We start from the raw sequence: 54,146 nt of genomic DNA, 5'->3' as shown, positions 1-54,146 counted from the left end.
TCGGCCGTACTGCCGCGTGTCGGTCAGAACCGCTCGAGGATGCCCTTGAGGAGGGCGGCGGAGGTCAGTTCGCGCGGGGCGGGGCCGGCGTGGAAGAAGCCGGCGTTCTCGGCGTCCAGCTTGCGCAGGAAGTCGAAGGCCTTGGCGTCGTGGTCGCCGAACGCGACGAACTGCCAGTGGATGCCGGGGGCGGTGGTGGCCGCCTCGGCGATCGCCTGGCGGGCGGGCCGGACGTTGTCGGGCGCGCCGTCGGTCTGGAAGACGACCAGGGCCGGGCCTTCGCCGCCGTCCTTCTGGTAGCGCTCGACGACGGCCTCGACGGCGACGTGGTAGCTGGTGCGGCCCATCCGGCCGAGCTCGGCGTGGCGGGCCTCGACCCAGGCCTCGTCGTGGGTGTCGAGGGCCAGGTCGGCGGTGCCGTCCAGTTCCGTGGAGAAGAACACCGTGTGGACGGTGGCCTCGTCGTCGAGGTGCGCGGCGAGGGCGAGGGCGTGGTCGGCGAGGTACTGGGCGCTGCCGTCCTTGTAGAACCCGCGCATGGATCCGGACCGGTCCAGGACGAGGTACACCTTGGCGCGCGCTCCGGCCCTGCCCTTGCCCTTGAGCACCTGCCCGGCCGCCTTGTAGGGCCCGGCCACCCCGGGCGCCCTGCGCCGCACCGCGGCCGCGGCATACGCGGGCCCGTCCGCCTCGGCCTCGGCCTCGGCCTCGGCGGCCACGGGCTCCGCCTCGGCGACGGGCTCGGCCTCGGCGGCCACAGGCTCCGCCTCGGGCGCGACGGCCGCGGCCACGATCTCGGCCTCGGGCTCGGGCTCGGGCTCGGGCTCGGGCGCGGCCTCGGGCTCCGCCTCGGCGACGGGCTCGACCTCGGCGGCCTCGGGCTCGGCCACGGGCTCGGCCGCGGGCTCCGCCTCCGGCGCGGCCTCGGCAGCGACGGCCTCGGCAGCGACGGCCTCGGCCTCGGGCTCCGCCTCGGGGGCGGCGGCCTCGATCTCCGCCTCGGCGGCCGCCGGCGCGGCCACGATGTCAGCCCCGGCGGCTTCCGCGGCGGGCTCCGCCGCGACCTCGGCGGCAGCCACCGGCTCCGCCTCCGCGACGGGCTCGGCGAAGGTCTCGGGCTCCGCCTCGGGGGCGGCGGCCTCGGCCGCCTCGGGCTCCGGGGCGGCAGGGACCGGGACCTCCTGCTGAACCGCCGGAGGCGACGGGCGGCGGGCCTCCGGGACGGTGGGGTCCGCGACCGGCGAGGGGTCCGGGGCCGGGGCCGTCAGGACGGTCCCCGGCTCGCGGTCCCGCGGTGCGGACTGCGGCGGAACGGTGGGGTTGTCGAAAGAGGCGGCCACCAGCTCCGCCGCCGCGTCCAGGGGCGTGCGCTCCGCCTGGCTCGGGAGGGCCGCCGAGGGCGTGCCCGACGTTTCCGGTACCGGTTCCGCAGACCGTCCGAACACCTTGCGCAACAAGCTCCGAATACCCATGGGCCAGGCCTTTCGCATGAGTGCGTGCGTCATTTGTCCGTGCTGCGCGGATGATCCCTGCCCAGAGTGGACACGTAAGGTTATCGGCCGCCCGGCTGGAACTTCGGGAGGGGCGCCTTTCGTGGCGTCCGGCTCCCCTCCGCGCGAACGCCGCGGACGAACTCCCGCCCCGACGTACCGGGTTCACCGACCGTTCATCCCCGCGCCGCCGCTTCGGCGCCACCCGGGCCTAGCCTCACCGCTGGATCGTTCCGACACGTTGTCGGCGCCCACGCAGCTACTCGGAGGAAACTCGTGCGCAAGCTTCTGCCGTTCATCGGCAACCCGCATGGGAGCGGCCGCTCCGCTCTCACCTGTCGCTACCGCTGTGGCGACGCATGCTTCCACGAGGTGCCCAACACCAGCGACAACGAGTACGCCGGCGACGTCATAGCCCGCGCGTACTCCCGCCGCTCGATGCTGCGTACCGCCGCCGTCGTGACGGTCGCCGCCGCCGGCGGCACCGCCATCGCCCTCACCGGCCCCGGCCAGTCCGCCAACGCCACCCCGGCCGGCGAGGCCGAGGCCGCCGGTGCGGGCAAGAGCGGCGAGGCCGCCCGCGGCCTGCGCTTCAAGGCCGTCGCGCCGAACACCGCCGACCAGGTCACCGTCTCCGAGGGCCACGAGCAGAACGTGGTCATCCGCTGGGGCGACCCGATCATCAAGGGTGCCCCGGGCTTCAACGCCGACAAGCAGACCGCCGCCGCCCAGGCCGGTCAGTTCGGCTACAACAACGACTTCCTGAGCCTGCTCCCGCTCGGAGACAAGTACGAGCGCCAGCAGCTCCTGGTGGCCAACCACGAGTACACCGACGAAGTCCTCATGTTCAAGGGGTACGACCCGGCCAACCCGACCCGCGAGCAGGTCGAGATCGCCTGGGCCGCGCACGGCCTGTCCGTGGTCGTCGTCCAGGAGGACCACCGCAGCGGCAAGCTGACCGCGGTCTCCCGCCACCAGCTCAACCGCCGTCTGACCGCCACCAGCGAGTTCAGGCTGACCGGCCCGGCCGCGGGCGGCGCCCTCCTGAAGACCTCCGCCGACGCGACCGGCACCAAGGTCCTCGGCACCCTCAACAACTGCGCGGGCGGCACCACCCCGTGGGGGACGATCCTGTCCGGCGAGGAGAACTTCAACCAGTACTTCGCCAACGGCGGCAGCGTCACCGATCCCGTCCAGGCCGCGCGCCTCAAGCGCTACGGCATCGGCGGCGCCGCGTCCGAGCGCAAGTGGGAGCGGTTCGACAAGCGCTTCGACGTGGCCCAGGAGCCCAATGAGGCCAACCGCTTCGGCTACATCGTCGAGCTCGACCCGTACGACCCGAACTCCGTCCCGCGCAAGCACACCGCGCTGGGCCGCTTCAAGCACGAGGCAGCGCAGCCCCGCCTGACCGAGGACGGCCGTCCGGTCGTCTACATGGGCGACGACGAGCGCTTCGACTACTTCTACAAGTTCGTCTCGTCGAAGCGGATGAAGAAGGGCGACTCGCGCGCGGCGAAGGAGCACAACCTCACGCTGCTCGACGAGGGCACCCTGTACGTCGCCAAGCTGACCGGTGACTCCCCGGCCGCCCAGATCGACGGCTCCGGCAAGTACCCCGCCGACGGCGAGTTCGACGGCACCGGCGCGTGGATCAAGCTCGCCACCGGCAACGTCTCGCACGTCGAGGGCATGACCGCCGAGGAGGTGTACGTCTTCACGCGCCAGGCCGCCGACAAGGTGGGCGCCACCAAGATGGACCGCCCCGAGGACGTGGAGCCGTCCCCGCGCACGGGACGCGTCTACGTCGCGCTGACCAACAACAAGGACCGCGGCGCCGCGGGCAAGGGCCCCGCCGACGAGGCCAACCCGCGCAACAACAACAAGCACGGCCAGATCCTGGAGCTCGCCGAGAACTTCGACGACCCGGCCGGCGACGGTTTCGCCTGGCGGCTGTTCCTGGTCGCCGGCGACCCGAACGACCCGGCGACCTACTTCGCGGGCTTCCCGAAGGACAAGGTCAGCCCGATCTCCTGCCCGGACAACGTGGCCTTCGACCCGCACGGCAACCTGTGGATCTCCACCGACGGCAACCAGCTCGGCTCCCACGACGGCCTGTTCGGCGTGGCGACCTCCGGTGAGCGCCGCGGTGAGCTGAAGCAGTTCCTGACCGTCCCGCGCGGCGCCGAGACCTGCGGCCCGATCATCCAGGACAAGCGCGTCCTGGTGGCCGTGCAGCACCCCGGCGAGGTCGACGGCGCCTCCGTCGAGAACCCGCAGTCCGCGTGGCCCGACGGCCCCGGCAAGATCGTCCGTCCGGCCGTCGTCTCGGTCTGGCGCAAGGACGGCAAGAGCATCGGCGTCTGATCCCGACGTCGGGTGACCACCCTCAATCCGCCTCCGGCAGCCGTCCGACGGGCAGCCTGAGGGTGGTCACCGCACCGCCGTCGGGTGCGTTGGCGAAGGTCAGCCCGATCTCCAGCACGGCCGCCTGGCCGGCCACGATCGTCAGCCCCAGCCCGTGCCCCCGCCCGCGCCCCGGATCCCCGGTGCGGAACCGCTGGGGGCCCTGCTCGATCAGCTCGGGCGGATACCCGGGGCCGTGGTCGCGCACCACCACCACCGGGCCCTCCACCGTCACCTCGACCGGCGGCCGCCCGTGCCTGTGCGAGTTGACCAGCAGGTTGGCCAGGATCCGGTCCAGCCGGCGCCGGTCGGTGAGCACCTCCGTGTCCCGGACGACCCGGACCGTCGCGTCCCGCCCGCTCCCGGTGACCGCGCGCCGTACCGCCCGGCCCAGCTCCACCCGGGCGAATTCGGCCCGTTCGACGCCCGAGTCCAGCCGGGAGATCTCCAGCAGGTCCTCGGTGAGCAGGTGCAGGGCCTTGAGCCGGTCGTTGATCATCTCCTTGGGACGGCCCTCCGGCAGCAGCGCCGCCGCGGCCAGCGAGCCCGTCAGCGGGGTGCGCAGTTCGTGCGCGACGTCCGCGGTGAACCGCTTCTCCGCCTCCAGCCGGCGCTGGAGCGACCCGGCCATCGAGTCCAGCGCCTGCGCCACGTCCCGTACTTCGTCCCGGGAGCGGCCCGGCCGCCGGTCGTCCCCGTCCCTGTTCCCGCCCCTGTCCCCGCCCCTGTCCCCGCCTCCGCCGTCGTCGCCGTCGGCCGGGAAGTCCACCCGGGCGTCCAGGTCCCCGGAGCTGATCCGGCGGGCCACGGCGGCCGTGGCCGCGAGCCGCCGGCTGATCCGGCCGGCGAGGAACAGGCCGGCCAGCGCCACCACTCCGGCCGCCAGCGCTGCGGAGGCGAGGATCGCCGTGTCGATGTGCCGCAGCCGGTCGCGGGTGTTGCCGTACGGGATCCAGATCGCGAGGGCGTGCTCGTCGGCCGGTCCGGCCGCCCACATGACGGGCTCGTCCCCGCGGCGGCCGACCATGCTGCCGGTGTCTCCGCGTGCGACCAGCTCGCGCAGCGGTTTCGGCAGGCCGGGCGGGTCCAGGGCGACGTCCACGTCCCCGTGGGAGGTGCCGTACTCGTAGTGCCCGAGCGCGTGGTCCAGATCCGTTTCCGCCTTCGTGCGGACCTCCCCGACGATCTGCCGGGCGACCACGTTGTGCACCACGGTCCCCAGCGCGGCGGCGACCATGCAGCAGACGGCCGTGGTGGTCAGGGCGATCTTCCAGCGCAGGCTGCTCAGCGCGCGCATCGCGACCCGTCCCCGCTCAGCGGGAGGTCCGTGAGGGACGGGCACTCGTCGAGGGTCAGCTGAGACAGGCTCATGACCCCCGCCTTGGGGTCCCACTCGTAGTCGGAGACGGCCACGTACGCCGGGTTCGAGGTGGGCTCGCGCACCGCCAGGTGCTCGGCGGCGACCTCCACTCCCTCCAGCACCGCCCGCCGGGCCAGCACCCGGGCGATCGAGCCGTCGCCCCGGACGGTGTAGACGCGCAGTTCGCTGAGCCGGCCGTCGATGTCCAGGGCGGTGATCAGCTCCTCCCGGCCGTTGCCCGTCAGGTCGTGCAGCACGCCCGGACGCACCGGGCAGTCGGGTCCGCCGTCCGCGGCCCCGGTGCAGAGCGCGAGCCGCTGCACCGCCCGTGGGTCGACGAGCCGGCCCGTCCCGCCGTCCTGCGCGGCGGCGGAGGTGACGTCGGCGCGTACGACGTCCAGCGCGTTCACGCCGCGCATGCCGGGCCCGGCCGCCTTGGGGAGCCCCGGCACCACGGCGGCCGCCCCCGGTTGCTCGCGGGGGTCGGGCGGGGCCGGGCGGACGTCCTTCCACAGGGTCTTCGGGGCGTGCACCGTGCCGAGGTCGCCCTGGCTCCGCAGCCCCTCCACGTCGGCGCAGCCGGCCGAGGCCGCCAGGAGGGCGGCGAGGACCGGTAGGGCCAGGGCGCGGTGCATGTACCGATGCTCCCCCGTCAGGCGGCCCGCGGCCTTGCCACGGGGCCATCCGGGGGACCGGCACCGGGGCGCCGCCGAGCCGGGCGCATCCGGCGTCGCGGCCCCCGGTCAGCCACCCGGGCGGGTGATGGCGCGGGCCGCCGCGAGCTCCTGGTGGACCGGGGCCAGGACGCTCGACTCGTCGCCCGCCGGCTCCGCCGCGACCCGTACCGGGGTCGTGCTGCTGCGGACCCGCCCGGCGAGCTCGCGCAGCTGCCGCGCGAGACCCTCCACCTCGCCCGCCGCGGGCGGCTCGGCGCCGTGGTTGACCCGGACGCGGGCGGCGGTGGTCGCGTCCACGATGCGTTCGACGGCCACCACCAGCGGCCACCAGGCCGCGGCCCGGGCCCCCGTCGGCGGCGGCTCGGTCAGGGCCCGCTGGAACTCGCTGCGCACGCCCGACAGGTCCCGGTAGATCCGCCGCCGGGCCTGGACGCGGGCGGTGCGCGCCGCCCCGAGCGCGGCCTCGTCCGGCACCGGGGCGAAGGCCCGCTCGAGGTACCGGGCGGCGTCGTCCACGGCGTCGGCGAGCCGGTCCCCGATCCGGGCGTGCCAGCTCTCCGGCCACAGCAGGTAGCCCGCGACGAGGGTGATGGCGCAGCCGATCAGGCTGTCCAGCAGGCGCGGCCGGATCAGGTCGAAGCCCTGGTGGTTGAGCTGGTCCGACAGCAGCAGGATCACCGGGGTGATCGCGGCGGTCTGGAAGGCGTACCCCTTGGCGGAGAACGCGGGGATCAGCGCGGCGAGCGCCACCATCACCGGCACGTCCCACCAGCCGCGCGGTACCTCGGCCAGCACGGCGGCGGCGACGACCAGCCCGGCCGCGGTGCCCAGCGCCCGCAGCACGGCCCGGGAGAACACCGAGCCGAAGTCGGGCTTGAGGACGAAGGTGACCGTCAGCGCGACCCAGTAGGAGCGCTCGACCTCGACCAGCGAGACGAGCGACTGGGCGAGCCCGATGCACAGCGCGAGCCGCAGTCCGTAGCGCCAGGAGGCCCCCGAGAACATCACGTAGCGCACCGCGCGCCGGGCCCGGACCCGCAGGGCGGCGGGCCGGCCGAGCCGGTCGTCGATGTTGTGGGGGTCCGGCTCGGGGAGGTGCACGACGGCCGCCGCGTGCCGCAGGGCCGAGTCGATGGCCCGCTCGGCCGGGGTGTGCGGGGCGGGCAGGTCGGGTACGGGCGTTCCGGTGCGGCCCTCTTCGACGGCGTCGGCCAGCTCCCGTACGGCCGCCGGGATCCCGGGCGGCAGCGGACGGCCGCGCAGGTGGGCGGCGGGGGCGGCCTCCACCAGCGGGATCACCACGTTGAGCTGGGCCAGCATCCGCACCAGCGAGGGGCTGCGCCCGTGCACCCGGGCCCGGTGGCCCAGCACCAGGTCGTAGGCCTGGTTCAGGGCCTGGGTGACCTGCCGGCGGCGCTCCTCGTAATCCGGTCCGCCCGCCGCCTCGAGGGCCTCCGCCAGCGCCCGGTAGGTGGCGGCGACGGCCGTGCGTTCGGGCCGGCGGCCGCGCAGCGGCCAGCCCAGCAGGGTCAGCACGAGCACGAACAGCCCGCCCGCGCTCAGCAGCAGCGGGGCCGTCCACCAGGGCTGCGGCAGCGGCAGACCGGCGCCGATCACGGCGTTGAGCAGGAGCAGCAGACCGGAGACGGACGCGACCGTGCCGATCGAGGAGATCATCCCGGAGACCAGGGCGACGAGGGTGAGGGCGCCGACGGCCACCCAGCCGTGCCCGAAGACCAGGGTGCCCAGTGCCACGCCCACGGCGCCGAAGAGCTGCGGGACGGCGATGTTGAGGATCCGCATCCGGTAGGCGTCGGCGGTGTCGCCGATGACCCCGGACAGGGCCCCCATGGAGACGAGGGCGCCGTACTCGGGCTCGTCGAGGGCGAATCCGACGGCGAGCGGGGCGGCCAGCGCGACCGCCGCGCGCGCCACGGCGGCCCAGGGGATCGGTGCGGTGCTCGGCCGCAGTCCGCCCAGCAGCCAGGAAGGCGGGGCCAGCGGATGCGGCCGGCCTCGCCCGGCCGCTATGTGTTCGGTGCGTTCGGTGCTCATTCCGCTTCCGTGCCGCCGCTCGCGAATCGGTTCTTCTGGGCTCTTCTGCGTCGTTCTGCGTACGTTGGTACCTTCCGAGCTTATGGGGTGCGGCGCAGCCGGCCCGTCACCCAGGCGCCCAGCGCGGCGGCGAGCCCGACGGCCAGCACCACCCAGGCGGTGGTGCGCAGGAACGCGGTGAGGGCGTCGTACACCGCTCCGGCGGCCTCCCGGTCGATGTCGGCCGGCAGATCGTCCAGGGTGATCCGGCGGCAGACGCCCACCGCGATCCACAGCAGGGCGGCCCCTGCGGCGAGTCCCAGCCCGGTGGCCACCACGGCCCGCCGGCGGCGGACGGCGACCGCGATGGCCGCCGCGGCCAGCACCACGGTCAGCACGGGGAGCCAGACGCCCGCGATCTGGAGCATGCGGAAACCCTTCCGGAGCGCGCCGAGGTTGTCGTACTCCATGACCTTGACGGACACATGGGTCACCGGGATGCGGTCGGCGAACGGCACGCCGTCGGCGACGAGTTCCCCCTTGACCTGGGCGATGACGGGCGCGAGGTCGATGGTGACGGCGTCCCCGTGGCCGGTGGTGAGCGCCTCGAGGAAGGCGGCGTGGGCGGCCCGGTTGGCCGCGTCCCAGGCGGTGCGGTAGGCCGGCGTGCCGGCGAAGGAGCCCAGGGCTTCGCCGAGCAGGGTGTCGACCCCGCTCTGGAAGGGGCCCGCGTCGATCTGGTCGGCGAGGGCGCGGGTGACCTGGGTGACGACGACGCCCTGGACCGCGGGGTTGCCGGCGAGCGGGGCCATGGCGGCGGTGTAGCGGTCGGCGCTGCCCAGCTCGCGGTCGGCCCAGTACGCGACGGCGCTCGCGGGTACCAGGAGGGCCACGAGCGCGATCAGTACCGCCGACAGGATGGTGCGCACGTCACCAGGGAATGCCGGGGCGGGGCCCGGCGCGAGCTGTGTTGCTGCGGGTGGGTGGCGAGGCGTCCTTGCGGGCGAAGTCCTGGACATTTAATATCCAGGATATGAAGATGAGCGAGGGCGTCGAGTGGGCGCTGCACAGCTGCGTCAACCTGGCGTGGAGCGGGCCGGACCGGGCCGTGCCGGCGGCGCGGCTGGCCGCGTGGCACGACCTGCCGGCGGCCTATCTGAACAAGCAGCTCCAGGCGCTGGCCCGGGCGGGCATCGTCACCTCCACCTCCGGCCCCCGCGGCGGCTTCCGGCTGGCCCGCCCGCTGGCCGCCATCTCGCTCATGGACGTGGTCGCCGCCGTCGAGGGGCCCGAGGAGGCCTTCCGGTGCACGGAGATCCGGCAGCAGGGGCCCGGGCGCTCCGATCGGGCGGCCGCCGAGGCGCCGGGCTGCGCCATCGCGCACGCCATGTCCCGGGCCGAACTGGCCTGGCGCACGGCCCTGGCCGCGCAGGACCTCGACGAGATCCGCAGGCAGGCCGAACGCCAGGCCCCCGACGCCCCGGAGCGGCTCCGCGCCTGGCTGGCCGCGCAGTAGCCACACCCCGCACGTACGGACACGGAAAACAGGAGCTCGGCATGACGCGCAGCATCATCAACCCGGCAGGACTCCACCACCCGACCGGCTACGGCTACAGCCACATCGTGTCCGCCCCCGGCGAGCAGGTCTTCATAGCCGGCCAGTACGGCTCCGACGACAGCGGCCACGTGGTCTCCGAGGACTTCGCCGACCAGGTGGCACAGGCCTTCGCCAACCTCCGTACCGCGCTGGCCGCCGTCGGCCTCGGCCCCGCCGACGTGGTCCGCATCGGCACGTACGTCGTCGGCCACGACCAGGAGAAGCTGGCCGTCCTCCTCAAGGAGCTGCACGCCACCTGGGGCACCGAGCTGCCCGCGCAGACCCTGGTCGGGGTGGCCTCGCTCGCCCTGCCCGGCATGCTCTTCGAGATCGACGCCGTGGCGGTACGCGGTTGATCCACTTGCCGGGCGGGGACCGCGGGTGTGCCCTGGATGATGGGAGAGAGGAGCCCGTCATGGCACATGCGGCACCCACCGCCCCCCGGGGCCACTACACCCGCCGGACGACGGACACGGACCACCTCGCCAGGAACGCCCTCACGCGCGCCCTGCTCATGGGTCTCGTCTACGGAGTCTGGGCCGCCTTCATCCAGCGCCAGATGGGCCCGGTGGACGCGGGCAACGTGTTCTACGGGATCCTGTGCGGCGCGCTGTTCGCCGCCGTCATGTTCGGCCTCAACCGGGTCGGCCCCCGGCTCAAGCGCGAGGCCCACGCCGCCGCGTACGGCGTCTTCGCGGGCATCGCCGTGGGCTACCTGCACAGCCTCACCGGCGCCAGTGTGCTCGGCTCCAGCGTCATCGGCCTCTTCTCCGGCCTGGGTGTCGGAGGGGTGGCGTTCTACCGCTACTACACGCGCGAGGACTGAGTCCCACGGCCGCCGGCCACGCGATCGAGACCGCCGGCCTCGTCAAGGTCTTCGGGGACACCCGGGCCGTCGACGGGGTGGACCTCGCCGTGCCGGAGGGAACCGTCTACGGAGTCCTCGGCCCCAACGGGGCCGGCAAGACCACCGTGGTGAAGATGCTGGCCACCCTGCTGCGCCCGGACGGCGGGGAGGCCCGCGTCTTCGGCAAGGACGTCACCCGTGAACCGGACGCCGTGCGCAGCCGGGTCAGCCTCACCGGCCAGTACGCCTCCGTCGACGAGGACCTGACCGGTACGGAGAACCTGGTGCTGCTCGCGCGGCTGCTGGGGCATTCCCGGCCCGCCTCGCGGGAGCGCGCCGCCCAACTGCTGGAGGCCTTCGGGCTCTCGGCCGCGGCCGGCCGCCAGGTCAAGCAGTACTCCGGCGGGATGCGGCGGCGGATCGACATCGCCGCCTCCATCCTCAACACCCCCGACCTGCTCTTCCTCGACGAGCCGACCACCGGCCTCGACCCGCGCAGCCGCAACCAGGTCTGGGAGATCGTGCGCGCCGTCGTCGCGCAGGGCACCACCGTCCTGCTCACCACGCAGTACCTCGACGAGGCCGACCACCTGGCCTCCCGGATCGCCGTCATCGACCACGGCAAGGTGATCGCCGAGGGCACGAAGGGCGAGCTGAAGGCCTCGGTCGGCTCGGGCAGCGTGCACGTCCGCCTGCGCGACCCGGCCCAGCGGGACGAAGCCGTGCGCCTGCTGGCCGCCGTGCTCGACGAGTCCGTCACGCCGGATCCGGATCCCGTCGCGCTGACCGCCCGCGTCGACGACGCCCGGTCCGCCGCAGCGGCCCTGGCCGAGCTCGCCCGGGCCGGGATCGTGGTCGACACCTTCGCGCTGGGCCAGCCCAGCCTGGACGAGGTCTTCCTCGCGCTCACCGACGACAAGGGGGTGACGGCATGAGCGTCGAGACCGACGAGAGCGGTGCCGACGGAACCGCCGGGAGCGCCGGAACCGCCAAAACGGCCGCCCCCGACCTGGAGTTCGCCGCCCCGCGCGCCGATCAGCTCGCCGCGCTCCTGGTCTCCGGCCGGCGCCCGCCCCGCCCGAGCGCGCTCTCGACCTCGCTGACCTTCGGGTGGCGGGCCGTCCTGAAGATCAAGCACGTCCCCGAGCAGCTCTTCGACGTAACCGCCTTCCCGATCATGATGGTGCTGATGTACACGTACCTCTTCGGCGGCGCGCTGGCCGGCTCCCCGGGGACGTACATCCAGACCCTGCTGCCCGGCATCCTCGTCATGTCGATCGTGATGATCACGATGTACACGGGGGTCTCCGTCAACACCGACATCGAGAAGGGCGTCTTCGACCGCTTCCGCACGCTCCCCATCTGGCGGCCCTCGACCATGGTCGGCTACCTGCTCGGCGACATGCTGCGCTACACGATCGCGTCCGCCGTGATGCTGGCCGTCGGCCTGATCCTGGGCTTCCGCCCGGCGGGCGGGGCCATGGGGGTGCTGGCCGGGGTGGCGCTGCTGATCGTCTTCTCGTTCGCCTTCTCGTGGGTGTGGACGATGTTCGGGCTGCTGCTGCGCAGCGAGAAGTCCGTCATGGGAGTGAGCATGATGGTGCTGTTCCCGCTCACGTTCCTCAGCAACATCTTCGTGGACCCGAGGACGATGCCGGGCTGGCTGCAGGCCTTCGTCAACAACAGCCCGGTCACCCACCTCACCACCGCCGTGCGCGGTCTGATGGCGGGGGAGTGGCCCGCGACCGAGATCGCCTGGTCGCTGGGGTGGGCGGGACTTCTCGTCCTGGTCTTCGGACCCGTCACGATGCGGCTGTACAACCGCACGTAGCAGCTGCGAGCGGCGCCGGCTCCCGTGCCCGTGGTCGGACCTCACATGGCCACGCTCCGTTGCCGAGGGCGCGGGAACCGGTGCTCCTCCCTTTCCGCGGCAGGTCTACGCGGCGGAGTCCGCGGGAGCGGTCTGCTGCGGTTCGCTCTCCGGCTCGGGGGTCGAGGCAGGGGTTTTCTGCGAAGCGGCCGGGTCGGCGCTCTGGCGTACCGGCGGCGTGAACCGGGCGGCCTCGGCGCGGAGCATGGCGTTCAGGGCGGCGTAGGCGTCGATGGGCATGGTGGAACCTCACGGTGTTCAGGGGGTGTGGGGGACTGCGTCGCTACGGGGCCTCGGCCCGCTCAGCAGCGCAGGACCACACTCCGCGCCGCCCGCGCGGACAGCGCCGGTTCGGCCGTCCGCCACACGGGCGCGGCCGCGGGCGGCCGGTCCTGCCCATGTTTCACGTGAAACACCGGCAGCGGGGTCCGCCGTACGCCGGGCACCCCGCGCGGCAGCGACCGTACGGCGGCCCGCGCCTCGGGGTCGGCGGCCGGGTCGGACTGTCCCTCGGTGGGCTCGGCGGGGGCGGTGGAGGAGGGCCGGGACTCGGCGACCGTCGCCGCGGCCGGACCCGCGCCGAACACGCACAGCAGCACCACGCAGACCGCCGTCAGGGCCTTGGTCAGGGCCCTGGTCACGGCCGCGCGCACGTACTGGCTCCCGCTCATGCGAGGGGTGTGCCCCGACACGCCGGGCGGCTCCCGGCCGGGTCCCCAGAAGCCCCCGACCGGCGGAACGAAGAGCCCCCCAGGGCTGACGCCGGGCCGGTCAGCGGCCCCGGCGCTGCCCCGTCAGCCGGGCCAGCACCGCGGTTTCCCCGCCGGTCAGGCGCAGTTGGGGCCGCCCGGGCCGGTCCTCGTGGCCGCCGGACGCGCCGGGGGAGAGCCGGACGACGGTGAACACGGCCGTCACGCCGTCGTCGCGGGAGATCTCGACGGTCCGGCCCCGCTGCAGCCCGGCGAGGTCCAGGCCGGATCCGCCGACCACGGCGGTGCCGGCCGATCCGGGCGCCGGACCGTCGGCATGCCAGGAGACTTCGCCGCGGGCGTCCGTCCCGTCGGCTCCGGCGGTCCCGTCGGCGCCCTCGGCCTGCTCGGCACCCTCGGCCCCGGCGAGCGCACCGGACACGCCGGTGACCGGTACGTCGATGCCCAGGCTCGGCACGCGCAGCCGCAGCGGCCGTGCGGCCCCCAGCGCCCCCGTGACCGGCCGCAACGGGCCCGCGGCCGTCCTCGGCGAGCGGGCGCCGTGCCCGGGAACGTGCGGACCCGCATGCTCCCGCTGCCGGGCCAGGCGCCGGTGGTCGGACAGTCCCAGTGCCCGCGAAGGCAGGGCGTCGTCGGTGGTCGCGGCCGCGGGGCCGGCACCCTCGGTGCGCTGCAGCACACCGATCCCGGCAGCCAGCAGAACCACCGTCAGCGCGGCGACGACCGACTTGGCGCGGGGCATGCGGGTCCCTCCGGTCCGGCTCGGGCGGCCGGGTCATGTGAGCAGTGGATACCTCCTCTGCCCTCCGGCATCCGGTGAAACACGGGAGACTGACGGAACGTCACGGGCGTGTCACCTCGTGATCCGGACGTTTTCCCAGCTGACGGCCGGTCCGGCCACCCCGCGCCGGGGGTGGGCCGCCGTACGCCCGAACGGGTGAGTCAGGTCGTCACCAGAGTCGCCGTCGCCACGCCCATCAGAACCGCGGCGAGGTGGACCGCCGGGTGGCCGTAGTCGCCGGACCACAGGTGCCGCGCCAGGCCGCCCAGCGCGGCCAGGGCCGCGATCACACCGAGCTGGCCGAACAGGGTGACGGCGGTGAAAGGGGCCAGGAGCAGCAGGAAGGAGTTCAGCCAGAAGGGTGCGGCGCCCGTCCAGCCCCGCCACTCCCTGATCGCCGTCGGCATGAACTACCGGCCCCCTCGCCCACTCGTGTCAACGCGTCGGCTGCACAGCCTCCTTGGGTACGGCGATCGGCACAAGGGTCCGTTTCGGCTACCGAACCGGAACCGCGGCTGGAAGTCGCCCACCCAGGCGAACGGCCCGGACCCCGCGGAACGGTCCGGGCCGAACGGAGCGGCAAACGGAAGGGGTTACGCGACGATCCAGTCGGAGGTCGCGATCACCGGCTGGACCCCGTCGCGGTGGACCGTGCCCTCGATGAGGCCGTACATCCGGTCCGCCGCGAAGTAGACCTCGTTGTCGTTCTTGAGGCCGAAGGGCTCCAGGTCGACGAGGAAGTGGTGCTTGTTGGGGAGGTTCAGGCGCACCTCGTTGACCTTGGGGCAGGTGTCGAGCACGCGCTCGGCCATCTGGTTCAGGGTCTGCTGCAGCGAGTACGAGTACGTCTCCGCGAAGGCTTCCAGCATGTTCTTGCGCACCTTCTTGTACGACTGGTCCCAGTCGTACGAGGCGTCGTCGGCGGCCAGCGCCGAGTGCGCCCACCGTGCGGTGACCTTGGTCGCCAGGATGCGGTCGTACGCCTCCTGGAGGGTCGTGTACTTGTCCTTGATGTAGCCGTGGAACTCGGAGTTGGTCGAGTTCATCACCGTCAGGTCCTTCAGACCCGAGATGACCTGCAGGCCCGTCGTCTCGCTGTACGTGATCTGCGCGGTGCGCACCTCCTGGCCCTTGCGGACGAAGGAGTGCTGCTCCTTGCGCGTCGGGACCGGGATGCGGTCCCACGCGTACTCCTCGATGCGGATCTGCGCCTCGCGGATCGGCGACTGGGAGGAGACGAAGTGCTTGGCGAGCAGGATGCCGAAGGCCTCGGGGGAGTCGATGCCGTGTTCCTTGCCGAAGGCGTACACCGTGTTCTTGGTGGTGTCGGTGGGCAGGCAGTTGGCGTTGTCGCCGGTCAGGTGGACGTCGCGGAACTCGCCGCGCAGCGCGACCGACACGTTCAGGTCGCGGATCTCGTGCCACGAGCCGTCGCCGCCCTTGCGGGTGACCTTGACGATGCGGTTCTCGGCCTTGCCGTACTGGTTCTGCGCGAGGACGTGCTTGCTCATGCCTGTCTTCCTTCGGGTACACGGAGTCCGGTTGAGGGGATCCCGTACGCCCGGCGTCCAGCGGTCGGCCCGCTCCCCGCCGTTCGGTCACGGAGGACCGCCCCGGGACTGACGTGCATCCCGGTCCGTAGGTGCTCTTTCGGATTTCAGCACGTTCACGTGCCGTTCGTAATGGCGCGGATCCTCCGAGAGCGGCACCCACGGATTGGGCGACCGTACGTCTGTGCAGGTCAGGCGGTGTGCGCGTCGGCGACCGACAGGGCTTCGTCGAGGATCGCCAGGCCCTTGGCCACGTCTTCGGCCGAGATGTTGCACGGCGGCGCGACGTGGATGCGGTTGCCGGCGGTCAGCGGCCAGAGCCCGCCCTTCTTGCAGGCGGCCCCGAAGGCCGCCATGGGCGCGTTGTCCGCACCGGAGGCGTTGTACGGCACCAGCGGCTCGCGCGTCGCCCCGTCCCGTACGAGTTCCAGGGCCCAGAAGGTGCCGAGCCCGCGGACCTCGCCGACCGAGGGGTGCCGCTCGGCGAGCGCGCGCAGCCCGGGGCCGAGCAGCTCGGCGCCGGTGCGGGCGGACTGCTCGACGGTGCCCTCCTCCTCCATGACGTTGATCGTCGCGACCGCGGCGGCGCAGGCCAGCACGTGCCCGGAGTACGTCAGCCCGCCCGGGTAGGGCCGTCGGGCGAAGGTCTCGGCGATGGCGGCAGAGATGGCGACCCCGCCGAGCGGGACGTATCCGCTGGTCACGCCCTTGGCGAAGCACAGCAGGTCGGGGACGACGTCCCAGTGCTCGGCGGCGAACCAGCGGCCGGTGCGCCCGAAGCCGACCATGATCTCGTCGAGGATGAGGACGATGCCGTAGCGGTCGCAGAGCGCGCGCACGCCGGGCAGGTAGCCGGCCGGGGGCACCAGGACGCCCGGGGCGCCGCCGACGGTCTCCAGGATGATCGCGGCGATGGACTGCGGGCCCTCGAAGACGATGGTGTCCTCGAGGTGGCGCAGGGCCCGCTCGCACTCCTCGGCCTCGGTGGCCGCGTAGAAGGGCGAGCGGTAGGCGAAGGGGCCCCAGAAGTGCACGACGCCGGCGGTCGCGGTGTCGTTGCCGAAGCGGCGGGCGTCACCGGTCAGGTTGATCGCGGTGGAGGTGGCGCCGTGGTAGGAGCGGTACGCGGACAGCACCTTGGGCCGGCCGGTGTGCAGCCGGGCCATGCGGACGGCGTTCTCCACGGCCTCGGCCCCGGCGTTGGTGAAGAAGATCTTGTCCAGGTCGCCGGGGGTGCGCTCGGCGATCAGCCGCGCCGCCTCGGAGCGGACGTCGACCGCGAAGCCCGGCGCGACCGTGCAGAGCCGCGCCGCCTGCTCCTGGATGGCCGCGGCGACCTTCGGGTGCTGGTACCCGATGTTGGTGTAGACGAGGGCGCTGGAGAAGTCGAGGAAGCGGTTGCCGTCGTAGTCCCAGAAGTACGAGCCCTCGGCCCCGGCCACGGCGAGCGGGTCGATGAGCTCCTGTGCCGACCAGGAGTGGAAGACGTGCTTCCGGTCGGCGTCCTTGACAGCGTCCTTCGCGGCGGCGAGGTCGTGGGCTTCTGCGTTCATGGAACGAGAGTAGTTGTCCACGATGTGGAATAGGTGCGGCCGGTGCCTCCGGGCGGCTCAGACGACGTGGCGTCCGCCGTCGACGGTCAGGACGTCCCCCGTCGTGTAGGCGGCGTTCACCAGGTAGAGCGTGGCCTCGGCGACGTCCTCTGGGGTGCCGACCCGGCGCAGCGGGGTGTTCTCGGTGATCCACTCCCGGGAGCTCTCCCAGACCTGTTCGGCGCCCTCGTACCAGGGGGTGTCGATGAGGCCGGGCGCGACGGCGTTGACCCGGACGGCCGGGCCGAGCTGGGAGGCGAGCAGGCGGGTCATGTGGTTCACCGCGGCCTTGCTGACGGCGTACGGGACGGAGCTGCCCAGCGCCCGGGTGGCGGAGACCGAGGAGATGTTGACGACCGAGCCCGCTCCCGACGCCCGCAGGTGGGGGGCCGCGGCGGTGACCATCTGCCAGGCGCCGATGACGTTGACGTCGAAGATCTCGCGCCAGGCGCCGGCGTCCGCGGCCTCCAGGTCGTCCAGGGGGATGAACCGGGTGACGCCCGCGTTGTTGACCAGGATGTCGAGCCGTCCGTGGGCGTCGACGGCGCTCTGCACGATCCGCCGGGCGTCCGCCGCGTCGGCGACGTCCCCGCGCACGTACACCGCGCCCGGGAGCTCCGCGGCCAGCGCCTTTCCGGCGCTCTCGCTGCGGGCGGAGTTGACGACGACGCGGATGCCCTCCGCGCTCAGCCTGCGGGCGACGGCTGCGCCGATTCCGGAAGAGGAGCCGGTGATCAGGGCGACGCGGCTCTCGGTCATGCGTTCCTCCTGGGGTTCCGCTGGTTTCCGTCGAGTGAATGGATCTTAGATTACCGCATGGCGGAATCTAGTTTCCGACATGTGAAATTCCAGCGGAAGGCGGTCGGCGGCGGCCAGCCTAGGATTGACAGCCCCGGGTAGGGGTACATGCGGCGCGGAGAGGCGCGGAGAACGGGAGGCCCTGTGGCCGAGCAGACGCGGAGGCTCGTTCTCGGCGGTGCCACGACCGGTGTCGTGGGCCGGTGCCGTGACTTCACCCGCAGGGCGCTGGCCGACTGGCAGTGGCCGGGCGAGGCGGAGTCCGCGGAGGACGTGCTGCTCCTGGTCTCCGAGGTGGTCACCAACGCCTGTCTGCACGGGGGCGGCCCCCGCGAGCTGGTCCTGCGGCACACCCCCGAGCGGCTGCGCGTGGAGGTCAGCGACGACAGCCGCGAGCCCCCCAGGCGCCGGCCGCCCGGCGACCGCGCACTGCCCGGCGGACACGGGCTGATCGTGCTGGAACGGCTCGCGCGCAGCTGGGGCTGGGAGCCGTCGCAGGACGGCCGGCCGGGCAAGACGGTCTGGCTGGAGGTCCCGGCGCGCGGGCGGCCCCTGGACGTGCCCTAGCCGAGCGACGTGCCCTAGCCGAGCGCGGACGGCGCCCTGTCCCCGTCCTAGCCGGCCGCGGACACCTCCTCGTCCGCCTCGCCGTCCGCCGCGTCCGGGTCGGTGAGCAGTCCGGTGCGCAGCCGCTCCAGGGTGCGCGCCAGCAGGCGGGACACGTGCATCTGGGACAGGCCCAGCCGGTCGCCGATCTCCGACTGCGTCAGCTCCTGCCCGAACCGCAGGGAGAGCAGGATGCGCTCGCGCTCGGGCAGGCAGGCCAGCATCGGCTTGAGCGACTCCAGGCACTCGATGCGGTCGTAGGCCGGCTCCTCCTCGCCCAGCGACGGCCGGTCGGCGCCGGGGTCCCGGTCCCCCTCCTCCTGGGCCGGCGCGTCCAGGGAGCGCACGGAGTACGCGGACGCGGCCTTGCGGCCCTCCGCCAGCTCCTCGGACGTGACGTGCAGCTGCCCGGCGAGCTCGGAGTCCGTGGGCTCGCGGCCGAGCTCCTGCTCCAACGCGTCGTGCGCCTTGGCGGCGTCGATCCGCAGCTCCTGGAGCCTGCGCGGAACCTTGACGGCCCAGCTGGTGTCCCGGAAGAACCGCTTGATCTCCCCGGTGATCGTCGGCAGGGCGAAGGAGGTGAACTCCACCCCCCGCTCCGGGTCGAACCGGTTGATGGCCTTGATCAGGCCGATCGTGCCGACCTGGACGATGTCCTCCATCGGCTCGCTGCGGCCGCGGAACCGCCGGGCGGCGTACTTCACCAGGCTGAGGTTCAGCTCGACGAGGGTGTTGCGGACGTAGCTGAACTCCGCGCTGCCCTCCTCCAGCTCGGCCAGTCTCCGGAACAGTGACACGGACAGGGCCCTGGCCTCGTGGGTTGCGACGTCTGTGAGGTCTGTACGGTGCATGGCGCTGCGCTCCTCCGACGGGCGGCCCCGGCGGATGACCGGGGTGCGGCGTCGCGCTGTATCGCGCTGTCTCACGGTCTCAGTCGCAGGGGATATACCCGGCTGAACAGGCGTGTACCCCACCAGAACATTTGCCTCCGGCCCCGTGTCAGCGGTCTGTCAGCGGCGCTCAGCGGTCTGTCTCCGGCCGGTCAGGACTCCCCGTCATGGTGACGGCGTCAACAACGGAGCGACCGCGAAACGAGTGGACACCATGGCCCAGATCCCGACCCGCGCGACCCGGCCGGCGGCCATCGCCGCCACCGGGCTCCGCAAGTCCTACGGGGACAAGACCGTCCTCGACGGCATCGACCTGCACGTCCCGGCGGGCACGGTCTTCTCGCTGCTCGGCCCGAACGGCGCCGGGAAGACCACCACCGTCCAGATCCTCTCCACCCTCATCGCCGCCGACGCCGGCCAGGTGCGCGTCGCCGGGCACGACCTGGCCGCATCGCCCGACTCCGTACGCTCCGCCATCGGGGTGACCGGCCAGTTCTCGGCGGTCGACAAGCTGCTCACCGCCGAGGAGAACCTCCGCCTGATGGCGGACCTGCGCCACCTCGGCAAGGCCGCCGGCCGGCGCCGGGCCACCGGGCTGCTGGAGGCCTTCGACCTGGCCGACGCGGCCGGGAAGGTGGCCATGACCTTCTCCGGCGGCATGCTGCGCCGCCTCGACCTGGCGATGACCCTGATGGGCGGCCCGCGGATCATCTTCCTCGACGAGCCGACCACCGGCCTCGACCCGCGCAGCCGCCGCGCGATGTGGGCGATCATCCGCGACCTCGTCGCCGACGGGGTCACCATCTTCCTGACCACCCAGTACCTGGAGGAGGCCGACCAGCTCGCCGACCGCATCGCCGTCCTCGACGGCGGCAAGCTCGTCGCCGAGGGCACCGCGCACGAGCTGAAGCGGCTGGTCCCGGGCGGGCACATCCGCCTGGAGTTCACCGACCCGGCGGGCTTCGAGCGCGCCGCCCGCACCCTCGGCGAGGTCTCCCGCGACGAGGAGACCCTCACCCTCCGCGTCCCCAGCGACGGCGGCGTGCGCTCGCTGCGCTCCCTGCTCGACCGGCTCGACGCCCAGGCGATCGAGGTCGGCGGCCTCACCGTGCACACCCCCGACCTCGACGACGTCTTCCTCGCCCTGACCGGGCAGACCATCCCGACCCAGGACAAGGAGTCCGTGCGATGACCACCGCCGCCGCCCCCGCCGCCCCTGCGAAGCACCTGTTCCGCGACTGCGCCACCATGCTGCGCCGCCAGCTCAAGCACGCCCTGCGCTACCCCGGCCTCTCCATCGGCACCATCGCCGTACCGGTCGTCTTCCTGCTGCTCTTCGTCTACGTCCTCGGCCGCCCGCTCGCCGCGGGCATCGGCACGGGCAGCGACTACATCAACTACCTCGCCCCGGGCATCCTCCTGATGACCGTGACCGCCGCCTCCATGAGCACCGCGGTGTCCGTCTGCACCGACCTCACCGAGGGCATCGTCGCCCGCTTCCGCACCATGGCGATCTCCCGCTCCTCGATCCTCGTCGGCCACGTGCTCGGCAGCATCATCCAGACCATGGCCAGCGTCGGCATCGTCATCGGACTCGCGCTGCTGATGGGCTTCCGCCCGAACGCCGGTCCCACCGGCTGGCTCGCCGCACTCGGCCTCATCGCCCTGCTCACCGTCGCCGTGACCTGGCTGGCCGTCGCGCTCGGCACGCTCAGCAAGAGCCCCGAGGGCGCCAGCAACATCGTCATGCCGCTGGCCCTCCTGCCCTTCATCGGCAGCGCCTTCGTCCCCACCGACTCGATGCCCGCAGCCGTCCGCGTCTTCGCCGAGCACCAGCCCTTCACCCCGGTCATCGAGACCATCCGGGCCCTGCTCATGGACACCCCGGTCGGCAGTGACGGAGTCGCCGCCGTCGCCTGGTGCGCCGGGATCACCGTGGCCGCCTGCCTCTGGGCGAACAGGCTGTTCAACCGCCCAGCGTGACCTGCGCCGGCTCCCGCACGTCCTCCAGTGCCACCGTGCTCGCGCGACGCGCCGCCTCGGCGAAGTACTCCTCGTACTCCTCCCCGAGCGCGGCGCGCGCCGCGTGCTCCACCCGCTCCGCGTCCGGGCGCGAACGGTCCGGCCCGCCCCGCACCGCCAGAGCCGTCGCCAGCAGCCGGGCCGCTTCCTGCGGCCGGTCCAGCCGCACCGCCTGGTCCGCCACCCCGACCAGCACCTGGGCGACGGTCGGGGCGTGCAGGGAACCCAGCGCCAGGTCCAGGGCCTCGGCCCGGTGTGCGGCGGCTGCCGACAACTCGCCCTCCGCGGCGTCCAGATGGCCGAGGGTGTCGAGCAGCAGCGCGTGGAAGACCTGGTGGACGGCGACCCCGCGGATCCCCTCCCGGGCCCGTGCCACATCGGCGCGCGCCCGTGCCGGCTCCCCGCTCCAGCGCGCCAGGTCCGCCCGGCCGTGCGCCGTCGTGGCCAGTGCCTCCGGCCAGCCCGCGGCCTGGGCGTCCCGCTCCGCCCGCGCCATGGCCGCGGCGGCGGCCGCCGGCTCCCCGGCCAGCCAGTACAACTGCGCCTGCTTGACCCGCGCGTGCAGCTGGTCCTCGACGACCCCCATCTCGCCGATGACGGTGATGGCCTCCTCGTAGTGATCCAGCGCCGTCCGGAAGTCGCCGCGCTGGGCGACGAGTTCGGCCAGTACGGTCAGCGCGAAGGAGATCCCCCAGCGCTCCCCGAGCCCCCGGAACCCGGTCAGCGCCTCCTCGATCCGCGCCTCCGCCTCGGCGGGCGGGCCGCCCGCCCCGAGCCGGGTCCGCGCGCCGCCCAGCAGGGCCTGCGCCCGTACCCAGGGGTCCTCGTCGGCCAGCAGCGCCTCCCAGGCGTCCAGCGGCGGCCCGCTCGCGGCGTCGGCGTGCAGCAGCCGGTCCAGCGGCTCCATGAACCGCACCACCGGATGCCGCGTGCCCGTCCGTTCGGCGAGCAGCATGCCCTGGCGCAGCATGTCCGCGGTCTGCCGGTCGTCGCCGAGCCCGGAGGTCGCGAACAGCACGGCCAGCGCGCAGGCAAGCGCGCGGCTCTCCTCGTCGCGGGCCGACTCCGGCTCCCCGTCCGGCAGCGGCAGCGCCAGGGCCTGCGCGGACAGTTCGGAGCCCTCGGCCTTGCGGCCGCTGAGCCACCAGTACCACCCGGCCGCAGCGACCAGCCGTACGGCCTCCCGCGCCTCGCCCGCCGCGATCGCGCCGCGCAGCGCCGCGTTCAGGTTGTCGTGGTCCACGGCGAGCCGCGCGAGCCACTCCAGCTGTTCGGCCCGGCGCAGGTACGGGTCCGCCGTCCGCGCCAGCCGCGTGAAGTAGGCGGCGTGCGCCTGCCGGATCCGCTCCTGCTCCCCGGCCTGCGCGAGCCGCTCCAGGCCGTACGCCCGGATCGTCTCCAGCATCCGGTAGCGCCCGTCGCCCGACGTCACCAGCAGGGACTTGTCGGCGAGCGAGGCGAGCAGGTCCAGTACCCCGTACGCCTCGACCGGACCGCCCGCGCACACCGCTTCGGCGGCCTCCACCGTGGCGCCGCCCGGGAAGGCGGCCAGCCGGCGCAGCAGCGCACGCTCCGCCTCCGTGAGCAGGTCCCAGCTCCAGTCGACCACCGCGCGCAGCGTCTGGTGCTGGCGCGGAGCCGTCCGCGAGCCGCCGGTCAGCAGCCGGAACCGGTCGTCGAGCCGGGCGGCCAGCTGCTCGGGGCTCATCGTGCGCAGCCGGGCCGCGGCCAGTTCGATGGCGAGCGGCATCCCGTCCAGCGCCCGGCAGATCCGGATCACCTCGCGGGCCGTCTCCTCGGTGACCGTGAAGCCCGGACGGGCCGCCGACGCGCGGTCGTTCAGCAGCCGGACCGCGGCGTACGACATGGCCCGCGCCGCGTCCGCGCCCTGGGGCGGCAGGGCCAGCGGGCGCACCGGCCACAGGGCCTCACCGGTGAGTCCGAGCGGCTCCCGGCTGGTCGCCAGGACGTGCAGCCCGGGGCATTCGCCGAGCAGCCGGTCGGTCACGGCGGCGGCTGCCCCGATGAGGTGCTCGCAGTTGTCCAGCACCAGCAGGGCGGTACGGGTGCGCAGCGCCGCGGCCAGCCGGTCCAGCGGGTCGCCCGCCGCCGGCGCGTGTTCCCGTATGCCGAGCGCGGTCAGCACGGCCTGCGGTACGCCGGCCCCCGCGCTCAGCGGCGCCAGCTCGACCAGCCAGACGCCGTCGGGGAACCGGTCGAGCAGCGGGCGCGCGCTCTGCAGGGCCAGCCGGGTCTTGCCGGCGCCGCCGGGCCCGGTGAGGGTGGTCAGCCGGAACCTGCCGATCAGGTCCTCCACCCCGGCGAGGTCCTCGTCCCGTCCCACGAAACTGGCCAGCGGGGCCCGCAGGTTGGTCGGCGGCGGGGCGTCGGCGGGTTCCGCCGCGGCCGTCGCCGCGGCGCGGGCGGGGGCAGCAGGGGCCGTGGCCGCGGGCGGGGCGGTCAACTCGCCGCGCAGGACGGCGGTGTGCAGCGCCGACAGCTCCGGCGACGGGTCGGCGCCGAGCTCCTCGGCGAGGACCTCGCGCGCTCTGCCGTACGCGGCGAGGGCCTCGGCGGGCCGTCCGGCCGCGACGAGGGCCCGCATCAGCGCCCCGACGAGCCCTTCCCGCAGGGGGTGTTCGGCGACCAGGGAGGTCAGCTCGCCGGTCAGCTCCCGGCCGCGCCCCACCCGCAGGTCGGCCTCGATGCGGTCCTCCAGGACCGCCATGCGCAGCTCGCCGAGCCGGGCCACCGGCCCCCGGAAGAAGTCGGAGGCGGCCACGTCCAGCAGCGCCGGTCCGCGCCACAGCCCCAGCGCCTGCCGCAGCAGCGCCGCGGCCCCGCCGGGGTCGCCGGCCAGGGCGGCGCGTCCGGCCGAGGCCAGCCGCTCGAAGCGGACCACGTCCACCTCGTCCGGGTCGAGGACGAGGCGGTAGCCGGCCGGATGCGAGGCGACCTCCACGCAGGGCAGCGCGCGGCGCAGCCGGGACACCAGCGCCTGCAGGGCGTTCGCGGCGCCCATCGGCGGATCGTTCTCCCAGATCCCGTCGATCAGCAGCTCGGAGGCCACCACCCGGCCCGGTTCCAGTGCCAGCAGGATGAGCAGGGTCCGCAACCGCGCCCCGCCGATCCCGATGCCGCCCCCGTCATCGCCCCGTACCTCCAGGGCCCCCAGCATCGAAATGCGCATGACGCCATTCTGCGGGAGGCCCGTTCGGCGGGCGGGCGGGGTGTGCGCGCGGGGTGTGCGGACGCGGTGGTCGCGGGGGCGCGGGAGTTATTTGTCCGAGTAGCTGAAGTCCCCGACAGTCCAGGCGCTGACGTCCTTGACGGCGATCCGGTACATGCCGCCGGTCTCGGGGATGCCCAGGGTGCCCTGGAGGATGCGCGCCACATGGAAGTGCAGGTGCGAGGGCCGGCCCGTGGGTCCGGGGCTTCTGAAGACCTCGGCGAACGGGGTCAGCTGGTCCGAGTCCTGGAGGACTTCGGCGACGCGCTGGCGCCAGACGCTCTCGGGGGCCAGGCGGCCGGTGATGACGGCGCCGTGGACGACGACGGTCAGGGACATCTGATTGGTTTGCTCCGACTCGACCATGGCAGCGAGATCGATGAGCAGGTCGTCAGGGGTCGACATGGGCGGGACTCTAGCAAGCCGCCGGGGCCCGCACCCCATGGTGCGGACCCCGGCAGTGCGTGGGCGTCGGCGTCAGGCGGGAACGATGTTCTCGGCCTGCGGGCCCTTCTGGCCCTGCGTGACGTCGAAGGTGACCTTCTGGCCTTCCTGGAGCTCACGGAAGCCCGAGGAGGCGATGTTCGAGTAGTGGGCGAACACGTCGGCGCCGCCGCCCTCCTGCTCGATGAAGCCGAAGCCCTTTTCTGCGTTGAACCACTTCACGGTGCCGGATGCCATATTAATTCTCCTTTGGGGCAGTGCCCGGAAACGCCCCGCCGGAAAGCTCACCGGTAAATAGGAAGTATTTCGGGAACCACAACTGCAATTAAGTCCACCGTAACACAGGGGTTGCGGTGAGCAGGTAATTTTCCATTCCGCAGTGGTGGAAACGGGTGGCCGTCCAGGAAAGTCGTATAAGCGAATTTGTTTTTATCGGGCGCCCACGGCCGCGTGCTCGCGCGCCACCGAGACGATGAGGGACCGCAGCCGTTCGACGTACCGCCGCATGTTCTCGTGCGCGAGGGCCGTGTCCGGGTAGCGGGCCGCGAACTGCAGGCCCTCGTGGAGCCGGGTGACCCACGCGCACACCTGGTCGCCGTACGACACCCGGATCAGCCCGTACGCCTTGAGGTCCTGCCACCGCTCCGATCCGGCGGTGCCGCGCGCGTCGACGAACGAGACGATCGAGTACAGGTCGGGAGAGGTGGGCCGGAAGTCGGAGCCCAGCAGGCGGAGCACGCGTGCGATCGGCATCCGGGACAGCGCGCGGTTCTCCCGCAGCGCCGAGCGGACCATCGCCAGCGCGCCGTCGAAATCCGCCGCCCGCCCCACCGGGACCTCGATCGGCGCACCGCCGACGTACCAGCCGACCGAATCCGACCACTGGGAGTTCGCCCGGGTGTGGAACGGCACCACGGTGCGGTACACCTGCTGCCCGCCGATCTCGCGGACGATGAGTCCGGTGGCCGCGAGGATGCCGATCAGGCTTCCGCCGTACGGGCGGCAGTACGCCTCGAAGGCCGCCGCGTCCGCGTCGTCCACGAGCATGTCGTGCGTGAACTTCTGGGCGGGCAGCGGCCCTTGGGGATCGAGGCCGAGGTCGACGGGGAAATCGGGCAGCTTTCCGTCGCACCGGGCGATGAACTCCCGCCACCGGGCCACGATCGCGTGCGTGTCGTCGATCCCGTCGGCGTGCGTGCGCTCCGTCGCGCAGAAGTCGACGTAACTGGCGACCGGCGGCGTGTCCACGGCCCGGCCCTCGAGGCCCGCCGCGTAGAGCGCGTGGATCTCGGCGGGGATGCGCTGGATCGAGTACGCGTCGACGTTGCTGTGGTCGAACGCCATGTAGACGCTCGTCCCCTCGTCCCTGACGACCGCGGTGTAGATGAAGTTCGGCCAGGTGAGGGCGTTCGCCGCGACGTCGAACCGGTCCTGCAGGTACCGGGTCAGCGTGCCCGGGTCGGCGAAGGGGCCGACGTCCTCCCGGTGCAGCTCGACGGCATCGGCGTCCAGTGTGTAGCGCCGCATCTCGTCACCGACCCAGCGGAACCCGCTGCGCAGCGTCTCGTGCCGGAGCGTCCAGGCCCGCAGCGCGTCCTGGAGGACGCCGAGATCGACCTGTCCGGGGACGTCGAAGGCCGTGCCGAGCCAGGTCGGTACGAACAGGCCGTCCTCGCGCACCGAGCGCGCCGTCCGTACGTGGGACTCCTGTACGTACGCGGGCGGCCGGCGGTCCTCGGCCAGGCCGGTCGCCGCCTCGACGCTCCGCGGGTGCAGCGTCCATTCCACGAGACGTCCTGCCCGGATCTCGCAACGCTGGATGTCGGTCATTCGCACGGGGCACTCCGCATCGCTGGGCATCACTCACATGGCACAACGGCCCAACGAGGCGGATGAGCCGAAAGAAACGCGGCCGCCCGCCGCCGTACTCCCGTCCCGGCGGTCCGGCTCCCCCCGTTCACCACTGCTCCCGGTCCCCGCCCCGCCTGCGGACCCCGATCCGTACCGCGCCGAAGAGGACCTTGGCGATCACTCCCACCACGATCAGATCGGCGACCATCTGCACCGTGGTGAGCGCGCGGCCGAGCTCGGTGGCGGGCGCGATGTCCCCGAACCCCACGGTGGCGAACACCGTGACCGTGAAGTACAGCGCGTCGGTCCGGTTCAGCGGCTCCGAGAACGACTCCGGCACCTCCTTCGCGAGCACGAAGTAGGTGGCCGAGAAGATCACCAGGAACAGCGGCAGGGCGGCGGCCAGTGCCTCCACGGCCCGCAGGCGCGGATACTCCGCACGGGTGATGGCCCCGACCTGCCGGGCGACCAGCCACCCGAACAGCCCCAGGCCGGCCACGAGCGTGACGACGGTGCGCGCACCGAATCCCTGGTCCAGGGGAGCCAGGTAGAACAGCGCGGTGATCAGGACCGTCCACGTCAGCGACCGGAGCGAATGAGCAGCCAGGACGCGTCGCCGGCGCCGGGCTGCGTTGCGTTCCATGGCTTCAGGAGAACGGTCCGCAGCCCGTCCCGCGACCGCAGCGCGGTACCGCGGGGCCGTGGTGGACGGGTGACCCCTCGGCGTGGGCGGAGGCGTCGGCATTGCGGGCCGCCCGCGCGGCCCCCAGGATGGGCGCCATCCCGTCCGCCTCCGCAGTCAGGAGTGTTTCCCATGCTGGAGCGCAAGCTGCGCAAGGACCGCACCGAAGTCACCTTCGTCCTTCCGGCGGACACGCCGCCCGGGCCGGTGAGCGTGGTCGGCGACTTCAACGGCTGGCAGCCCGGAACCCACACGCTGAAGCCGCGCAAGGACGGGAAGCGGGCCGTCACGGTCGAGCTGCCGAGCGAGAGCGCGCATTCCTTCCGGTACCTGGCCGCCGGCGACTACTGGTTCAACGACGAGAGCGCCGGCGACCAGGACGGCCCCAACAGCCGCCTGCACACGTGAGGACGCCATGACGGCGGATCCCGTCCGGCGTCTGATCGTCCTGCGGCACGCCAAGTCCGCGTGGCCGCCGGACGTGCCCGACGCCGAGCGGCCGCTCGGCCCGCGCGGCCTGCGCGACGCCCCGGCCGCCGGCCGCTGGCTGCGCGAGCGCGGCCGCGTACCCGACCGCGTCCTGTGCTCACCCGCGCGCCGCACCCGCCAGACCTGGGACCTGGTCGCGGCCGAATCCGGGATCACCACCCCGGTGACGTACGAGGAACGCGTCTACGGGGCGAGCACCGAGGAACTGCTGGACCTCGTACGGGAGACCCCCGCGCAGGTGCGGACGCTGCTGCTCGTCGGGCACAACCCGGGCGCGCAGGAGCTGGTGCTGCTGCTCGCCGGCGAGGGGGACGCCCCGGCGCTGGAGCAGGCCCGTGCGAAGTTCCCGACGTCGGCGATCGCGGTGCTGGGCCTGCCCGGCCCCTGGGCCTCCCTCGCAGCGGGCGCCGCCCGGCTGACCGAGCTCGCCGTGCCCCGGGGCGCCACGCCCTGAGGCGGCGGAGAGGGGGCGGTGGGGCGCCGCTACTCGCCGATGCGTACGAGCGCGAGCGTGATGTTGTCCGGGCCCCCGGCTTCGATGGCCGCCTTCCACAGCTCGTAGGCGGCCTTCCCGTCGTCGTGCACCCGCAGCAGGTCGTCGATGGCCTCATCGGGCACCGGGTCGGTCAGCCCGTCGCTGCACACCAGGTAGCGGTCACCCGTGGACAGCGCGAAGTCCGCCACATGGGGAGTGATCGCGCTCTGCCCGCGGCTGCCGCCGAGCACCTGGGTGACGGCCGACGTGGTGCGGTGCCCCGGCGCCGGAGGCGGGCTGTCGTCCACGCTGAGCTGGCGCAGCCCGTCCGCGTTCGCCTGGAACACCTTGCTGTCACCGACGTTGAAGGCCAGCAGCGACTCCTCCAGTACGAGGGCGCCGGCGACCGTGGTGCCCATGGAGGTCAGGTCCGGACGGCCTTCGGCGGCGGCGTACACCGCGCGGTTGCAGACGTCCAGCGCGTCGCGGACGGCCTGGCTGCCGTCCAGGGTGGGGCCGAGCACGGAGAGCTCGCGCACGACCAGCTCGCTGGCGACCTCGCCGGCCGGCTGCCCGCCGAGCCCGTCGGCGACCGCGACGACGAGCGGTCTGCCGAGGGGGAACACGAGCGTCTGGGGGCTCTCGGTCGCGGTCCCGCAGAGTGTCCACGGTCCGATGACCAGGCTGTCCTCGTTGTGATCGCGGACGAGCCCGGTATGGCTCAGGGCGGTCACGGCTATGTACGGCACCTCGACGTCCCGCCTCTCGGCCCTCGGCCCTCGGCTTTCCGCAACGGCAGACGCTGTTCTCCCCACCATTGTCGCGCCGCTCGGCATGCGGCGCGTGGCCTGCCGGAGCAGGCTGGTCCTGGGGCACGAGGAAAGGACTGCGGTTGATGTTCGCGAGGCTGAGCACCTACCAGGGATCACCGGTTCCCCCGGAGGGAGACCTGAGCGCCCATTCGGAGGCGATCGTCCAGCAGGTCCAGGACCTTCCCGGCTTCCGCGGCGTGTACTACCTCGTCGACCGGGCCTCGGGCAAGGCCACGTCGCTGACCCTGTGGGACGACGAGCGGACCATGCGGGACAGCGAGGAGCAGGCCGCCGCGATCCGCGAGGAGACGGCACGCCGGGAGGGCCAGCGGATCGTCTCGGTCGAACGCTTCGAGGTCGGCTTCAGCCGGCTGCGGCCGTAGGCGGCGCCGCCATGCCCCGGCGCACGGTCACCGCACTGGGCGCCGGGGACCGGTTCGTGCCGGCCGTCCGCCTCCGCACGTACGAAGCAACGGGAGTCCCGATGACGAAGACGAAGCCCACCCCGCAGACCCCTCCCTTCCCGCCGGACCCGTACGGCCACCCGCACCCCTCACGCCCCGCACACCCCTTCCCCCAGGACCCCCACGCCCCGAGGCCGACCCGCGAGCCCACCCCGCCCCCCTCGCCGGCGTCCCCCTCGCCGACGCCGCACGAACCGCCCGCGGACCGCTTCATGTGATCTGGCGCACACGCTGTCACAACGATCGACCCTGCGGTGTCTTCAGGTCGAACCCCCTGGAGACCGAGGAGACACCGTGAGCGAGCACACCGGACCCACCGCGCACACCGAAGTCGTCGTCATCGGCGGCGGCTACGCCGGCGTCATGGCCGCCAACCGCCTGACGCAGCGCGAGGACGTGACCGTGACACTGATCAACCCGCGCCCGTCCTTCGTCGAGCGGGTCCGCCTGCACCAGCTGGCGGGCGGATCCCACGACGCGGTCGTCGACTACCGCAAGGTCCTGGCCGAGGGCGTCGCCCTGGTGGTCGACACCGCCACGCGGATCGACGCGGCCGCGCGCAGCGTGACGCTGGCGACCGGCGGCACCGCCCGCTACGACTACCTGGTCTACGCGGTCGGCAGCGGCAGCGCCGATCCCCGCGTCCCCGGAGCGGCCGAGTTCGCCTACCCCATCGCCGGCCTCGAGGAGGTGCAGCGGCTGCGTCCGGTCCTCGACGCCGCGCCCGCGACGGCCCCGGTGACGGTGGTCGGAGGCGGCCTGACCGGCATCGAGATGGCCGCCGAACTGGCGGAGCAGGGCCGCGCCGTGACCCTGGTGTGCGGCGGGGTGCTCGGCCCGTCCCTGCACCCGCGGGGCCGCCGCCGGGTGGCCGGGCGGCTGGCCGACCTGGGCGTGACCGTGCTCGAAGGCCCCGACGCGCAGGTGACGGCCGTGACGCGCGACGCCGTGCGGCTCGGCGCCGGCCGCGAGCTGCGGAGCGCGGTGACCATCTGGACCGCCGGGTTCGGAGTGCCGGACCTGGCCGCGCGCAGCGGGCTGAGCACCGACGCCCTGGGCCGCCTGCTCACGGACGAGACGCTGACCAGCGTGGACGACACGCGCATCGTCGCGGCCGGTGACTCGGCGGCGCCCTCCGACCTGCCGTTCCGGATGAGCTGCCAGGCCGCGGTCCAGCTGGGCCCGCAGGCCGCGGAGACGGTCCTCAGCCGGCTCGCCGGTGCGCAGCCCGCACCCGTCCAGGTGGGGTTCGTCAGCCAGTGCCTCAGCCTGGGCCGTCGCGGCGGCATCCTCCAGCTCACCGCCAAGGACGACACCGCCAAGAAGTACTCCTTCGGCGGACGCCCGGCCGCGAAGGCCAAGGAGCTCATCTGCAGGGGCATCCCCTGGCAGCTGGCGTACGAGGCGCGCAAGCCCGGCGCGCGCACGTGGTGGACCAAGGACGCCACGCGCGCCCGGCTCCTGCAGGCCAGGCAGGACGAGGCGCCGGCCGTCCGAGGGGTCCGGGCATGAGCGTCGGCGCCACCGACCCGGCGACCGACTCCTTCGTCGCCCACCGCAACCTGCTCTTCACCGTCGCCTACGAGATGCTCGGATCGGCGGCCGACGCGGAGGACGTCCTCCAGGAGACCTGGCTGCGGTGGGTCGGGGTCGACCTGGACCAGGTACGCGACCACCGCGCCTACCTGGTCCGGATCACCACCCGGCAGTCGCTCAACCGGCTGCGCGCCATGACCCGCCGCAAGGAGTCGTACGTCGGCCCGTGGCTGCCCGAGCCGTTGCTGACGGCGCCGGACGTGGCCCAGGACGTCGAGCTCGCCGAAAGCGTGTCGATGGCGCTGATGCTCGTCCTCGAGACGCTGTCGCCGACGGAGCGCGCCGTGTTCGTCCTGCGCGAGGTCTTCGACCTCGGCTACGACGAGATCGCGGCCGCCGTCGACAAGAGCCCCGCGGCCGTCCGCCAGATCGCGCACCGCGCCCGCCGGCACGTCGATGCCCGCCGCCCTCGTGAGGTCGCCTCCCCGGCCGAGACCCGGGCGGCCCTGGAGTCGTTCCAGCGCGCGCTCGCCACCGGCGACCTTCAGGGCCTGCTCGACGTGCTCGCCCCCGAGGTCGTCCTGCTGAGCGACGGCGGCGGCATCAAGCAGGCCGCGCGACGACCGGTATCAGGCGCCGACAAGGTGGCCCGCTTCATGGTCGGCGGCCTGGGCAAGAACGAACGCCCGCTCACGGTCGGCCTGACCGCGGTCAACGGCAGCCCGGCCCTCGTCGTCCACCTGGACGGAGAACTCGACGGCATCATGGCGATCCGCGTCGAAGCCGCCCGCATCACGGGCCTCTACTACGTCCGAAACCCCCACAAACTGACGCACGCCGAGTCCGAAACCCCGCTCACGCTCCGCTGACCGCCGCTGACCGCCGCTGACCGCCGTTGACCGCGAAACCGGCCGCCGCAGCTTCCCGCGTCCCTACGACCAGAACTCGTCGTACGCGCGGGAGTCGGCAGGCAGGACCCAGCTCTCGCTGATCTTGTTCTCCCTCATGTGGAGGACGAGGGCGAGGCCGAGGTCGAGCTCCTTGCCTTCACGTGACGCCGTGACCTGGAGCAGAGCAACCATGTGGACATCGTTTGCGAGGACATCGTGGAGCTGCGCGCGGTACGTGCCGCCCGTCAGCTCGAACTCCCGGCCGAGCAGCGCGAAGGTGGCCTCGCGTCCCCGGTAGTCGCCTGTCAGCAGGTTCCTGCCGCCGATGTGCCAGACCACGTCGGGTTGGAATTCCTGCGCCAGCGCATCCATGTCGCCGGCGGAGAAGGCGGCCAGGACGCGGTGAAAGACGGCGATGTGCGGGTGATCGGTCATCAGTGCCTCCTGCTCTCCCGGGCAACGTACGCACCGCGATCCGCGCAGTGGCACATTGGCGTCGGCCATTGGGCCGAACGCCGCACAGGGTTCCGGCACTAGAGGTTCAGAGGCGCTGCTCCAGCCGCCCCGCCAGGGGGGCCGCAGGCCGTTGTCTGCCTGCGGCCCCGCTCGGGTGCTGGGGTCAGGACGGGTCGCCGTACTGGAGCCCGCGGCCGTTGGTGCCGACGTAGACGCGGCCGTAGGTGTCGGGGTCGCCGGCGATGACGCCGACGCCGCCGATGCTGCCCCACTGGTGGGCGTCGTCGTTGACGCGGAGCCAGGTGGCGCCCTTGTCGGTGGAGCGGAAGACTCCGGTGACGTCCTTGACGGTACCGATCAGGTACAGGGCCTGGTAGGCGCCGCCCGGCGCGGCCTTGCCGAAGCCGAGGGCGGAAGCTGACTGCACCGTGGGGAGCGCGGTGAAGGTGCGGCCGCCGTCGGTGGAGTGCAGCAGCCCCTTGCCGCCGTCGGCGATCCACAGGTCCCCGGCGATGCCGGGGACGGCTGCGAGCCGGCCGGCGGGCAGGTTGGCGGCGCGGGCGGTGAAGGTCGCGCCGCCGTCGGTGCTGGCGAAGAGCGTGCCGCCGGCCAGTGAGTAGAAGGTGTTGGCCGAGGAGCGGTCGGCGACGACCACGGCGCCGTTGCCCAGGCCGCTGACCTTCGACCAGCTCGCCCCCTTGTCGGTCGAGCGGTACGGGACCTGACCGCTTTGGGTCCACACGATGGCGGAGCCGTCCGCCGCGAGCGCGACACGGCCGCTGTCGGCGCTGCCCACCGGCTCGGCCTTGAAGCCGTTCCAGCTGCTGCCGCCGTCGGTGGAGTAGGCGCCGTCCTGCGCGCCGCCACGGCCGACGCGGACCATCACCGAGGGGTTGGACTGGGCGAAGTCGATGTCGGTGCTGGTGATCATCATCGGGTTCTCCAGCCGCCCGGCGGGCACCGCGGTCAGGGAGTCGTGGCGGAAGCCGCCCAGGTCGCCCATGGCGGTGACGGCGGTGGCGCCGCCCGGCGGGGCGATCACGTCCATCAGCGCGGTCTCCTCCAGCCCGCGGGCCCCCGCGGTGGTCCAGTGGCTGGTGCCGCCGCTGTCGGCGGCGCCGGCGTCCTTGCTGCGCCAGATGCCGCTGCCGGTGCCGTACAGCGCGTGCCCGGAGTCGAAGGGATCGATGGCCAGGGCGGTCATCCAGTGCCCGGTGCCGGTACCGACGTAAGGGGCGGCGGAGGCGCTCCGCACCGACTTCGCGGCCTGGGCCTTCCAGGTCGCGCCGCCGTCGGTGCTCCGGTAGAGCTCGTCCTCGGGCCACCAGCGGCCGAGGGTGGTGACCATCACCGTGGACGGCTTCTGCGGGTCGACGGCCAGACCGGAGAACCCGTAACTGCCCTTGGACGGGGAGATGTTCTTCCACGCGCCGGCGGCCGGCGTGTACTTCCACACCGAACCCGCCGTCACGCCGTTGGGGCCGACGGTGTTGGTGTACGACAGGTACAGCGAGCCGTCACCGGAGAGCACGCCGTGCTGCGGCATCTCGCCGGTGGGCTGTCCGGAGACGGCCTGCCAGGTGCTGCCGCCGTCGGTGGAGCGGTACAGGGAAGTGGACTTGTCGGCGACGCCGACATAGACCGTCTTGCTTCCGGCCGGGCCGTACGTCACGAAGGAGATGCCCGCACCGCTGCTCGCCCCGTCCTTGACGGGGAAGGCGGAGACCTGGCTCCATGTCGCGCCGTGGTCGGTGCTGCGCCACAGGCCGTTCTTGCGGGTGCCCAGCAGCAGGGTGCCGTGGTCGGCGGGGTTGACCGCCAGCCGTTCGCCCGCCCCGCGGCCGTCCTCGTTGGCGCCCAGCTTGAAGGGCAGGTCGGTGCGCTGGAAGGTGCGGCCCCGGTCCGTGGAGCGCAGGATCGCGCCGTTGCCCGCCCAGTTGTTGGTGTAGGTGCCCGTCGCGAGGTAGAGCCGGGCGGGGTCGACGGGGTCGGTGGCCAGCGAATCGATGCCCAGAAGGTTCCAGTCCTTCTCGCCGAGCCAGTCGGTCAGCGGGATCCACTGCTCGGCCGCGGCGTCCCAGCGGTAGGCGCCGCCCATGTCGGTGCGCGCGTACAGCAGCCCCTTCTCCCGCGGGTTGAACACCAGCCCGGTGACGTAACCCCCGCCCACCACCTGGGCGTTGCTCCACACGTACGGTCCGGACCCGGGCGCCTGGGGCGCGGCAGTCTTCACCAGCTTCCACTGCTGGTTGGTGCTGCCCTTGCCGGGATACTGGATGACTCCCGCGCCGTCGGTCATGGCGCCTCCGGAGACGTCCAGGACCTGGCCGCTGCTGCGGGAGGTGAGGGTGACGGCGCCGGAACCGCTCACATCGTCGATCCGCCACTCCTGGGAGGTGGAGGAGCTGTCGGTCTGCTGCTCGGCGGCGGCCGCCTGGCCGGTCGAATGGCCCGCTATGCCCAGCACTTTGCCGCTGTTGCGGTTCACCAGCTCGTAGTAGCCGTCCCTGGCGGGTCTCAGCTTCCACTGCTGGTTGGCGGTGTTCTGGTCGGTCCACTGCTGGATGCGGGTGCCGTCTGCGGTGGAGAAGGCGTTGACGTCCAATACCTTGCCGCTGCGTACGGAAACCAGCCGGTAGTAGGCATTCCCGTCGATCGTCGCGGCCTGCGAGTCCTCCTGCACGAACAGGAGGTACGGCACGAGGACGGCGGGCACGCCGAGCAGCAGACCGGTCGCGGTCCAGCGACGGCGGTGACGCCCGCGGCGCCCGCCGTTCGTGGGGTTCTTCATGGGGGGTGTTCTCCTTGCATGCCACCAGGGGAAAGGCGGATCCAGCGACCGCAACGGCCGGGTCCGACTCCTTGTGGTCACAGGCCCCGCAAAGGGTTGCCTTGAGCCGCGATCTTTCTTGCGTTGGCCGCATACCCTTGCCGACGCTAAGGTGCGGCGCCGTACTCGGCGGATCGCTCGCTCCCCTGAGGAGGTGGGAATGGGGCTCATGGACGCGGACCACGCGAGGCTTGTCGTCGCGGCGCAGGCCGGTGACGATCGGGCGCGCGAGGAACTGATCGCCGCATACCTGCCGTTGCTCTACAACATCGTCGGGCGGGCGCTGAGCGGACATGCCGACGTCGACGACGTCGTCCAGGAGACCCTGCTGCGCGTGGTGCGCGACCTGCCCGCCCTGCGTGCCCCGGAGAGCTTCCGGTCCTGGCTGGTGTCGATCACGCTCCGCCAGATCAACACCCACTGGCAGCGGCAACGCACCTTTGCCGGCCGGACCACGGCCATCGACGAGGCACTCCAGATACCGGACGCCGGCGCCGAACCCGAGGACGTGACGATCCTGCGTCTGCACGTGTCGGACGAGCGCCGTCAGGTCGTCGAAGCCGGCCGGTGGCTCGACCCGGACCATCGGGTGCTTCTGTCGCTGTGGTGGCAGGAACGCGCCGGCTCGCTGAGCCGTGAGGACATCGCCGCCGCGACGGGTCTCACGGTCGCCCACGTCGGAGTACGCCTGCAACGCATGCGCGAGCAGCTGGAACTGAGCCGGACGATCGTCGCCGCGCTGGAGGCCGACCCGCGCTGTGCGCAGTTGGACGAGACCGTCGACGGCTGGGACGGTCTCCGTGCACCGGTGTGGCGCAAGCGGATCGCGCGGCACACCCGCGGCTGCCCGGCCTGCACGGCCACGACGACAGCACGGGTTCCGGCCGAACTGCTGCTCCTCGGCCTCGTGCCGCTGGCCGTCCCGGCCGGACTGATCGCCGCGCTGGCCGCCAAGGGCCTGCTGTCGGGTACGGCCGCGAGCGCCGCCGGGCTGGCCACGGCACACGTCGCCGTCGGCACGGCGACGGGGGGAGGCGGTCTGCACGGCCTGCTGATCGGCAAACTCCACGCGGTGACCGCTCATCCGCTGGTGAGCCTCGCCACGGGTGCGGTGCTCATCGCCGGGACCGCCACCTACACGACCTGGCCCGAACCGGCGCAGCGGGGGCCCGGCGTCACCGCCGCGCCGACGGCCGGCCATCCCACGCCGCTCCCGTCGCACTCCACCACATCGGCCGGACCGTCCCCGACGGGTCCGTCCGCCGTCCCGGGCACGGTTCCGCTGGGCGCACAGTCGCTGGAGTCCGTGGCCGACCCCGCCCTGTACCTCACGTATGCCGACGACTTCGCGACGCTCGGCCGAGTCTCCGCGTCCGGCAGCGCGCAGACACGGCAGCGGGCCACCTTCACGGTCGTCCGCGGGCTGGCCGACACACGGTGCGTCACCTTCCGCGCCGCTGACGGCCGCTATCTGCGCCATCGTGACCTGCGGCTACGGCTGAGCACCGACGACGGCAGCGAACTGTTCCGTGAAGACGCCACCTTCTGTCCGCACACCGGCGCGGTCGCCGGGTCGGTAACCCTGCACGCGCACAACTATCCCGGATCGGTCCTCCGCCACCGCGACGGCGGCATCTGGCTCGATGGCTCCGACGGCACTCGGACTTTCGCCGGCCAGGCTTCCTTCGTCATGCGCAGGGCCTGGGCCACCGCTCTTTGAGCATTTCGGGAGCGAGCCGCGCCCTTTCCGCAGGGACGACCAGACCGCGGGGCTCGGCATAACGCTTTTTGCCTGCGTGATGCATCACCGGGCAATCGTCCGGACGGGGCGACTTTTCTGTTACGAGCCGGCGAGTCCGGAGGCCTCCACTTCATGGGGTGCCCTTCCCGCCGCTCACCATGACGTGCCGGCGGGGGCAGGTCCCCCGACTTCCCCCCCGACGAATCCCCGGAAGAAGGCCCCTCCAATGACGCGACACACCCGCGACCCCCGAGGAAAATCATGAAGGGCCTGCACCGGCTCGGCCGGCGTCGCCGGACATTGACGATAGGACTGTCGGCCGCGGCGCTGGTGGCCGGTGTCGTGACGCTCCTGCCCAGCTCCGCCGGAGCCGCGAACCTGGGTACGCAGGCGGCCCCGTCGGGCCGGTACTTCGGCACCGCCGTGGCCGCCGGAAAGCTCGGCGACTCGACGTACGCCGCGATCGCGGACCGGGAGTTCAACATGATCACCCCGGAGAACGAGATGAAGTGGGACGCCATCGAACCGTCCCGCGGCAAGTTCAACTTCGGCCCCGCCGACCAGATCGTCAACCGTGCGCTGGCACGCGGCCAGCGCGTGCGCGGCCACACCACGGTCTGGCACTCGCAGCTCCCGTCCTGGGTCAGCTCCATCAGCGACGCGAACACGCTGCGCAGCGTGATGAACAACCACATCACAACCGAGATGAGCCACTACAAGGGCAAGATCTACGCCTGGGACGTGGTCAACGAGGCGTTCGCCGACGGCTCCACCCAGCACCGCAGCTCTGTGTTCCAGAACGTGCTGGGCAACGGCTTCATCGAAGAGGCGTTCCGCACCGCCCGGGCGGCCGACTCCTCGGCCAAGCTCTGCTACAACGACTACAACATCGAGAACTGGTCGGACGCCAAGACCCAGGGCGTCTACAGCATGGTCAGGGACTTCAAGTCCCGCGGCGTGCCGATCGACTGCGTCGGGTTCCAGAGCCACTTCGGCGCCGACGGCCCGCCGTCCAGCCTGCAGACCACCTTGTCCAACTTCGCCGCGCTGGGCGTTGACGTCCAGATCACCGAGCTGGACATCGCCCGGGCGTCGTCCACCCACTACGCCAACACGGTCAAGGCCTGCCTGTCCGTGGCCCGGTGCACCGGCATCACGGTATGGGGCATCCGGGACAGCGACTCCTGGCGCAGCGGCGACAGCCCCCTGCTGTTCGACAACAACGGCAAACCCAAGGCCGCCCACACCGCCGTCGTGAACGCCCTCAAGGCCGCCGCCGGTACCACCGGTGGGACCGGTACCGGGCAGATCAAGGGCGTCGCCTCCGGACGCTGTATCGACATCGACGGCTTCACCACCGTCAACGGCACCCAGGCGCAGCTGTGGGACTGCCACGGACAGACCAACCAGCGCTGGACCTACACGTCCGGCAAGCAGCTGATGATCTACGCCGACAAGTGCCTGGACGCCAAGGGCACCGGCAACGGCACCGCGGTGGTCATCGGGGACTGCGACGGCAGCGCCGGCCAGCAGTGGAACATCAACACCAACGGCACGATCGCCGGCGTCCAGTCCGGGCTGTGCCTCGACGCCGTCGGCGCGGCCACCGCCAACCGCACCAAGATCCAGCTGCACTCCTGCTGGACCGGCGGCAACCAGAAGTGGACCGGCCTGTCCGGGACGTCGACCCCGACGACGCCCGCGCCGCCGGGCGGCACGTGCGCTCTTCCGTCGACGTACCGGTGGTCGTCGACGGGTGCGTTGACGCAGCCGGCGAACGGGTGGGACTCGCTGAAGGACTTCACCAGCGTGGTGCACAACGGCAAGCACCTGGTCTACGCGTCGAACGCGTCGGGATCGAAGTACGGCTCGATGATGTTCAGCCCCTTCACGAACTGGCCGGACATGGCGTCGGCCGGCCAGGCCGGGATGAGCCAGCCCACGGTCGCGCCCACGCTGTTCTACTTCGCGCCCAAGAAGATCTGGGTCCTCGCGTACCAGTGGGGCCAGTGGCCCTTCATCTACCGCACGTCGAGCGACCCCACCAACCCCAACGGCTGGTCCTCGCCGCAGCCGCTGTTCACCGGCAGCATCCCCCGCACCGACTCCCCCACCGGCCCGATCGACCAGACGCTGATCGCCGACGACAAGAACATGTACCTGTTCTTCGCCGGTGACAACGGCAAGATCTACCGGGCGAGCATGCCGATCGGGAACTTCCCGGGCAGCTTCGGCTCGTCGTACACGACGGTGATGAGCGACACGGAGGCCAACCTGTTCGAGGCGCCGCAGGTCTACAAGGTGCAGGGCCAGAACCAGTACCTCATGATCGTCGAGGCGAAGGGTGCGAACGGGCGCTACTTCCGCTCGTTCACGGCCTCCAGCCTGAGCGGTTCGTGGACCCCGCAGGCCGCCGGCGAGAGCAACCCCTTCGCGGGCAAGGCCAACAGCGGTGCCACCTGGACCAACGACATCAGCCACGGTGACCTGGTCCGCAACAACCCCGACCAGACCATGACCATCGACCCCTGCAACCTGCAGTTCCTCTACCAGGGCAAGTCCCCCACCGCGGGCGGCCCCTACGACCGACTGCCGTACCGGCCGGGGGTCCTCACCCTGCAGCGCTGACCCGGCCGATCCAACGAAGAAGGCCCAGGTCGCTGACCTGGGCCTTCTGTCAAGAGTTCACACGTCGCGCCGCCGCACGACGACCAGGGTGAGTGCCACTGCGAGGAGGGGCCACAGCGCGAAGCCCGTCCACGCCTCGGCCGCCGAGGGCAGGGCGGCGGCCTCCCGGGGGTGCAGCTGGGACAGGACGGCGCGCCAGCCGTAGTAGGGGAAGTAGCCGAACAGCTCGTTCGCCCACTGGTGGACGGTCGGTTTGAAGAAGCCCGGCAGTACGACGAGCACGCCGCAGGCCGAGACGACGGACAGTGCGGTATGCCGCAGCAGGGCGCCGATGCCCATGCCCACCAGGGCCGAAACGGGAGCGAGTGCCGCGTTGGCCGCGAGGACCCCCGGGACGCCGGGCTCGCCCAGCGAGATGCCGATGTCGCGGCCCGACAGGATGGCCTGGCTCGCGACGAACGTGCTGAACGACACGACCACGCCGACCGCCAGCATCACGGCCGCGACGACGGCCGCCTTGGCCAGTACCACCCGGTGGCGGGCCGGCACCGCGGTCAACGTGGTGCGGATCAGACCGGAGGCGTACTCGCCGACGATCGTCAGGGCCCCGACCGTGCCCGCGCCGATCATGAGGAGGGCGACGCCGGCGCCGCTGAGCGCCTCGCTCATCGGGTCGTAACGGGATCTCTCCTGGGGACCGAAGTCCGGCCAGTTGCCGTACGTGTCGAGGCTGCTCTGCACGGAGAGCGCGATCAGGAGCAGGACGCCGAGCCCGAGTACCCAGCGCGTGGAGCGCAGGGACCACAGTTTGATCCACTCGCAGGCGAGGAGGCCGCGCCAGCGGACGCGCGGCTCGCCCGGAGCCCGGAAGCGGGCGGCAGCGGCCGGTCGGGGCGTCATGAGCGAGGTCATCGGCGGCCACCCGCGGTGTACTCGGCGCGGTCGGTGGTGAGTTCCATGAAGGCTTCCTCCAACGATGCGCTGCGCGGCGCCAACTCACGCAGCATGATCCGGTGCTCGAAGGCGAGTTCACCGATGCGGTCCGCCGTCAGCCCGGTGACCGTGAGCGCCTCCCGGCCGTCGGGCCGTACGACGGCCCCCTCGGGGGCCAGAACGGCCGAGAGCCGGGCGGAGTCCGGAGTGCGCACGGTGACACGGGACGGGGTGCGGGTACCCCGCGCCGCGAACTCGGCGACGCTCTCCTCCGCGATCAGCTCGCCCCGGCCGATGACGACGAGGCGGTCGGCCGTGTTCTCCATCTCGCTCATCAGATGACTGGAGACGAGCACCGTGCGCCCCTCCGCGGCCAGCCCTTTGAAGAGGCCGCGCACCCATCGCACGCCCTCCGGATCCAGGCCGTTGACCGGCTCGTCGAACAGCAGCACCGGCGGGTCGCCGAGGAGGGCCGTCGCGATGCCGAGCCGCTGCCGCATGCCCAGCGAGAAGCCACCGGTACGGCGGCTCGCAGCGCCCGCCAGACCCACTTCCTCCAGGACCTCCCGCACCCGGCGGCGGGGCAGCCCGTTGGCGCGGGCCAGCGCCGACAGGTGGGCGGCGGCGCTGCGGCCCGGGTGGACGTCCCCCGCGTCGAGCAGCGCACCGACGTGGTGCAGTCCGGCCTGCCGCCGGGCGAACGGGCGGCCGTCGATGGTGGCGGTTCCGGCGGTCGGCCGGTTCAGACCGAGGATCATGCGCAGGGTGGTGCTCTTGCCGGCGCCGTTCGGGCCGAGGAAGCCGGTCACGGTTCCGGGCCGCACAGTGAAGCTGAGGTCGTTGACGGCGAGGACGTCGCCGTAGCGCTTGGTCAGTCCGTTGACTTCGATCACGTGAACCACGGTGCCCCGCACCGGGGACGGGTCACATCGGCCCAGTGAGGGCGATCGGCGCACGGCCCCTGCCCGTGGGCATACGCCCGTGGTCTGACGCCCGTCGCGTGCATGCCGCCTACGATCGGCCCGTGCCCCAGACCATGCCAGCACCCCCTGCGCCCCTGGTGCGGCGCCTTCCCCGCGGTGCGCGGGCAGCGGTGACGGGGTGCGCGGTGGCCTTGCTGGGGCTGCTGCTGTACGCGGCGATCTCGGGCGGCGCCGCACCGGGCGGCGGCGCGGACAGCGGGGGCGCGGCCCTCGCCGCGGCAACCGTGGTGATGGCCGCACCGGTCGCATGGGCGCGGCGGTGGCCTTCCGCGGCCCTGGCGCCGCTGCTGGCCGAGGCCGCCGCCGCGGCGGCCCTGGGCCTGCGGGCCGAGCAGGTCTGGCCCCTCTTCCCGGTCACCGGCCTGCTGGTCGCTGCCGTCGCGGCCGCACGGAGCCGCCGCGCCGGTCTCTGCGCCGCCTTCGGCACGGTCGCCGTCCAGGAGACGGTCCTCCAGGTGGACCTCTTCCGGGACGGCGGCTGGGGCCGCGTGCTGGCCCCGGGCTTCCTGGGCCTGACGGCATGCCTGGCCCTGCTCGTCCTGCTCTCCTGGCTGACCGGAACGTACGTACGTCAGCGACGCGCGTACGGCGAAGCACTGCGCGCCCACGCCGCGGCCCGGGCGGTCGCGGCCGAACGGCTGCGCGTGGCCCGCGAACTCCACGACACCGTCGCGCACGGCATCGCGGTGATCGCCATCCAGGCCGGTGCCGGAAGCCGGGTGATCGAAAACGAACCGGAGCTGGCGCGCGGAGCGCTCACCGCCATCGAGACCACCAGCCGCGAGACGCTGCGCGGACTGCGGACCATGCTGGACGTCCTGCGCAGGGCGGATCCGGAACCGGAACCGGCGTCGGCCGCCGGGGCCGAGCCGTTCTGCGGACTCGCCGACCTCGGCCGGCTCGTCGCGACGGCGGCGGACGCAGGAGTCCTCGTGGACGTGCGGCACGGTGGGGAACGACGTGAACTGGCCGAGGCCGTCGACTGGTCGGCATTCCGCATCATCCAGGAGTCCGTGACCAACGTCGTACGTCACGCGAACGCCCGGCACTGCCGGGTGACCGTCGACTGGGGTCCCCACGCCCTGTCGGTCGAGATCGTCGACGACGGACCCGGCCGCTCGCACACCGCCGGCCCCCAGGACGCCGCCGGCCCCGGGACCGGCTACGGAATCCGCGGCATGCGGGAGCGGGCAGTCCTCCTCGACGGCGACTTCACCGCCGGTCCACGGCCCGAAGGCGGCTTCCGCGTCGCCGCCCGGCTCCCTCTGCCCGCCGTCCCGACGACCTCGGCCGAGGCGCCATGACGGTCCGCGTCCTCCTCGCCGACGACCAGCCGCTGGTCCGCACCGGCCTGCGCATGGTCATCGACAGCACACCCGGCATCGACGTCGTGGGAGAGGCCGCGACGGGCGCCCAGGCCGTCGCCCTGGTGAGGGAACTCGCCCCCGACGTCGTGGTCATGGACATCCGCATGCCCGGCATGGACGGCATCGAGGCCACGCGGCTGATCACTGCCGAGTCCCGGGCGGCCCGGGTCATCGTCCTCACCACCTTCGACACCGACACCCACGTTCACGCCGCCCTGCGGGCCGGAGCGAGTGGCTTTCTCGTCAAGGACACGGATCTCGACGGGTTCCTGGCCGCCATCCGGGTCGTCGCCGCCGGTGACGCCCTGATCGCGCCCGCCGTCACCCGCCGCCTCATCGCGGAGTTCGCCGGCCGCCCCGTACCCGCCCCGCCCGCGCCGCCCGCGCCGGAACTCGCCGCCGTCACCGCGCGGGAACGCGAGGTGCTCACCCTCGTCGGCCGCGGCCTGTCCAACGCCGAACTCGCGAGCCACCTCCACATCAGCCCCGGCACCGCCAAGGCCCACGTCGCGAGTCTGCTGTCCAAGCTGGGCGCCCGCGACCGAGTCCACCTCGTCATCGCCGCCTACGAGTCAGGCCTGCTGAAGCCGTCCCCCGGAACCGGGTGCGCGTTCAGATGCACGGGTTGACGCAGTCCGGACCATGATCCTATTGTCCGCCTTGCGCGTGGTTGCAGCCGACGGCAGTGAAAGCCGACCGGATTCTGATTAATGCCGAAATCTGAGTAAGTGAGGGTAGTCGTGGGGGTGCTGCTCTCGTACCTCCTCCTTTTCCTCATTCAAATCGGCTTGATGGCGTTGCAGGTCGGCGGCGCGTTCCTGCTCATGTTGAGTCTCGCTCTGTTTATCCGGCGCTTCGCACTTGCGCGCAAGCGTCGACCCGCTGGCCGCTTCCCGAAAGCGGCGTCAGTGGCACCGTATGTGCTGGGCGGCATCGGCGTTTGCCTGCTGGTTTCCACTTCGGCAGTGCTCTTCCTCGGGAGGAAGTCGGGCATTTTTGAAACCTGGGCGATATAGGCCGAAACCGTTGTGGTCTGCGCGGGCATCGTCGGCCTATCGAGGCTGGTAGCGGTCGGCTGCGGGCGCGGTGGTTGCTGCACGGCGCGCGAGCTTCCGTTCGCCGAAGACCAGGCGCCGGCGGGTGGGCAAGCCGGTGAGGACGGTGGCCGTGGCCGGTTCGTCGGTAGCGGTGTGCACGTAGATCGCTTCCAGCGAGCCGATCCTGTGTCCTTTTGGGTCGATGACGCCGCAGTCGCGCCACTCGCGGATATCGGCTGATGGATCATGCTCCGCTCCTCGCGGCGCGACGAGGATGACACAACGGCCCCGGCACATTCACACGCCGGGGCCGCCCTTCCGGGCGCTGCACGTGAGAGTGCACCGACCCATTCATCATGATATGCCCCTGGCGCTTCTCCGGCACCAGCGATGTTTCGCGGCGGTACGGGCCACCTGTCGCCGTGAGAATCCTGGTACGGAGGCGCCAGGCCCTCTTCGCGTGTGCAAGGGGATTCAGCTGCGCTCTTCCTCCTCGGCCTCCATGCGCCGGATTCCCGCGTGGGTGAGGGTGACCATCGCGGGGGTGTTGCCCGGTTCCCAGTCGACGGTGATCAGGCCTTCGCCCGCCAGGTAGGTGCAGGCGGCGGCCAGGTCCTGTTCCGGTACGTGGAGGTCGCGCCGCAGCTGTGCTCCGGTGATGCCGAGGAGCCGGTTGCCTTCGACGGCTTCGTACAGGACACGGAGCACCTGTTCGCGGTAGGTCTTGCGTTCGTGCAGTGTCGCCATGACCGCGTCCTCTCGGGGCTCTCAGGTCTCGTCGGAGTGGGCGCCGGTGCCGGCGGACGTCCTGCTGGCGGCCAGCCAGGAGCGGGCGGGGCCGGCGGGTGTTGCCGTGTCCACCGTGAGGTGGAGGCGGGTGTTGCCGTCGAGGCCGGGATAGCTGCGCTGTTCCGTGCCCGCGAAGCAGTGGCGAAGCGCCTCCGCGACCGCTCGGGCGGCTTCGGGCGTGTGCGCGATGATCCGTACCTCGGCGTGTCCGAGCGACGGCAGCGTCTGGGTCTCGACGTACTTCACGTGGGCGTGTTCCCTTTCGGAGTGTGCGAGAGGCCGACGGGGCGGGGCGCCGTGGCGCCCCGCCCGCTGCCCCCGGTCGGAGGAAGGTCTGTTCCTCACCGGTCGGCATCCGTGTGGTGGGCTCGACGACTGGTGTCGTCCGGCAGGCCGGGAGGTCTCGGCAGGGGGTCGCTGAAGTGGTGGGCCGCGATCCGGGCGTCGTGCTGGGCGTTGAGCAGGTGGATCAGGAGCATTCCGAGGCCGATCGCGAGGGCGATCACCGCGGTGAGGACGAGGGCCTCCACGCAGCTCACCTCCAGCCGTTTCCAGGCAGGGGGAGGGCGCTTCGGCCCATCGGGTTCCCGAAGGGGGACATGCAGGCCCCGCCTTCGCCCTCCCAGGTGGCTTCCCGGCGCACGGCGTCGCCGATGCCGCGCCCTATGGCGGCTTCGTTGGCCATCAGGACTGCGGCGGTGAGGACGCTGCCGGGGATCGCGGCGGCGGCCATCAGGCGGGCCGCGGCGGCGGGCTCGGTTTCGGGCGGGATGACAAGGAGGTCCCAGCGCCCCACGGTGTAGGAGAGCAGGATCAGCTTGTCGGGGTCCTGTTCGGTGAACCAGCCCACGTGCAGCACGCGCCCGTCCACGGGCACGGTGTGCGGTACGACGGGCCAGCGGGTGGGGTTCACGCTGACGCGGGTGACGCGGCCCCAGGGTTCCTCCAGGGCGGCGGCGAGCGGCGGGAGCTCCGCTTCGAGATCGCGGGAGTGGGGCCACCAAGCCCCGTCCAGCCGGCCGGCGAGTGTGGTTCTCGGGGTCAGGGACAAGCGTGCCGGGAGCTCTGCGGCGAGGTCGCGGGGCGCGGTCCGGTCGAGGGTGGTGGTCATGATGCGGACCTGCCCCCGGACTGCCCGTCGGCAGTCCGGATTTTAGGCGATCGCCGGAAGTGACACCTGCGTGAAAGCCGGTGCGCGAAGTACCTCCGGTGCTTTCAGTGTACATCTGTTCGATGCGTTATGGCCGGTTTGACCAGGCATTTTCCGGCGGTTGCGCTGTGGCGCGCCGGACCTCGGCCATCCTGGATCCCCCGCCGTGCGGATCACCGAGGCCGTTCCGGAGCTGATGCGGGGCATCCCTGGCCGCTGCGCCTCAGACACGGAACGGTCGAGGTCATGTGTGCCTGGACTGGCACGGCACCCATCGGGGCACGCGCAGCGCTGACGCCGGGGCGGACCTCACAGAAGCATCAGCGCCTGAATAGCACTCCACCCACCACCCGGCTTGCAGCCACGACCCGACCCCCGCCAGTGCCGGCGGGCACCGTCACTTCAGGCCGAGGCCGGCGGCGCGGCTGATTCGGCGGCGCGGCGGTATTCGGCGTTGATGCGCTGGGCTTCCTCGAGCTGGTCCTCGAGGATGATGATGCGGCAGGCGGCCTCGATCGGGGTGCCCTGGTCGACGAGCTCCCGAGCGCGGGCCGCGATGCGCAGCTGGTAGCGGGAGTAGCGGCGGTGACCGCCCTCGGAGCGGAGCGGGGTGATCAGGCGGGCTTCGCCGATGGCACGGAGGAAGCCCTGGGTGGTGCCGAGCATCTCTGCGGCCCGGCCCATGGTGTAGGCGGGGTAGTCGTCGTCATCGAGACGGCCGAACGAGTCGTCTGCTGTCATTGAACCTCTCTCATGGAACGCATGGAGGGGCCCTGGTGCCGTACGGCACCAGGGCCCCGAAGGAACTACTACACCATCTGTCGGCCCTGATACTGCGCCGACCCTGTGTTTCCGCCGACCCGGCCGACACGCTGCCGGGAGTGCGGGGATCGCGGTTGCTTGACCGGAGACCACCTCACTATCGATGTCCTGCGGTACCCGGGCTCAGACTTCCGCCCGGGCGATCCTGATGGCGCTCGGCTCCTCCGTTCTTCCCTCGGTTATCAATTGCCTACTGCTGGTACTGCTGGTACTGCTCTACTGCGTACTGCTGGTGGCCTGACCCAGCGCCACTCTTCGGCAGCCAGCCCCGTCGCCCATCGTGCGTCTGCTCTGGCCTGGAACCCCACTGCCGAACTTCCCGGTGCGCGCGCCCGCAGCCGACGCCTTCACCGAGGTGCTGCTCACTGACTTCACTGCTGGTACTGCACTTACGGGTACTGCCACTGCGTCAACTGCGGTACTTCTGGCGGTGGCCCCTGATCACTGCGGGCCACCCGGTCCGGTCGTCAGTCCCGTCACCGTCCTGCAACATCCCTGGCTTCGGAACTCCACCACCGCACCGTCCTGCGCACTGCAACTGCGGGTACTGCTGCCCGGCAGTTCGTCTCTGCCGGGCCCTGCTGTCTCTCTGGCTACGAGAGAAACCATAACCACGCCACCGTCCAATGTCTACTCTGGCCGTCATAGATTTCCGCGTGTTCGACGGTGAGGTAATCGACCTCGAACGGCACCGGGGCAAGGAGTGAGACCACACCACACCGGGCACGGGACATCCGCCACGGCTCGGAGCGGGGGCGCTGGGGGCTCCGGGCGTGATGAGCCGGAGAGCACAAGGACCGGTCGGTGACGTCGCGGCCGGCCGCCCGGGCTGGAGCCGCGGGCGGCCAGGCTGGTGTGGGCGGGCTTTGCGGGGCAGGCTGGAAGTGCGAAAAAGTGCCCGGCGATCGGGACGGACGATGTCCTGCCCGTCGAGGACGAAGCCGCCGTGTTAGCGCACTATGGTCTGCCCTACCAGCCGGGCGCGAAAGGTGAGCGGCAGCTCGCCCGCCGCTGACCGGCCTATCGAGGAGGTGCCTTGCGGCATGGTGCTCTTCCTGATCCTCGTCATCGTGGCGATCGTGCTGGGCCTCATCGGCGCCGTCGCCGAAGGGCTGTTCTACCTGCTGATCATCGGCATCGTGGTGTTCGTCGCCGCCCTGGTGTACCTGGTCTTGCACATCCGACGCTCCGGCCGACATCACCGCACACTGCGCTGAGAGCCGGTAGCGCGACCGCCCGAGCAGGCGGGACGGCCGGTGAATTGAATCCGCTTTCATGTCGAAGCCTGACGAGCTGCTCGTTGACGTCGCCACCTTGGTGGAGTCCGGGCAGGGGATGTACCGCGTCTCGATCCTCGTGTAGGAAACCCCTGGGTACGCGGGAAGGCCCGACCAGGCGCTTGCCGGTCGGGCCCTCTTCGCTGTTCGGGTGTCGGCTTGCGCCGGTCCTGTCCGTCAGACGGTCACCGGATTGCCGAGCATCGCGGAAGCCTGCTGGAGCGGGCTGAGGACGCGCGTGGGCATGGCGGCCCGGGGGAGGCCGCGGCAGGTGAACCCGAGCTGGGTCATGGCCCGGAGGACTTCACCGGCGCTGAAGTCACGGCGGTCCTGGCGGGTGATGACCTGGCCGACCTGCTTGGCGGGGTAGGTACGGCGTCCGATGATCACTGACTCGCCGACGACCTGCTCGGGCTTGATGCCCTTCATCGACTCCAGGACACCGCTCTTGGTCAGGTCGAACGGGAAACGGGCGATGACACAGCGCATGTTGCCTCACAGGAAGGAGAAAGGGGGACGGTCGTGCCGTGGTGAGGCGGTTCAGCGGGCAAGGGCGAGAACGCCCAGAGCACTGCCCTGGTCATCGACGACCGGCAGGGCATCGAGCCGGCGGTAGCGCATCGCGTGTTCGGCTTCGGCCATCGTGGTCACGGGTGAGGCGACCGGCCCGCGGTCCCCCAGCAGGTCGCGGAGACGGACCCGGTCGGTGTACGCCGCGCTGTCGCGGATGGCGGTGAGCCGGGCCTGCGTGACCAGCCCGGTGCACAGGCCGTCCTCGTCGCAGACGAGCAGATGACCCGCGCGGGCGCCGGCCATGACGGCCAGGGCCACCTCGACCGTCATGTCGTCACAGACCTGTGGACCGGCCGCCTCCATCGCGTCGCCCACCGTCCGGTGCACGGGGTTGGTGTTCGCGGAGCGGGGCTGCATCTGGACCAGCGTCAAAACGTGCCTCCTGCAGAGATGGGTCAGTTTCCTGATCACGTGGTTCTCAGGCCGCCGCATCGAAGGCGGACTGCCGCACGCTCACACGCCGGACCGTCGAAGCGGGCCGACGCCTGCCACGGGAGGCCGTGCTGCGCTTGGCGCGTTCGACGACCGGTGCGGTGATGACGACGGGGACGCCGGAGGGTGCCTGGGCGCCGGTGATGCGGTTCAGGGCCTCTTCGCCCGAGCGGACCTGGGTGGTCTGCGGGGTGATGCCGGCGGCCTGCATGAGGCGGGTCATGTCGCGGCGCTGGTTGGGGGTGACCAGGGTGACGACGCTGCCGGACTCGCCGGCGCGGGCGGTGCGTCCGCCGCGGTGGAGGTAGTCCTTGGGGTCGGTCGGCGGGTCCACGTTGACGACGAGGTCGAGGTTGTCGACGTGGATGCCGCGCGCGGCGACGTTCGTCGCGACCAGCACGGTGACGTGCCCGGTCTTGAACTGGGCCAGGGTGCGGGTGCGCTGGGGCTGGGACTTCCCGCCGTGCAGGGCGGCGGCGCGGACCCCGCTGTTGAGGAGGTCCTGGGTGAGGCGGTCCACGGCGTGCTTGGTGTCCAGGAACATCATCACCCGGCCCTCGCGCGCCGCGATCTCCGTCGTGGTGCGGTGCTTGTCGGCGCCGTGGACGTGGAGCACGTGGTGCTCCATCGTCGTCACCGCACCGGCCGAGGGATCCACCGAGTGCACGACCGGGTCGGTCAGGTACCGGCGAACCAGCAGATCGACATTCCGGTCCAGGGTGGCGGAGAACAGCATCCGCTGCCCTTCGGGACGCACCTGGTCCAGGAGAGCGGTGACCTGCGGCATGAAGCCCATGTCGGCCATCTGGTCGGCTTCGTCCAGGACGGTGATCGCGACCCGGTTCAGGTGGCAGTCGCCGCGGTCGATGAGGTCCTTCAACCTGCCGGGCGTGGCTACGACGACCTCTGTGCCTGCGCGCAGCGCTCCGGCCTGCTTGCCGATCGACATGCCGCCGACGACCGTGGTCAGGCGCAGCTTCACGGCGCGGGCGTAGGGGGTGAGGGCGTCGGTCACCTGCTGGGCCAGCTCGCGGGTGGGGACGAGGACGAGGGCGAGCGGCTGGCGGGGCTCGGCGCGCTGCCCGGCGGTACGGGCCAGCAGCGCGAGGCCGAAGGCGAGCGTCTTGCCGGAGCCGGTGCGCCCGCGGCCGAGCACGTCACGGCCCGCAAGGGTGTTGGGCAGGGTGGCGCCCTGGATCGGGAAGGGCACGGTCACGCCCTGCGCGCCGAGAGCGGCCAACAGCTCGGCCGGCATGGCGAGGTCGGCGAAGGCCTCGACCGCGGGCAGCGCGGGAGTCATGGTCTTCGGCAGGGCGAACTCGCCCTGCACCGCGGCGGGTCGGCGGCCGTAGCCGCCCGAGCGGCTCGGACCTCCGGAACGGCTCGGGGTCGACGATCCGAACCGGCTGGCCCGCTCCGAACCGGCGGCAGCGCCGAAAGAGGGGCCGCCGGTGCGGCTGCGGGTGCGGGAGGAACGGTCATTCGTACGAGTGCGGTTCATTTCGAACCTTCCTTGATGCGGCACGTATCAAGGAATTCCCGCAGCGGAAAAGAAGCGCAGGGGATCGCAAGAACGGGCCGAATGGAATGCGAAAGCGACTCTGGACTACAGGGATTCTGTACGGTCGCAGGCGCTGAGCTGGGGTGGCGTCATGTGGACGCGAAATCCAGAAAAGTCGAGTAGGGTTGAAGCTCCGAGGAGGCTGTAACCCTGAGTGTTTCGTCCCGCAGGTGACCCCACTGCGGGAAATATGTGCAGCTGGGGCCCGCACCCCGAGGGATGCGGGCCCCAGCTACGAAATGCGCGTCAGCGTCAGGCGGGAACGATGTTCTCGGCCGTCGGGCCCTTCTGGCCCTGCGCGATGTCGAAGGTGACCTTCTGGCCTTCCACTAGCTCACGGAAGCCCTGGGCTGCGATGTTCGAGAAGTGGGCGAAGACGTCGTCGCCGCCGCCGTCCTGCTCGATGAAACCGAAACCCTTTGCCGCGTTGAACCACTTCACGGTGCCAGATGCCATGTCATATCTCCTTTGGGGCAGTACACCAGCGTCCGCACTGTACGGACACCGTGTCGCCGCGATGATGCCCCGCCGGAAAATGACCGGAAATATGAAGCGCTCGAATGTGGCGAAGGCCGACTGGAGCGCTTGAAGTTTTTGGGTACCAAAACTGCAACCGAGATCGACAGTAGCACGCCGCAGCTGTTTGTGTGCGTGAAATATCTCCATCGTGTGCGGCGCGAAAAAACTCTCCCCGCGGGGCCCATTAAACTCTCCGACCGCGGGGATAGATATTGATTTCCCCCGAGTGCAGCGTTTCGGGAGCCCGGCGCCCCCCACCGACCGGCGCCGGGTGACGGTGACGTGGCATGTGGTGCGCGGCAGACCCTCCGAGCAGGGCATTCCCGCCAGTTGGGACACGTGAAGGGCGCGGGAGGGGTCTAACAGGTCTAGACAACAACGAAGGCCCAGGTCGCTGACCTGGGCCTTCTTGCAAGAGCGGATGACGGGAATCGAACCCGCGCTATAAGCTTGGGAATCTACTGCGCAGAACGTGTTCGCCTGCGGTCTGACCTGCGAAAACAGGCCCCGGCGGGCCCCTCTCGGAGGCGCTCCGGGATCCGCTTTTGACCGCTGTTGACCGTCCTTAAGGGCACGGTTGGGGCACGCCCTTCTCATTGCTGCCTCGCAGGGAGCGCGAGCCGCCCGGATCTCCCGCCGGCAGGTCGCCGACACCCGGCATTGCTCCCGCAAGCAATCAGATGGAGGGCGCGGGGGCGATCTCCGAGACCACGCACTCACCCCCCCGGCTGGGGCATCACGCGCGCTCGGGGGCGAGGCTCCTGTCATGCCGGAGCGAAGCCACCTGTGCGCCGTCTTACCCTTCGCTGGTGTGAGAAGTAGAGTGTGAAGTGTGGACAGGGAAGAGCGGGGAGCGATCTTCGAGAACCCGGTGGTCGCGGACGTGCCCCTTGATCCAGCGCCTCTAGCGCGGGTGATCGGGCAGCTCCGCTTCGGAACGCTGTCGGTCTTGGCGTCCGGCGACGAGGCGGCCCAGGCGTACATGAAGGCTCTCTCCGAGGATTACCCCTTCGTTGAGCAGGGCTTGGAGCAAGCTCTGCGTTTCACCGCAGGGCAGCCGGTTCAGCACACCGAGATCGGCAAGCTTTGGCGGCTGCGGTCACACGACCGCCAAACCCTGGTGGCTCTGAATAATGGCGCGCTCACCCTGGAGACCACCGACTACCTCGGGCGCACAGCGTTCTGCGATGAACTGGCTCGGCTGGCCAGGATCTTTCAGGACGTCACCCATGTGCCTACGTACAGTCGAGTGGCGGTTCGGTACACGAACCGACTTCAGGGGCCCGAAACGCTTGCCAGACTGACCGAACTCGTCCACCCGGAGTTGCTGGGGCTGGTTGGAGTCGACCCAGGCCCCGGTGTCGATCTGACGTACACGCTCTCCCAGGCCCAGCTCTCGTTCGGCGAAGCCCGCAACCTTCTGGTGCAGTACGGCCGACTGCCCGGCGGCGCCACGTTCGACCCCACGATCGATGCAGTGCCGGAGCCAAACTGGGTGCTCGACCTGGACTCCTACCAGGAATTCCCTGACGGTCGCAGAGGCTTGGCCGCCGAATCGCATTCAGTCAAGGCCGCCGCTGTGGCCTGCGCAGAGCGCGCTCACACCTTCTTCCGGTGGGCTGTCACAGATCAGTTCCTGACCCATTTCGGCGGCCATCCATGACAGCCACGGTGCTGATGCCTCCCAGCCTGCGTACAGCCACCTCCGCACGGGATCCCGAAGAGCCACAGCCCCGGCATCGGCGCCCCGGGCAGCCACGGATCCAGGTGTGGATGGCCGGCCAGGTTGCTGCTGCCTGCCTGGCCCGCAGCACGACGCTCGGAGCGGACGTGACGCCGACAGAGGCGATAGTGCCGCTGGATGGGCTCACCAGCACCCCGCAGGCGGCTGACGACTTCACGGTCACAGCACTGGAACTATCGGAAGTCAGACCGGCCGTCCCGTCTCAGGCGTCCACGGCTGAGATGGTGGCCCACCTCCATGATCACTCCGGTCTGACGTGGGACCAGCTCGGAAAATTGTTCGGGGTCTCTCGGCGGGCTGTACACATGTGGGCTGCTGGGAAGCGGATGAACGCCCACAACACCGAACTGCTGGGCGCATTGCTACAGCTGGTCAATGCGGCTCCTGGTGGGTCGACCGACGAACGACGAGCGTGGCTTTTCGCTCCAGCCCCTGACGGAATCACTCCGGTTGAGCGATTCTTGGATGAGCATCGCCGGCCTGGGCCTCCGATCTCGGGATCGGGATACACGCCTGCAGGTCTCCTGGGGATCGCCGACGACTGACGGGGGCCAGCACATCGTGATCGAGCCACCTGCTCCCTCGGAACCACCGGGAGGGCGGCAGGACGAGCAAGGCGGGCGGGTGCAGCCTGCCCGTTTGAGCCTCACTGGGTTTCAGCAGGCAGACATCCTGAAGACCGAGCGGATCCCGTGCCTGGGACCTATGGGCGAGGCATCCTGGTTGCCGACACCTGACGGCGTGGTGATCATCAGCCAGACCTGCGACGTTGTACGAGACAGCAAGGAATACCTCCAGGTTGCGCCCCTCATCCGCCTGATCGGAAACGCTGCACGACAGGCTGGGAAGGGTGCGATGCCCGGCTACGTCCTGGTCCCGGAGGCAGGGACGGACACCTTCGCCGACCTCGACCATGTGGCTACAGTCTCGAAGCACCACGTAGCTCTACTCGTGCCTCAGCGAGGTGTTGCATCGACCCAGGCCCTACGTCTGTTCGGCATGCGTGTAGGCCGTCGATTTTCACGGTTCGCCTTCCCGGATGCGGTCTCCGAGTGGCTCCAGCCGCTGAAGGGCTTGGTCATCGACAAGGCAGGGCGTGCCACCAGCGCACTCGGACGCGTGCTGGACGAGAGGGTCGAATCCCTGCGGCTCGAATGCAGCCCTAGTTGGGACGACGGGGCTCCCTATGAACTGACGCTTCTCGT

At 71.8% G+C, this 54,146-nt stretch carries 55 protein-coding genes and 1 pseudogene (1 of these 56 only partly in view); 23 read left to right on the top strand and 33 right to left on the bottom strand.

The window, feature by feature from the left end; genetic code table 11:
- Positions 1-23: 23 nt before the first annotated feature.
- A complete protein-coding gene (locus ACIPUC_RS19265; protein WP_446590797.1) occupies positions 24-1,472 on the bottom strand; it encodes a VWA domain-containing protein in 1,449 nt (482 codons plus the stop codon).
- Between the two features lie 294 nt (positions 1,473-1,766).
- On the opposite strand from ACIPUC_RS19265, the gene ACIPUC_RS19260 reads away from it, so the two are divergent.
- A complete protein-coding gene (locus tag ACIPUC_RS19260; protein WP_446590796.1) occupies positions 1,767-3,854 on the top strand; it encodes a PhoX family protein in 2,088 nt (695 codons plus the stop codon).
- A 22-nt stretch (positions 3,855-3,876) separates the two neighbouring features.
- Here ACIPUC_RS19260 and ACIPUC_RS19255 read toward each other — a convergent pair whose 3' ends face one another.
- From ACIPUC_RS19255 to ACIPUC_RS19240, 4 genes are all read right to left on the bottom strand, one after another.
- Positions 3,877-5,190 (bottom strand): sensor histidine kinase, encoded by a 1,314-nt coding sequence (locus ACIPUC_RS19255; RefSeq protein ID WP_446590794.1) that lies wholly within the window; start codon positions 5,188-5,190, stop codon positions 3,877-3,879.
- A complete protein-coding gene (locus ACIPUC_RS19250; RefSeq protein ID WP_446590793.1) occupies positions 5,178-5,888 on the bottom strand; it encodes a hypothetical protein in 711 nt (236 codons plus the stop codon). Before ACIPUC_RS19250 ends, ACIPUC_RS19255 begins: the two co-directional genes overlap by 13 nt.
- Before the next feature lie 108 nt (positions 5,889-5,996).
- Complete coding sequence (locus tag ACIPUC_RS19245) at positions 5,997-7,985, bottom strand: FUSC family protein (RefSeq protein WP_446590792.1); 1,989 nt, start codon at positions 7,983-7,985, stop codon at positions 5,997-5,999.
- Positions 7,986-8,065: 80 nt separating this feature from the next.
- Positions 8,066-8,893: a hypothetical protein gene (locus tag ACIPUC_RS19240; RefSeq protein WP_446590790.1), complete on the bottom strand. Its 828-nt coding sequence runs from the start codon at positions 8,891-8,893 to the stop codon at positions 8,066-8,068.
- A 110-nt stretch (positions 8,894-9,003) separates the two neighbouring features.
- Between ACIPUC_RS19240 and ACIPUC_RS19235 the strand changes: the two genes are divergently transcribed.
- The 5 genes from ACIPUC_RS19235 to ACIPUC_RS19215 are packed head-to-tail and all read left to right on the top strand — an operon-like array spanning position 9,004 to position 12,239.
- Positions 9,004-9,480 (top strand): RrF2 family transcriptional regulator, encoded by a 477-nt coding sequence (locus ACIPUC_RS19235; protein ID WP_446591164.1) that lies wholly within the window; start codon positions 9,004-9,006, stop codon positions 9,478-9,480.
- 41 nt (positions 9,481-9,521) lie between these two features.
- Positions 9,522-9,917, top strand: coding sequence for a RidA family protein (locus tag ACIPUC_RS19230; protein ID WP_446590788.1), 396 nt, complete (start codon positions 9,522-9,524; stop codon positions 9,915-9,917).
- A gap of 59 nt (positions 9,918-9,976) precedes the next feature.
- Positions 9,977-10,387 carry a hypothetical protein gene (locus ACIPUC_RS19225; protein WP_446590787.1) on the top strand — a complete coding sequence of 137 codons (411 nt, stop codon included), beginning with the start codon at positions 9,977-9,979 and terminating at the stop codon, positions 10,385-10,387.
- A complete protein-coding gene (locus ACIPUC_RS19220; protein ID WP_446591162.1) occupies positions 10,384-11,343 on the top strand; it encodes an ATP-binding cassette domain-containing protein in 960 nt (319 codons plus the stop codon). Before ACIPUC_RS19225 ends, ACIPUC_RS19220 begins: the two co-directional genes overlap by 4 nt.
- Positions 11,340-12,239 (top strand): ABC transporter permease, encoded by a 900-nt coding sequence (locus ACIPUC_RS19215; protein WP_446590786.1) that lies wholly within the window; start codon positions 11,340-11,342, stop codon positions 12,237-12,239. The genes ACIPUC_RS19220 and ACIPUC_RS19215 overlap by 4 nt, the downstream gene beginning before the upstream one ends.
- 105 nt (positions 12,240-12,344) lie before the next feature.
- On the opposite strand, the gene ACIPUC_RS19210 is transcribed toward ACIPUC_RS19215, so the two are convergent.
- The 7 genes from ACIPUC_RS19210 to ACIPUC_RS19180 form a co-directional block, all read right to left on the bottom strand.
- Positions 12,345-12,518, bottom strand: a complete 174-nt coding sequence (locus tag ACIPUC_RS19210; RefSeq protein WP_446590784.1) for a hypothetical protein — start codon at positions 12,516-12,518, stop codon at positions 12,345-12,347.
- Between the two features lie 62 nt (positions 12,519-12,580).
- On the bottom strand, positions 12,581-12,949 hold the full coding sequence (locus tag ACIPUC_RS19205) for a hypothetical protein (RefSeq protein ID WP_446590782.1): 369 nt from the start codon (positions 12,947-12,949) through the stop codon (positions 12,581-12,583).
- A gap of 100 nt (positions 12,950-13,049) precedes the next feature.
- A complete protein-coding gene (locus ACIPUC_RS19200; RefSeq protein ID WP_446590781.1) occupies positions 13,050-13,730 on the bottom strand; it encodes a class F sortase in 681 nt (226 codons plus the stop codon).
- 200 nt (positions 13,731-13,930) lie between these two features.
- Positions 13,931-14,176, bottom strand: a complete 246-nt coding sequence (locus ACIPUC_RS19195) for a hypothetical protein (protein WP_069920976.1) — start codon at positions 14,174-14,176, stop codon at positions 13,931-13,933.
- Between the two features lie 186 nt (positions 14,177-14,362).
- Positions 14,363-15,280, bottom strand: a complete 918-nt coding sequence (gene pucL / locus ACIPUC_RS19190) for a factor-independent urate hydroxylase (protein WP_446590780.1) — start codon at positions 15,278-15,280, stop codon at positions 14,363-14,365.
- A gap of 230 nt (positions 15,281-15,510) precedes the next feature.
- Positions 15,511-16,872: an aminotransferase class III-fold pyridoxal phosphate-dependent enzyme gene (locus ACIPUC_RS19185; RefSeq protein ID WP_446590779.1), complete on the bottom strand. Its 1,362-nt coding sequence runs from the start codon at positions 16,870-16,872 to the stop codon at positions 15,511-15,513.
- A gap of 57 nt (positions 16,873-16,929) precedes the next feature.
- Positions 16,930-17,670 carry an SDR family NAD(P)-dependent oxidoreductase gene (locus tag ACIPUC_RS19180; protein ID WP_446590777.1) on the bottom strand — a complete coding sequence of 247 codons (741 nt, stop codon included), beginning with the start codon at positions 17,668-17,670 and terminating at the stop codon, positions 16,930-16,932.
- Positions 17,671-17,817: 147 nt separating this feature from the next.
- On the opposite strand from ACIPUC_RS19180, the gene ACIPUC_RS19175 reads away from it, so the two are divergent.
- Entirely contained in the window at positions 17,818-18,276 is a 459-nt protein-coding gene (locus ACIPUC_RS19175) for an ATP-binding protein (RefSeq protein ID WP_446590775.1), read from the top strand.
- 47 nt (positions 18,277-18,323) lie between these two features.
- Here the strand turns inward: ACIPUC_RS19175 and ACIPUC_RS19170 are convergent, their stop codons facing one another.
- Positions 18,324-19,166 carry a SigB/SigF/SigG family RNA polymerase sigma factor gene (locus ACIPUC_RS19170; protein WP_446590774.1) on the bottom strand — a complete coding sequence of 281 codons (843 nt, stop codon included), beginning with the start codon at positions 19,164-19,166 and terminating at the stop codon, positions 18,324-18,326.
- 253 nt (positions 19,167-19,419) lie between these two features.
- Here ACIPUC_RS19170 and ACIPUC_RS19165 point away from each other — a divergent pair, with 253 nt between their 5' ends.
- On the top strand, positions 19,420-20,397 hold the full coding sequence (locus ACIPUC_RS19165; protein WP_446590772.1) for an ATP-binding cassette domain-containing protein: 978 nt from the start codon (positions 19,420-19,422) through the stop codon (positions 20,395-20,397).
- Positions 20,394-21,188 carry an ABC transporter permease gene (locus tag ACIPUC_RS19160; protein WP_446590771.1) on the top strand — a complete coding sequence of 265 codons (795 nt, stop codon included), beginning with the start codon at positions 20,394-20,396 and terminating at the stop codon, positions 21,186-21,188. The genes ACIPUC_RS19165 and ACIPUC_RS19160 overlap by 4 nt, the downstream gene beginning before the upstream one ends.
- Here ACIPUC_RS19160 and ACIPUC_RS19155 read toward each other — a convergent pair.
- From ACIPUC_RS19155 to ACIPUC_RS19135, 5 genes are all read right to left on the bottom strand, one after another.
- Positions 21,172-24,417, bottom strand: coding sequence for a BTAD domain-containing putative transcriptional regulator (locus tag ACIPUC_RS19155; RefSeq protein ID WP_446590769.1), 3,246 nt, complete (start codon positions 24,415-24,417; stop codon positions 21,172-21,174). The two genes, ACIPUC_RS19160 and ACIPUC_RS19155, sit on opposite strands and share 17 nt — an antisense overlap.
- Before the next feature lie 87 nt (positions 24,418-24,504).
- Positions 24,505-24,861, bottom strand: a complete 357-nt coding sequence (locus ACIPUC_RS19150; protein ID WP_446590767.1) for a hypothetical protein — start codon at positions 24,859-24,861, stop codon at positions 24,505-24,507.
- Between the two features lie 72 nt (positions 24,862-24,933).
- Positions 24,934-25,137: a cold-shock protein gene (locus ACIPUC_RS19145; RefSeq protein ID WP_030011983.1), complete on the bottom strand. Its 204-nt coding sequence runs from the start codon at positions 25,135-25,137 to the stop codon at positions 24,934-24,936.
- A 192-nt stretch (positions 25,138-25,329) separates the two neighbouring features.
- Complete coding sequence (locus ACIPUC_RS19140; protein WP_446590766.1) at positions 25,330-26,730, bottom strand: condensation domain-containing protein; 1,401 nt, start codon at positions 26,728-26,730, stop codon at positions 25,330-25,332.
- Positions 26,731-26,857: 127 nt separating this feature from the next.
- Positions 26,858-27,394: a potassium channel family protein gene (locus ACIPUC_RS19135; RefSeq protein ID WP_446590764.1), complete on the bottom strand. Its 537-nt coding sequence runs from the start codon at positions 27,392-27,394 to the stop codon at positions 26,858-26,860.
- Positions 27,395-27,565: 171 nt separating this feature from the next.
- Between ACIPUC_RS19135 and ACIPUC_RS19130 the strand changes: the two genes are divergently transcribed.
- Positions 27,566-27,841: an isoamylase early set domain-containing protein gene (locus ACIPUC_RS19130; RefSeq protein WP_362582752.1), complete on the top strand. Its 276-nt coding sequence runs from the start codon at positions 27,566-27,568 to the stop codon at positions 27,839-27,841.
- Positions 27,842-27,848: 7 nt separating this feature from the next.
- A complete protein-coding gene (locus tag ACIPUC_RS19125; RefSeq protein WP_446590762.1) occupies positions 27,849-28,376 on the top strand; it encodes a SixA phosphatase family protein in 528 nt (175 codons plus the stop codon).
- A 29-nt stretch (positions 28,377-28,405) separates the two neighbouring features.
- Here ACIPUC_RS19125 and ACIPUC_RS19120 read toward each other — a convergent pair whose 3' ends face one another.
- Positions 28,406-29,146: a PP2C family protein-serine/threonine phosphatase gene (locus ACIPUC_RS19120; RefSeq protein ID WP_446590760.1), complete on the bottom strand. Its 741-nt coding sequence runs from the start codon at positions 29,144-29,146 to the stop codon at positions 28,406-28,408.
- Positions 29,147-29,292: 146 nt separating this feature from the next.
- Here ACIPUC_RS19120 and ACIPUC_RS19115 point away from each other — a divergent pair, with 146 nt between their 5' ends.
- The 4 genes from ACIPUC_RS19115 (at position 29,293) to ACIPUC_RS19100 (ending at position 32,078) form a co-directional block, all read left to right on the top strand.
- The gene (locus ACIPUC_RS19115; protein WP_446590759.1) at positions 29,293-29,592 is read left to right on the top strand and encodes a hypothetical protein; all 300 of its coding nucleotides are present in this window, start codon (positions 29,293-29,295) and stop codon (positions 29,590-29,592) included.
- 11 nt (positions 29,593-29,603) lie between these two features.
- Positions 29,604-29,891, top strand: a complete 288-nt coding sequence (locus ACIPUC_RS19110) for a hypothetical protein (RefSeq protein ID WP_446590758.1) — start codon at positions 29,604-29,606, stop codon at positions 29,889-29,891.
- A 76-nt stretch (positions 29,892-29,967) separates the two neighbouring features.
- A complete protein-coding gene (locus ACIPUC_RS19105; RefSeq protein ID WP_446590757.1) occupies positions 29,968-31,185 on the top strand; it encodes an NAD(P)/FAD-dependent oxidoreductase in 1,218 nt (405 codons plus the stop codon).
- Positions 31,182-32,078 (top strand): RNA polymerase sigma-70 factor, encoded by an 897-nt coding sequence (locus tag ACIPUC_RS19100; RefSeq protein WP_446590756.1) that lies wholly within the window; start codon positions 31,182-31,184, stop codon positions 32,076-32,078. The genes ACIPUC_RS19105 and ACIPUC_RS19100 overlap by 4 nt, the downstream gene beginning before the upstream one ends.
- Before the next feature lie 63 nt (positions 32,079-32,141).
- On the opposite strand, the gene ACIPUC_RS19095 is transcribed toward ACIPUC_RS19100, so the two are convergent.
- Positions 32,142-32,534, bottom strand: a complete 393-nt coding sequence (locus ACIPUC_RS19095; protein ID WP_446590755.1) for a nuclear transport factor 2 family protein — start codon at positions 32,532-32,534, stop codon at positions 32,142-32,144.
- Between the two features lie 184 nt (positions 32,535-32,718).
- Complete coding sequence (locus tag ACIPUC_RS19090; RefSeq protein ID WP_446590753.1) at positions 32,719-35,346, bottom strand: RICIN domain-containing protein; 2,628 nt, start codon at positions 35,344-35,346, stop codon at positions 32,719-32,721.
- Between the two features lie 199 nt (positions 35,347-35,545).
- Here ACIPUC_RS19090 and ACIPUC_RS19085 point away from each other — a divergent pair, with 199 nt between their 5' ends.
- Positions 35,546-37,105 (top strand): sigma-70 family RNA polymerase sigma factor, encoded by a 1,560-nt coding sequence (locus tag ACIPUC_RS19085; protein WP_446590752.1) that lies wholly within the window; start codon positions 35,546-35,548, stop codon positions 37,103-37,105.
- 282 nt (positions 37,106-37,387) lie between these two features.
- Complete coding sequence (locus ACIPUC_RS19080) at positions 37,388-39,754, top strand: non-reducing end alpha-L-arabinofuranosidase family hydrolase (protein ID WP_446590751.1); 2,367 nt, start codon at positions 37,388-37,390, stop codon at positions 39,752-39,754.
- Positions 39,755-39,811: 57 nt separating this feature from the next.
- Here ACIPUC_RS19080 and ACIPUC_RS19075 read toward each other — a convergent pair whose 3' ends face one another.
- Both ACIPUC_RS19075 and ACIPUC_RS19070 read right to left on the bottom strand, forming a co-directional pair.
- The gene (locus ACIPUC_RS19075; RefSeq protein WP_446590750.1) at positions 39,812-40,654 is read right to left on the bottom strand and encodes an ABC transporter permease subunit; all 843 of its coding nucleotides are present in this window, start codon (positions 40,652-40,654) and stop codon (positions 39,812-39,814) included.
- Between the two features lie 8 nt (positions 40,655-40,662).
- Positions 40,663-41,580, bottom strand: coding sequence for an ABC transporter ATP-binding protein (locus tag ACIPUC_RS19070; protein WP_446590748.1), 918 nt, complete (start codon positions 41,578-41,580; stop codon positions 40,663-40,665).
- Positions 41,581-41,711: 131 nt separating this feature from the next.
- On the opposite strand from ACIPUC_RS19070, the gene ACIPUC_RS19065 reads away from it, so the two are divergent.
- The 3 genes from ACIPUC_RS19065 to ACIPUC_RS19055 all read left to right on the top strand — a co-directional run bounded on the left by ACIPUC_RS19065 (position 41,712) and on the right by ACIPUC_RS19055 (position 44,053).
- The gene (locus ACIPUC_RS19065; RefSeq protein WP_446590746.1) at positions 41,712-42,974 is read left to right on the top strand and encodes a sensor histidine kinase; all 1,263 of its coding nucleotides are present in this window, start codon (positions 41,712-41,714) and stop codon (positions 42,972-42,974) included.
- Entirely contained in the window at positions 42,971-43,666 is a 696-nt protein-coding gene (locus ACIPUC_RS19060) for a response regulator (RefSeq protein WP_446590745.1), read from the top strand. The genes ACIPUC_RS19065 and ACIPUC_RS19060 overlap by 4 nt, the downstream gene beginning before the upstream one ends.
- Positions 43,667-43,777: 111 nt before the next feature.
- Entirely contained in the window at positions 43,778-44,053 is a 276-nt protein-coding gene (locus ACIPUC_RS19055) for a hypothetical protein (protein ID WP_446590743.1), read from the top strand.
- Positions 44,054-44,158: 105 nt separating this feature from the next.
- On the opposite strand, the pseudogene ACIPUC_RS19050 reads toward ACIPUC_RS19055, so the two are convergent.
- The 6 genes and pseudogenes from ACIPUC_RS19050 to ACIPUC_RS19025 form a co-directional block, all read right to left on the bottom strand.
- Positions 44,159-44,371 (bottom strand): annotated as a pseudogene (locus tag ACIPUC_RS19050) (hypothetical protein); the annotation flags it as partial.
- 177 nt (positions 44,372-44,548) lie between these two features.
- Positions 44,549-44,821 carry a hypothetical protein gene (locus tag ACIPUC_RS19045; RefSeq protein WP_446590742.1) on the bottom strand — a complete coding sequence of 91 codons (273 nt, stop codon included), beginning with the start codon at positions 44,819-44,821 and terminating at the stop codon, positions 44,549-44,551.
- Between the two features lie 21 nt (positions 44,822-44,842).
- Positions 44,843-45,109: a hypothetical protein gene (locus ACIPUC_RS19040; protein WP_446590741.1), complete on the bottom strand. Its 267-nt coding sequence runs from the start codon at positions 45,107-45,109 to the stop codon at positions 44,843-44,845.
- Between the two features lie 95 nt (positions 45,110-45,204).
- Positions 45,205-45,393, bottom strand: coding sequence for a hypothetical protein (locus ACIPUC_RS19035; RefSeq protein ID WP_446590739.1), 189 nt, complete (start codon positions 45,391-45,393; stop codon positions 45,205-45,207).
- Between the two features lie 5 nt (positions 45,394-45,398).
- On the bottom strand, positions 45,399-45,974 hold the full coding sequence (locus ACIPUC_RS19030) for a DUF5994 family protein (protein WP_446590737.1): 576 nt from the start codon (positions 45,972-45,974) through the stop codon (positions 45,399-45,401).
- A gap of 441 nt (positions 45,975-46,415) precedes the next feature.
- Entirely contained in the window at positions 46,416-46,754 is a 339-nt protein-coding gene (locus ACIPUC_RS19025; RefSeq protein WP_328962387.1) for a MerR family transcriptional regulator, read from the bottom strand.
- A gap of 1,124 nt (positions 46,755-47,878) precedes the next feature.
- On the opposite strand from ACIPUC_RS19025, the gene ACIPUC_RS19020 reads away from it, so the two are divergent.
- Complete coding sequence (locus ACIPUC_RS19020) at positions 47,879-48,052, top strand: hypothetical protein (protein ID WP_446590736.1); 174 nt, start codon at positions 47,879-47,881, stop codon at positions 48,050-48,052.
- A 237-nt stretch (positions 48,053-48,289) separates the two neighbouring features.
- On the opposite strand, the gene ACIPUC_RS19015 is transcribed toward ACIPUC_RS19020, so the two are convergent.
- The 4 genes from ACIPUC_RS19015 to ACIPUC_RS19000 form a co-directional block, all read right to left on the bottom strand.
- Positions 48,290-48,601: an SCO5918 family protein gene (locus ACIPUC_RS19015; RefSeq protein WP_446590734.1), complete on the bottom strand. Its 312-nt coding sequence runs from the start codon at positions 48,599-48,601 to the stop codon at positions 48,290-48,292.
- Between the two features lie 51 nt (positions 48,602-48,652).
- Positions 48,653-49,057 (bottom strand): CBS domain-containing protein, encoded by a 405-nt coding sequence (locus ACIPUC_RS19010; protein WP_446590732.1) that lies wholly within the window; start codon positions 49,055-49,057, stop codon positions 48,653-48,655.
- Between the two features lie 46 nt (positions 49,058-49,103).
- Positions 49,104-50,618 carry a DEAD/DEAH box helicase gene (locus ACIPUC_RS19005; RefSeq protein ID WP_446590730.1) on the bottom strand — a complete coding sequence of 505 codons (1,515 nt, stop codon included), beginning with the start codon at positions 50,616-50,618 and terminating at the stop codon, positions 49,104-49,106.
- A 312-nt stretch (positions 50,619-50,930) separates the two neighbouring features.
- Positions 50,931-51,134 carry a cold-shock protein gene (locus ACIPUC_RS19000; RefSeq protein ID WP_446590729.1) on the bottom strand — a complete coding sequence of 68 codons (204 nt, stop codon included), beginning with the start codon at positions 51,132-51,134 and terminating at the stop codon, positions 50,931-50,933.
- 895 nt (positions 51,135-52,029) lie between these two features.
- On the opposite strand from ACIPUC_RS19000, the gene ACIPUC_RS18995 reads away from it, so the two are divergent.
- On the top strand, positions 52,030-52,860 hold the full coding sequence (locus ACIPUC_RS18995; protein WP_446590727.1) for a TIGR04255 family protein: 831 nt from the start codon (positions 52,030-52,032) through the stop codon (positions 52,858-52,860).
- Positions 52,861-53,580: 720 nt separating this feature from the next.
- Positions 53,581-54,146, top strand: partial view of a hypothetical protein gene (locus ACIPUC_RS18990; protein WP_446590726.1) — the 5' portion only. The gene runs 373 nt beyond the window's last position; 566 of the gene's 939 nt are visible here — the first part of the coding sequence; its start codon is at positions 53,581-53,583; its stop codon lies beyond the right edge, outside the window.

This window comes from Streptomyces sp. LARHCF249 (assembly GCF_052871255.1).
The sequence above is the reverse complement of the archived record's forward strand: the minus strand, read 5'-3'. Positions and strand labels throughout refer to the sequence as shown.

What these genes read in the sequence shown, in the direction of transcription:
- ACIPUC_RS19145 (WP_030011983.1), bottom strand. Translation starts at nt 25,137, where the DNA reads ATGGCATCCGGCACCGTGAAGTGGTTCAACGCAGAAAAGGGCTTCGGC.
- ACIPUC_RS19005 (WP_446590730.1), bottom strand. Translation starts at nt 50,618, where the DNA reads ATGAACCGCACTCGTACGAATGACCGTTCCTCCCGCACCCGCAGCCGC.
- ACIPUC_RS19000 (WP_446590729.1), bottom strand. Translation starts at nt 51,134, where the DNA reads ATGGCATCTGGCACCGTGAAGTGGTTCAACGCGGCAAAGGGTTTCGGT.
- ACIPUC_RS19115 (WP_446590759.1), top strand. Translation starts at nt 29,293, where the DNA reads ATGTTCGCGAGGCTGAGCACCTACCAGGGATCACCGGTTCCCCCGGAG.
- ACIPUC_RS19165 (WP_446590772.1), top strand. Translation starts at nt 19,420, where the DNA reads ATGGCCCAGATCCCGACCCGCGCGACCCGGCCGGCGGCCATCGCCGCC.
- ACIPUC_RS19215 (WP_446590786.1), top strand. Translation starts at nt 11,340, where the DNA reads ATGAGCGTCGAGACCGACGAGAGCGGTGCCGACGGAACCGCCGGGAGC.
- ACIPUC_RS19160 (WP_446590771.1), top strand. Translation starts at nt 20,394, where the DNA reads ATGACCACCGCCGCCGCCCCCGCCGCCCCTGCGAAGCACCTGTTCCGC.
- ACIPUC_RS19245 (WP_446590792.1), bottom strand. Translation starts at nt 7,985, where the DNA reads ATGAGCACCGAACGCACCGAACACATAGCGGCCGGGCGAGGCCGGCCG.
- ACIPUC_RS19150 (WP_446590767.1), bottom strand. Translation starts at nt 24,861, where the DNA reads ATGTCGACCCCTGACGACCTGCTCATCGATCTCGCTGCCATGGTCGAG.
- pucL (WP_446590780.1), bottom strand. Translation starts at nt 15,280, where the DNA reads ATGAGCAAGCACGTCCTCGCGCAGAACCAGTACGGCAAGGCCGAGAAC.
- ACIPUC_RS19205 (WP_446590782.1), bottom strand. Translation starts at nt 12,949, where the DNA reads ATGAGCGGGAGCCAGTACGTGCGCGCGGCCGTGACCAGGGCCCTGACC.
- ACIPUC_RS19025 (WP_328962387.1), bottom strand. Translation starts at nt 46,754, where the DNA reads ATGACAGCAGACGACTCGTTCGGCCGTCTCGATGACGACGACTACCCC.
- ACIPUC_RS19020 (WP_446590736.1), top strand. Translation starts at nt 47,879, where the DNA reads ATGGTGCTCTTCCTGATCCTCGTCATCGTGGCGATCGTGCTGGGCCTC.
- ACIPUC_RS19135 (WP_446590764.1), bottom strand. Translation starts at nt 27,394, where the DNA reads ATGGAACGCAACGCAGCCCGGCGCCGGCGACGCGTCCTGGCTGCTCAT.
- ACIPUC_RS19030 (WP_446590737.1), bottom strand. Translation starts at nt 45,974, where the DNA reads ATGACCACCACCCTCGACCGGACCGCGCCCCGCGACCTCGCCGCAGAG.
- ACIPUC_RS19230 (WP_446590788.1), top strand. Translation starts at nt 9,522, where the DNA reads ATGACGCGCAGCATCATCAACCCGGCAGGACTCCACCACCCGACCGGC.
- ACIPUC_RS19045 (WP_446590742.1), bottom strand. Translation starts at nt 44,821, where the DNA reads ATGGCGACACTGCACGAACGCAAGACCTACCGCGAACAGGTGCTCCGT.
- ACIPUC_RS19265 (WP_446590797.1), bottom strand. Translation starts at nt 1,472, where the DNA reads ATGGGTATTCGGAGCTTGTTGCGCAAGGTGTTCGGACGGTCTGCGGAA.
- ACIPUC_RS19195 (WP_069920976.1), bottom strand. Translation starts at nt 14,176, where the DNA reads ATGCCGACGGCGATCAGGGAGTGGCGGGGCTGGACGGGCGCCGCACCC.
- ACIPUC_RS19235 (WP_446591164.1), top strand. Translation starts at nt 9,004, where the DNA reads ATGAGCGAGGGCGTCGAGTGGGCGCTGCACAGCTGCGTCAACCTGGCG.
- ACIPUC_RS19080 (WP_446590751.1), top strand. Translation starts at nt 37,388, where the DNA reads ATGAAGGGCCTGCACCGGCTCGGCCGGCGTCGCCGGACATTGACGATA.
- ACIPUC_RS19060 (WP_446590745.1), top strand. Translation starts at nt 42,971, where the DNA reads ATGACGGTCCGCGTCCTCCTCGCCGACGACCAGCCGCTGGTCCGCACC.
- ACIPUC_RS19155 (WP_446590769.1), bottom strand. Translation starts at nt 24,417, where the DNA reads ATGCGCATTTCGATGCTGGGGGCCCTGGAGGTACGGGGCGATGACGGG.
- ACIPUC_RS19250 (WP_446590793.1), bottom strand. Translation starts at nt 5,888, where the DNA reads ATGCACCGCGCCCTGGCCCTACCGGTCCTCGCCGCCCTCCTGGCGGCC.
- ACIPUC_RS19100 (WP_446590756.1), top strand. Translation starts at nt 31,182, where the DNA reads ATGAGCGTCGGCGCCACCGACCCGGCGACCGACTCCTTCGTCGCCCAC.
- ACIPUC_RS19225 (WP_446590787.1), top strand. Translation starts at nt 9,977, where the DNA reads ATGGCACATGCGGCACCCACCGCCCCCCGGGGCCACTACACCCGCCGG.
- ACIPUC_RS19095 (WP_446590755.1), bottom strand. Translation starts at nt 32,534, where the DNA reads ATGACCGATCACCCGCACATCGCCGTCTTTCACCGCGTCCTGGCCGCC.
- ACIPUC_RS19185 (WP_446590779.1), bottom strand. Translation starts at nt 16,872, where the DNA reads ATGAACGCAGAAGCCCACGACCTCGCCGCCGCGAAGGACGCTGTCAAG.
- ACIPUC_RS19015 (WP_446590734.1), bottom strand. Translation starts at nt 48,601, where the DNA reads ATGCGCTGTGTCATCGCCCGTTTCCCGTTCGACCTGACCAAGAGCGGT.
- ACIPUC_RS19175 (WP_446590775.1), top strand. Translation starts at nt 17,818, where the DNA reads ATGCGGCGCGGAGAGGCGCGGAGAACGGGAGGCCCTGTGGCCGAGCAG.
- ACIPUC_RS19210 (WP_446590784.1), bottom strand. Translation starts at nt 12,518, where the DNA reads ATGCCCATCGACGCCTACGCCGCCCTGAACGCCATGCTCCGCGCCGAG.
- ACIPUC_RS19255 (WP_446590794.1), bottom strand. Translation starts at nt 5,190, where the DNA reads ATGCGCGCGCTGAGCAGCCTGCGCTGGAAGATCGCCCTGACCACCACG.
- ACIPUC_RS19180 (WP_446590777.1), bottom strand. Translation starts at nt 17,670, where the DNA reads ATGACCGAGAGCCGCGTCGCCCTGATCACCGGCTCCTCTTCCGGAATC.
- ACIPUC_RS19090 (WP_446590753.1), bottom strand. Translation starts at nt 35,346, where the DNA reads ATGAAGAACCCCACGAACGGCGGGCGCCGCGGGCGTCACCGCCGTCGC.
- ACIPUC_RS19125 (WP_446590762.1), top strand. Translation starts at nt 27,849, where the DNA reads ATGACGGCGGATCCCGTCCGGCGTCTGATCGTCCTGCGGCACGCCAAG.
- ACIPUC_RS19140 (WP_446590766.1), bottom strand. Translation starts at nt 26,730, where the DNA reads ATGACCGACATCCAGCGTTGCGAGATCCGGGCAGGACGTCTCGTGGAA.
- ACIPUC_RS19075 (WP_446590750.1), bottom strand. Translation starts at nt 40,654, where the DNA reads ATGACGCCCCGACCGGCCGCTGCCGCCCGCTTCCGGGCTCCGGGCGAG.
- ACIPUC_RS19110 (WP_446590758.1), top strand. Translation starts at nt 29,604, where the DNA reads ATGCCCCGGCGCACGGTCACCGCACTGGGCGCCGGGGACCGGTTCGTG.
- ACIPUC_RS19085 (WP_446590752.1), top strand. Translation starts at nt 35,546, where the DNA reads ATGGGGCTCATGGACGCGGACCACGCGAGGCTTGTCGTCGCGGCGCAG.
- ACIPUC_RS19130 (WP_362582752.1), top strand. Translation starts at nt 27,566, where the DNA reads ATGCTGGAGCGCAAGCTGCGCAAGGACCGCACCGAAGTCACCTTCGTC.
- ACIPUC_RS19170 (WP_446590774.1), bottom strand. Translation starts at nt 19,166, where the DNA reads ATGCACCGTACAGACCTCACAGACGTCGCAACCCACGAGGCCAGGGCC.
- ACIPUC_RS19200 (WP_446590781.1), bottom strand. Translation starts at nt 13,730, where the DNA reads ATGCCCCGCGCCAAGTCGGTCGTCGCCGCGCTGACGGTGGTTCTGCTG.